General features: G+C 58.9%; 37 protein-coding genes (1 of these 37 running past the window's edge). 22 read left to right on the top strand and 15 right to left on the bottom strand.

Annotation, left to right across the window (positions count from 1 at the left end; all coding sequences use genetic code 11):
- Both J3U88_RS03715 and J3U88_RS03710 read left to right on the top strand, forming a co-directional pair.
- Positions 1–794, top strand: the 3' portion of a protein-coding gene (locus J3U88_RS03715) for an energy transducer TonB family protein (RefSeq protein WP_207856844.1). Its footprint begins 283 nt before the window's first position; the window shows 794 of its 1,077 coding nt (coding positions 284–1,077); its start codon lies beyond the left edge, outside the window; it ends in the stop codon at positions 792–794.
- Positions 795–1,898: 1,104 nt separating this feature from the next.
- Entirely contained in the window at positions 1,899–2,171 is a 273-nt protein-coding gene (locus J3U88_RS03710; protein WP_207856842.1) for a hypothetical protein, read from the top strand.
- A gap of 59 nt (positions 2,172–2,230) precedes the next feature.
- Here J3U88_RS03710 and J3U88_RS03705 read toward each other — a convergent pair whose 3' ends face one another.
- The 3 genes from J3U88_RS03705 to J3U88_RS03695 are packed head-to-tail and all read right to left on the bottom strand — an operon-like array spanning position 2,231 to position 5,105.
- Positions 2,231–3,271, bottom strand: coding sequence for a type III polyketide synthase (locus J3U88_RS03705; protein WP_207856840.1), 1,041 nt, complete (start codon positions 3,269–3,271; stop codon positions 2,231–2,233).
- Positions 3,272–3,306: 35 nt separating this feature from the next.
- Positions 3,307–3,951, bottom strand: coding sequence for a hypothetical protein (locus tag J3U88_RS03700; RefSeq protein WP_207856838.1), 645 nt, complete (start codon positions 3,949–3,951; stop codon positions 3,307–3,309).
- On the bottom strand, positions 3,939–5,105 hold the full coding sequence (locus J3U88_RS03695) for a beta-ketoacyl-[acyl-carrier-protein] synthase family protein (RefSeq protein ID WP_207856836.1): 1,167 nt from the start codon (positions 5,103–5,105) through the stop codon (positions 3,939–3,941). Before J3U88_RS03695 ends, J3U88_RS03700 begins: the two co-directional genes overlap by 13 nt.
- A gap of 249 nt (positions 5,106–5,354) precedes the next feature.
- Between J3U88_RS03695 and J3U88_RS03690 the strand changes: the two genes are divergently transcribed.
- Complete coding sequence (locus J3U88_RS03690) at positions 5,355–6,029, top strand: YceI family protein (protein ID WP_207856834.1); 675 nt, start codon at positions 5,355–5,357, stop codon at positions 6,027–6,029.
- Positions 6,030–6,090: 61 nt separating this feature from the next.
- Here the strand turns inward: J3U88_RS03690 and J3U88_RS03685 are convergent, their stop codons facing one another.
- On the bottom strand, positions 6,091–6,537 hold the full coding sequence (locus tag J3U88_RS03685; RefSeq protein ID WP_207856832.1) for an ankyrin repeat domain-containing protein: 447 nt from the start codon (positions 6,535–6,537) through the stop codon (positions 6,091–6,093).
- 485 nt (positions 6,538–7,022) lie between these two features.
- Positions 7,023–7,538, bottom strand: coding sequence for a bL32 family ribosomal protein (locus J3U88_RS03680; RefSeq protein ID WP_207856830.1), 516 nt, complete (start codon positions 7,536–7,538; stop codon positions 7,023–7,025).
- Between the two features lie 449 nt (positions 7,539–7,987).
- Between J3U88_RS03680 and tkt the strand changes: the two genes are divergently transcribed.
- Positions 7,988–9,994: a transketolase gene (gene tkt / locus J3U88_RS03675; protein ID WP_207856828.1), complete on the top strand. Its 2,007-nt coding sequence runs from the start codon at positions 7,988–7,990 to the stop codon at positions 9,992–9,994.
- Positions 9,995–10,046: 52 nt separating this feature from the next.
- Here the strand turns inward: tkt and lspA are convergent, their stop codons facing one another.
- From lspA to J3U88_RS03660, 3 genes are all read right to left on the bottom strand, one after another.
- On the bottom strand, positions 10,047–10,556 hold the full coding sequence (gene lspA / locus J3U88_RS03670; RefSeq protein ID WP_207856826.1) for a signal peptidase II: 510 nt from the start codon (positions 10,554–10,556) through the stop codon (positions 10,047–10,049).
- Between the two features lie 2 nt (positions 10,557–10,558).
- Positions 10,559–11,419: a glutaminyl-peptide cyclotransferase gene (locus tag J3U88_RS03665; RefSeq protein WP_207856824.1), complete on the bottom strand. Its 861-nt coding sequence runs from the start codon at positions 11,417–11,419 to the stop codon at positions 10,559–10,561.
- Positions 11,420–11,645: 226 nt separating this feature from the next.
- Entirely contained in the window at positions 11,646–12,662 is a 1,017-nt protein-coding gene (locus J3U88_RS03660) for a class I fructose-bisphosphate aldolase (protein WP_207856822.1), read from the bottom strand.
- A gap of 881 nt (positions 12,663–13,543) precedes the next feature.
- Between J3U88_RS03660 and J3U88_RS03655 the strand changes: the two genes are divergently transcribed.
- The 4 genes from J3U88_RS03655 to J3U88_RS03640 all read left to right on the top strand — a co-directional run bounded on the left by J3U88_RS03655 (position 13,544) and on the right by J3U88_RS03640 (position 17,357).
- Positions 13,544–14,599 (top strand): tyrosine-type recombinase/integrase, encoded by a 1,056-nt coding sequence (locus J3U88_RS03655; protein WP_207856820.1) that lies wholly within the window; start codon positions 13,544–13,546, stop codon positions 14,597–14,599.
- Between the two features lie 1,314 nt (positions 14,600–15,913).
- A complete protein-coding gene (locus J3U88_RS03650) occupies positions 15,914–16,648 on the top strand; it encodes a YebC/PmpR family DNA-binding transcriptional regulator (RefSeq protein ID WP_207856818.1) in 735 nt (244 codons plus the stop codon).
- Positions 16,645–17,169: a crossover junction endodeoxyribonuclease RuvC gene (gene ruvC / locus J3U88_RS03645; RefSeq protein WP_207856816.1), complete on the top strand. Its 525-nt coding sequence runs from the start codon at positions 16,645–16,647 to the stop codon at positions 17,167–17,169. The genes J3U88_RS03650 and ruvC overlap by 4 nt, the downstream gene beginning before the upstream one ends.
- 26 nt (positions 17,170–17,195) lie before the next feature.
- Positions 17,196–17,357, top strand: a complete 162-nt coding sequence (locus tag J3U88_RS03640; protein ID WP_207856813.1) for a hypothetical protein — start codon at positions 17,196–17,198, stop codon at positions 17,355–17,357.
- A 49-nt stretch (positions 17,358–17,406) separates the two neighbouring features.
- Here the strand turns inward: J3U88_RS03640 and J3U88_RS03635 are convergent, their stop codons facing one another.
- On the bottom strand, positions 17,407–17,994 hold the full coding sequence (locus J3U88_RS03635) for a lytic transglycosylase domain-containing protein (protein ID WP_207856811.1): 588 nt from the start codon (positions 17,992–17,994) through the stop codon (positions 17,407–17,409).
- A 726-nt stretch (positions 17,995–18,720) separates the two neighbouring features.
- Here J3U88_RS03635 and J3U88_RS03630 point away from each other — a divergent pair.
- The 6 genes from J3U88_RS03630 to J3U88_RS03605 all read left to right on the top strand — a co-directional run bounded on the left by J3U88_RS03630 (position 18,721) and on the right by J3U88_RS03605 (position 25,578).
- A complete protein-coding gene (locus tag J3U88_RS03630) occupies positions 18,721–20,073 on the top strand; it encodes a TRAM domain-containing protein (RefSeq protein ID WP_207856809.1) in 1,353 nt (450 codons plus the stop codon).
- A 58-nt stretch (positions 20,074–20,131) separates the two neighbouring features.
- Complete coding sequence (kdsB, locus tag J3U88_RS03625; protein WP_207856807.1) at positions 20,132–20,950, top strand: 3-deoxy-manno-octulosonate cytidylyltransferase; 819 nt, start codon at positions 20,132–20,134, stop codon at positions 20,948–20,950.
- A 13-nt stretch (positions 20,951–20,963) separates the two neighbouring features.
- On the top strand, positions 20,964–22,610 hold the full coding sequence (locus J3U88_RS03620) for a CTP synthase (protein WP_207856805.1): 1,647 nt from the start codon (positions 20,964–20,966) through the stop codon (positions 22,608–22,610).
- Positions 22,607–23,431: a 3-deoxy-8-phosphooctulonate synthase gene (gene kdsA / locus J3U88_RS03615; protein WP_207856803.1), complete on the top strand. Its 825-nt coding sequence runs from the start codon at positions 22,607–22,609 to the stop codon at positions 23,429–23,431. Before J3U88_RS03620 ends, kdsA begins: the two co-directional genes overlap by 4 nt.
- Positions 23,428–24,387: a KpsF/GutQ family sugar-phosphate isomerase gene (locus J3U88_RS03610; protein ID WP_207856801.1), complete on the top strand. Its 960-nt coding sequence runs from the start codon at positions 23,428–23,430 to the stop codon at positions 24,385–24,387. The genes kdsA and J3U88_RS03610 overlap by 4 nt, the downstream gene beginning before the upstream one ends.
- An 894-nt stretch (positions 24,388–25,281) precedes the next feature.
- Positions 25,282–25,578 (top strand): glycogen-binding domain-containing protein, encoded by a 297-nt coding sequence (locus J3U88_RS03605; RefSeq protein ID WP_207856799.1) that lies wholly within the window; start codon positions 25,282–25,284, stop codon positions 25,576–25,578.
- Positions 25,579–25,715: 137 nt separating this feature from the next.
- Here J3U88_RS03605 and J3U88_RS03600 read toward each other — a convergent pair whose 3' ends face one another.
- The 3 genes from J3U88_RS03600 to J3U88_RS03590 form a co-directional block, all read right to left on the bottom strand.
- Positions 25,716–27,539 (bottom strand): patatin-like phospholipase family protein, encoded by a 1,824-nt coding sequence (locus J3U88_RS03600; RefSeq protein WP_207856797.1) that lies wholly within the window; start codon positions 27,537–27,539, stop codon positions 25,716–25,718.
- A 64-nt stretch (positions 27,540–27,603) separates the two neighbouring features.
- On the bottom strand, positions 27,604–29,292 hold the full coding sequence (locus J3U88_RS03595; RefSeq protein WP_207856795.1) for a VRR-NUC domain-containing protein: 1,689 nt from the start codon (positions 29,290–29,292) through the stop codon (positions 27,604–27,606).
- Complete coding sequence (locus J3U88_RS03590; protein WP_207856793.1) at positions 29,289–31,436, bottom strand: fibronectin type III domain-containing protein; 2,148 nt, start codon at positions 31,434–31,436, stop codon at positions 29,289–29,291. Before J3U88_RS03590 ends, J3U88_RS03595 begins: the two co-directional genes overlap by 4 nt.
- A gap of 270 nt (positions 31,437–31,706) precedes the next feature.
- On the opposite strand from J3U88_RS03590, the gene J3U88_RS03585 reads away from it, so the two are divergent.
- The 7 genes from J3U88_RS03585 (at position 31,707) to eda (ending at position 54,917) form a co-directional block, all read left to right on the top strand.
- Positions 31,707–32,288: a hypothetical protein gene (locus tag J3U88_RS03585; RefSeq protein ID WP_207856791.1), complete on the top strand. Its 582-nt coding sequence runs from the start codon at positions 31,707–31,709 to the stop codon at positions 32,286–32,288.
- Between the two features lie 461 nt (positions 32,289–32,749).
- On the top strand, positions 32,750–48,541 hold the full coding sequence (locus tag J3U88_RS03580; protein WP_207856789.1) for a M43 family zinc metalloprotease: 15,792 nt from the start codon (positions 32,750–32,752) through the stop codon (positions 48,539–48,541).
- 558 nt (positions 48,542–49,099) lie between these two features.
- Positions 49,100–50,581, top strand: a complete 1,482-nt coding sequence (gene zwf, locus J3U88_RS03575; RefSeq protein ID WP_207856787.1) for a glucose-6-phosphate dehydrogenase — start codon at positions 49,100–49,102, stop codon at positions 50,579–50,581.
- Complete coding sequence (pgl, locus tag J3U88_RS03570; RefSeq protein ID WP_207856785.1) at positions 50,581–51,300, top strand: 6-phosphogluconolactonase; 720 nt, start codon at positions 50,581–50,583, stop codon at positions 51,298–51,300. The genes zwf and pgl overlap by 1 nt, the downstream gene beginning before the upstream one ends.
- Positions 51,301–51,366: 66 nt before the next feature.
- On the top strand, positions 51,367–53,193 hold the full coding sequence (edd, locus tag J3U88_RS03565) for a phosphogluconate dehydratase (protein ID WP_207856783.1): 1,827 nt from the start codon (positions 51,367–51,369) through the stop codon (positions 53,191–53,193).
- An 81-nt stretch (positions 53,194–53,274) separates the two neighbouring features.
- The gene (glk, locus tag J3U88_RS03560) at positions 53,275–54,282 is read left to right on the top strand and encodes a glucokinase (RefSeq protein ID WP_207856781.1); all 1,008 of its coding nucleotides are present in this window, start codon (positions 53,275–53,277) and stop codon (positions 54,280–54,282) included.
- Positions 54,279–54,917, top strand: coding sequence for a bifunctional 4-hydroxy-2-oxoglutarate aldolase/2-dehydro-3-deoxy-phosphogluconate aldolase (eda, locus tag J3U88_RS03555; protein WP_207856779.1), 639 nt, complete (start codon positions 54,279–54,281; stop codon positions 54,915–54,917). The genes glk and eda overlap by 4 nt, the downstream gene beginning before the upstream one ends.
- A gap of 126 nt (positions 54,918–55,043) precedes the next feature.
- Here eda and J3U88_RS03550 read toward each other — a convergent pair whose 3' ends face one another.
- The 3 genes from J3U88_RS03550 to J3U88_RS03540 form a co-directional block, all read right to left on the bottom strand.
- Positions 55,044–55,244 carry a PLDc N-terminal domain-containing protein gene (locus J3U88_RS03550; protein WP_207856777.1) on the bottom strand — a complete coding sequence of 67 codons (201 nt, stop codon included), beginning with the start codon at positions 55,242–55,244 and terminating at the stop codon, positions 55,044–55,046.
- A 184-nt stretch (positions 55,245–55,428) separates the two neighbouring features.
- On the bottom strand, positions 55,429–55,779 hold the full coding sequence (locus tag J3U88_RS03545; RefSeq protein WP_207856776.1) for a hypothetical protein: 351 nt from the start codon (positions 55,777–55,779) through the stop codon (positions 55,429–55,431).
- Between the two features lie 273 nt (positions 55,780–56,052).
- A complete protein-coding gene (locus J3U88_RS03540; protein WP_207856774.1) occupies positions 56,053–56,250 on the bottom strand; it encodes a hypothetical protein in 198 nt (65 codons plus the stop codon).
- 813 nt (positions 56,251–57,063) lie between these two features.
- Here J3U88_RS03540 and J3U88_RS03535 point away from each other — a divergent pair.
- The coding region (locus tag J3U88_RS03535) for an IS110 family transposase (protein WP_207856772.1) at positions 57,064–57,671 on the top strand (608 nt) is incomplete at its 3' end.

Below are 57,671 nucleotides of genomic sequence, written 5' to 3'. Positions count from 1 at the left end.
CTCAGGAAACACCCGAGGAGGAACCCGACTCGGACGACCCGGCCTCAACGGGCAATAGCTTCGAATTGGAGCAGGCGGCGCAACCCTCGCCCCAAAGTCAGCCGACGCCGCCCACGCCGGCCTCGCCCAACGCGGTCGCCGCCGCCACCCAACCCCCCTTACCGGAACCGGAGCCCGAACCGGCGCAAGAAACCACCGCGCAAGAAGAGGGCCGTGACGAACAGGAAAACGAGCTCCCGGACGAGCCGGTTGAGGTCGAGGGTGAAAGCGAGGCGTTCGACCAAGGTCAGGTGCCGACGGCACCCGGCGCCCCGAAACCCTACCGCCCCCTGAGCAAGCAGGAACGCCAAGAAATTCGCGAAAAAGCGAAACGGGAAATGAGTTTGCAATCCGCCCTAAGCCGCCAACAAACCGCAACCCCGGCCGGCGGAAACCGGTACCACAATCCCCGTGGACGCAGCACACCCAAGCTGGGATTCAGCATCGACACCGCGGGCCACGACCTCGGACCTTACCTGCGCACCCTAACCCAGTTGGTGCGCAGCAACTGGCGCGTACCGACCATCGCCCAATTCGAGGTCAGCGGGGTTACCGTGATCGGGTTCAAACTCCACAAAGACGGTCGCATTACGGACGCGGTGGTATTAAAACAAAGTGAACACCAGCCACTCGATGTGTCCGCACTCAACGCGATCACCAACACCTACAAGGCACCGCCCCTCCCCGATCACATCGACGAGCCCTACATCCCCATCAAATTCGCGTTTTACTTCAACATGCGCCCGGCCTATTAGCCCGCAATTCTCACCAGAATTCGTCGCAAGAAGCTGAAAGCCTTGGGAGTACGAAGATGACGACCAAGCCACGGCACAGGGGTCCGACCTATCGCGGGGCCGACCTATCGCGGGGCCGACCTATCGCGGGGCCGACCTATCGCGGGGCCGACCTATCGCGGGGCCGACCTATCGCGGGGCCGACCTATCGCGGGGCCGACCTATCGGCGTAGCAGCTGAGGCGAAGGCGGCTCGACCGAGTAAGGCGGATGGCGGCCCCGGGAAAAGCAAAACCTCGTCATCGCATGGGTTGCCCCCACGCAGAAATCCTTGTGAGAAAAGCGGGCTAGGTACGACTTATTGGATGAAGCCGGCTTCGTTTGCGGGCTGAGATTCACGGATGTGCAGAGGGTCGATGAGGGTTGCCGGTCAAAGCCGGCCCGCCGCCCCATGCAATCGCATGGATTCCGGTTTCACGACCGTTGTCCCAACAAGCGAAGCGCGTCGCCCAAGAAACAGAATGATTATTTTTTTTCTAACACGAAACAAATTTATCATCCAACTAGTCAAAATGACCCTTGAAAATATTTACGACACCGCTAAGATATGAAAGGATTCGTTAATAAAAGGGCAAAACGGCGATTGGTTAACGGATATCCGTTGGCCGAAGCACAAGAGCCCGTTAGGTGACCCAGGTCACAAAAGACAACAACCAGCCTGCGTTATTGTTGCTGGTCCTCTTGACCTACATGAGTTATCTATAAAGCGCCTCCGTCATTCCGATGCAGAGCCGCCGGGGTGTTTCGAGCTATAACGCGACACCAAGCCGTCAAGAACTCAAGATAGAAGCGCCCTTTTTCGTCATTTTACCAACTAGACCTCAGGGGCCATCACAACCAAGCACGCTGACACCCAGGCCGGCCACAACTAAAATGCGTCATTTTTTCAACGTAAACCTGCCTCCAGCGCCCAAGAAACCCCTTATGAATCATGTAATCTTTAACATTTTTTTAAAATTTCTATCCCTTTTTCGCGTTATATGGCGTAAAATCTCATCGAATCGTTATTTCTTAATCGCTTCTTTCCTTCTTTTCATGAAGCGTTGCGAACCATCAGGAGGACACCATGCCTAAAGAGAGAAAAGCTGATACCAGCTTGAGTCGTCTGAATATCATCCTACGTGAGCCCGAACAGATTCTTTTGATCAAAGCGTGCATTGAGCGCCTTTCCTTAGCGCGCGGCGGCGTTAAAATTTCCGCCATTCAAGCATTGCTCGATCTCGCCAAACTCTACCTGGAGAACGCGGATCAGATTGACCCGGTATCAGACGTCATGAAGGACCTTATGGTCAAAAAAGAGAAATTGGCGCCTAAAAAGCAGACTATTTCCGCTTCCTAAGCCTTCATTCTCTTAGCCCGCTCCTGTCCTGCCCAAGGTGCGGGCTGTGCCCCAGCCCTTTATTCAAATGCCAGCGACAGCATTTCGGCGTTAAAGCCAGGTCCAAATGCTGCCATAAAGCCGTCTCCGCGCACCGCTTGCGCTAATTTTTCCGCGAGCACCCAATAGACGCTGGCCGAGGACAAATTGCCTACCCGCGCCAATACCTGACGCGAGGCGGCCACATCCGATTCTTGCAGACCAAACTCATCACGCAAGGTATCCAGTATTTTACGCCCGCCGGGGTGCAATACGTATTGCATCGGTTGTTCCGGGTATCGGCGCGGCTGTGCGGCGAGAAACGCCTTGGCCGGCGCGACAAAATCGCGTTTCACCACTTTCGGTATGCTTTTATCCAGAATAATTTTGAAGCCCTCAACCCCGAGATCGAAACCCATGAGTTCCGGGGTTCCGTGGAAGAAGTGTGTCCGGCTTTGGTTGACACGACAACCGCCCGGCTCGTTGGTGAGCAGCAAACCCGCGGCACCGTCACCAAAAAGCGCGGCCGACACGAGGTTGGCCATGCGGAAATCTTTGGTGCGGTAGGTAAGCGAGGGCAGTTCAATAGCAATCACGGCCACCGTATGGTCGGGATAAGCACAGAGGTATTCGCGCGCCCGCGACAGCGCCATGGCGCCGGCGGCACAGCCGAGTTCGGTAATCGGAAGCCGCTTCACGTCGGAACGCATGCGGAAACGGTTCACAAGATAGGCGTCCACCGAGGGGATCATAAAGCCGGTACAGCTGGTGGTAATGATCATATCGATTTGGTCGGCGCGTTTTCCCGAACGCTGTAGCAGCTCGTCCATGACCCGAGTCCCCAAATCAATCGCCGCTTCGTGGTACACCCCGTTGCGCCAGGTGAGCGAAGGGTTATCGAGAATTTCGTCCGGCGTTTTCACCAAATAGCGGGTGTCCACCCCCGCGTTGCCAATCACCCGCAGGGCTTGATCGACAAAGGGAACCTTGCCCTTCAAAAGACGGCGGCCCATGGCCAAAACCTGATCCTGATCCAACTTGACGTCGGGCAAAGCCGTCGCGGCTACTTTAATGGTGCTCATGGGTGTTTCCTTAGTTGAAGTAAAGACGTTTGATCTTAGCAGGGGTTGGGTGAAGGCGGCGCGAGGCCGCGCGCAAAGTCGAGGGCCGCGGCAAAAGCGGAAACATCCGGCTTACCAAGCGGCGGTAGATCCGCTGCAGGGTCGGCTTTCATCAACAGCGCGACCGCGCCTTCTTGTGGGGGTAGCTCGCGGGATTCAGCCAGATACCGGCGCCGGGTGACGGCCTCGTCGGCGTCACGAACATCGGTCGCTACCAGTAACACGGCGGTTCCGGTCGGTTCGACTGAGTTAATGTTGGCCGCGAGAATCGGCCAAAGCCCGTTACTGTCGTGAAAGTGACGACAAGGCCCGTTTAGACCGAGTTCCGCGGCCAGACAAGCGGGAACCTGATTATCCAGAGCTTTGAGCAAGGTAAAGGGATGAATGCGGCGTGCGCGCGTATCGGCAAAACCCGGCCCAACCAAAAGCCCGCCCGCGGCCGCCCGCCAGGCCTTGTCAAAGGCCGCGACCATCGGGCCCAACGAGGCCGTCACCGCGATGAGCACGGCATGCTTGGGAACCTCACCCAAACGCTGAACCGCGCTTAAGGCGGCGGTGGCGCCCGGGCTGTAAAGCCGGTGCTTACGGGCGGGCGGTTCTTGGTCCCGAAGCCAAACACCCGCGCGAATTAATCGAGCCATGGTTCCCCCCGTTCCAGCAGAACCGACACATTGTGGCCCCCGAAGGCAAAAGCATTCGAAAGCGCCAACGCGCCGGCGATCGGCCGTGCCTGATTGGGCACGACATCAAGGTCACAAGCCGGATCGGGATGACGCAGGTTAATCGTCGGCGGCGCCGTCTGGCGATGAAGCGCGGCCAGACAGACCCAGGCCTCGATCAATGCCGCCGCCCCAAGACAATGACCGATCATTGACTTAATAGAACTCAGTGGAATTGAAGGTGCCGCCTTACCGAACAAGCGATGGTGCAACCGTGTTTCCATCAAATCATTCGCTTGGGTGGCGGTACCGTGGGCGGAAACATAGGCGACCCGGTCGCGACCACCAAGCGCGGCCCGACAGGCGCCTTCAACGACGCGAAGGTCGTCGGGTAAATCAACAAACCCGGTATCGCTCATGGACTGCCCCCAGCCGCGCAGATAACCGAGCGCGCGCGCCTCGGGACGGCGACTCAAACACAACGCGGCGGCGCCTTCCCCCATCACAAAACCACGACGGCGGGCGTCAAAAGGACAACTCGCCTCCAGATCGCGGCGCTCCGTAAGCGCCTTGAGATGATCAAACAGGGCTACCGCCACCGGGTTCAACATGGCCGAGGCGGCCACCACCCAAACATCGTCAACCAAACCCTGTTGCAACCAAATGCCGGCTTGAATCAGGGCGTCATTGCCCGTCGCGCAGGCGGAATCAACCCGCGCCGCGGGTCCGGTCAATCCAAAGCGTTTTTGTAACAGATGCAAGGGATGGTCCCCGAGAAACCAATGCAGCCGCTCCATGGCGGCGACATCATGACGATGCACCAACATATGTTCCACATATTCGGTTTCACTAAAGAGGCTCGGCAAACCCAGCACCAAGCCGGTGCGCCGCTTGGGTTTTTCGGGCAATGCCGCCAGCGCTTCAGCAGCCAAAAGAACCCCGCGCGGAATGGGTCGACCCACCGCATCGGCCAAAGCCGTGAGTGGTTTGGTGACAGGCGCACCGATCGGAACACGAAAAGATTCGTCCAAACCCACCACTGCCGAACGTGCATGGAATAGGTCGTCCAAGGTAAGCCCGCCTGGCAAAACCAAAGCGCCGGCCGAAATTTTTAGATCAAGGCCGTCCGAGGTCATGATCACTTCCTAAAAAAATTGAGACCCGTTATTCTGACAAATGAGATAACCCAATTCAATCTAAGATTTGCGCGAGGTACCATGCGATTTTACCAACACTCCAAAAGTTCTCAATCTCCAAAATTGTGCGCTAGCTCAACCTCTAGCCACCGCACAGCGCGTATAGTGAAGCTCTCCCTAACCCACAATCCGTTCCTAAACCCACCTCCTTCCGTGAACCCAACCGCGTTATTACACCCTGGAACCGCCATGTACCCGCGTTTGATTCTGTTGACGTTGCTGATCGGCGTTTGCCCGCTGTTCGGCGGTGACTACCAACTCGATCCCAAACAATCGATCTTTGCCGTGGTGACCCAAAAAGCAGGGTTTGCGGCCGCCTTGGCGCACAACCATTTTATTGCCGCCGACCCCGTCACCGTGAACATCAGCTGCGAAGCAGACCCCGCCACCTTGCAACTGAGCTTCAGCACCCAGGTCGAGGACCTGATTGTGGACGACCCAACCCGCACCCAAACCTGGACGCCGCGGGTACAGGCCCTGTCGTTTCTCAACGGCGAATTCAGCGAGGTCTCGGAAAAAGACAGCGGCAAGATTCGCAAGGCCATGCTCGGCAAGAAACAACTCCAGGCCGACAAACACAAAGAGATCACCGCCAAACTGGTTTCCGTGACCGCCAAAGACGGCAAGCAGGGCTCCGTAGCCTTTTCTCACCAACTGGAGATGGACATTACCATCACCGGCAAAACGGTGCGCAAAACGATTCTCGCCAACATCGCGCTGGAAGGAAACCGTTTAAACATCGAAGCATTTACCCCGCTTGCGTTCAGCGAGTTCGACATCAAGGCCTACAGCGCCGCATTCGGCGCGGTCGCCAACGAGGACACCTTCTACCTGTTGGTCCACCTGGAAGCAGAAGGCACCTAAATAAAGGCCGCCCCATCGGGGCGGCCCACTAAGCATCTTGTTGATTGAAAACGAAACACGCTTAACTGCCCTTGCGGGCGCGATGCGCTTCAAGCAACGACAAAATCGCCTCACGATTGCGAATGCGTGCAATTTCTACGGCGTCGAGATCATTGTTATTTTTGGTATCGAGACGGGCGTCAGCCGCGAGCAAAATTTTAACGGCTTGTAGGTCGTCTCGCATAACCGCAATCATAAGCGCGGTATTACCGCTACCATCGGTCAGGTTAATCGAGGCACCGGCTTTAATCAGCGCGGTCATCACCTGGGTTTTCCCATACTGCGTGGCATACATGAGTGGTGAAAAACCACCCGGCATCGCGGCATTCACGTCTACGCCCTCGGCCAGAAGCTGCGTCACTTTATCGACATCACCTTCCGAACTGGCAAAAAACAAACGGTGGTCCTGTGCCGACAGGTTTATGCAAAGCGCCATAGCCAATACGCCGATCAACAATTTTTTATTCATAATCTCCCCCACACTCCCGGTCATGTTTGTATGGTACTTTTCAGCGACCTCGAGTAGGTCGGTAACAAGGTGCTTGATTGAAACGGATGGCAAAGTTGACGATACAATTTGGATAGGTACACGTCGCTACACTTCGACGGAAGCCAAACTCGGCAACGGTCGGCAATTCAACCAGGCCTTTACCAGAGTTTTACGTGTGCAGCTCGAGGGGTGGCTTTGGTAACCAAAAGGGCCCGTTGACCAAGCGCCAACACATCTCGAGTAATTTTTTAACAAAGTATAAAGTGCATCGGCTGGATGAGCAACCTTTCAGATATAAAAAAGATCACATAAAGCGACATAAATTCAGGGTGCTCCTTCAGCACCCAACCGCCACAACATCAAACAAGCTTTTCATTTACAGCACTTATACCAAACAACCACTTCATGCACGAACGCCCAAAACAAAAATTAAACGCTTAGCGAAAATACCAACAACTACCTAATCACTCCTGCTCAGGTAAACCCACCCCATCTCCTGACCAAAGCCATACATTATGGAGTGATTGACGCCATTGTTTTTTCCCGTTCTTGCGGTCAACTGCAAGATGGAGTTGCCAAGGCTCCTCCGCCGCCGCACAAAATCGCCGAAATTCGCCGTGAACCGGCAGCGTATAACTGAGACCAATATAGGTACCCGGCTTAACGTCAATCGGGGGAAAGGCCTGATCCTCTTGCCAAGGAAGCCCCCACAGGTAATAGGATCGCCCGCTTGTCACATGATGCAACTGCAGCATCTGGTGGGACAACACCATCGTGCTCAACCCATTGTTGCGAAATTTCCAATGGGCACGCCGTTTGACACAATCCAACGTCAATTCAATATTAAAACCGGTCGCTTCAAAGCGCAGCACCTCGGGCTGTTCGGGCACCGCGACAAAACGCGCTTGGGCCGACCGGGCCAACGGCTGGAAGTGGCAACCACTGAATAAACCGACGCAAACCACCAGAAAAGAAAACATTACGCGCGACCACGGCGGCATCATGGCTCCCCCATCATCACCGGGAATCATCAGAACAAACGCGGTCCCTAGCCTAACATGGTTGGCCCGCACCCGTGCCCTGTCGGCAATGCTTGCTTCGTTTTATCCCCACTTCCTCCAACGGTTAATAAGTGCTTTAATGCATAGTTTTGGTGCAAGGCCTCGGCAGCCGGCCTGGCAACCGCCGCTCGTTGCCGCGCATGACGATGCCTGGGTTTGGTATCGTCCAGCCGTCGGCCGGCGAGCTGCACCGCTTAGGCGCGTTGCACCGCAAAGAACCATTCGCTCGGCTTTTGTCTTCAACCCGCGGCCGGTAGATGGGTATTCCCCAACAGCACCGCGGCCGGGCGAATCAATGAACGACCCTGCACCCCTCACCGGGTGCCGCGCTTCCCACTGAACTGAAGAACATTGCAAACGGAGCCATCATGACCCCCGAAAATAAACAAGATTGGTTGTGTATCAACAGCATTCGAACCTTGTCGATCGATGCCGTGCAAAAAGCCAACTCGGGCCACCCCGGCCTGCCCCTGGGCGCCGCCCCCATGGCTTACGCCCTTTGGCAAAACCACTTGCGACACAATCCCAAAAACCCTAACTGGGTTAACCGCGACCGCTTTATCCTTTCAGCCGGTCACGGCAGTATGTTGCTTTACGCCCTGCTCCACTTAACCGGTTACCCCGTCAGCCTGGACGACCTGAAAAACTTCCGTCAGTGGGGCGCCAATACGCCCGGTCACCCCGAATCTTTTATGACGCCCGGCGTTGAAGCCACCACCGGTCCCCTCGGCCAAGGCACCGCCAACGCGGTCGGCATGGCGATTGCCGAACGCGCGCTTGCCCACCAGTTCAACCGACCCGATTTTCCGCTTTTCGACCACCACACCTATGCATTGGTCGGTGACGGCGATCTGATGGAAGGCATCTCTGCCGAGGCTGCCTCGCTGGCCGGCCACCTCAAATTGGGCAAATTGATTTACCTCTACGACTCCAACGATATCTGCTTGGACGGACCCACCACCCAAAGCTTCACCGAGGACACCGCCAAGCGCTATGAGTCCTACAACTGGCAGGTCATCACGGTGGAAGACGGCAACACCGACTTGGCCGCGCTAAACCAAGCGATCACCGACGCCAAAGCCGACACCGAGCGCCCCTCGTTGATTATCGTCAAAACCACCATCGGTTTCGGTTCACCCAACAAGGCCGGCTCCTCGGCCGCGCACGGCGCCCCACTCGGCGACGCCGAAATCGCGCTGACCAAGGAACAACTCAACTGGCCGGAACAAGAAGCCTTCCAGATCCCCGCCTCGGTTTACGACCACTACAACCGCGCCACCGCGGCCCATGCAAAAACGGAAGCCGCCTGGCAGGAAATGAAGCAGCGCTATGCAACGACCCATCCCGAATGTGCTAAAAACCTCGATCTGGCGATCAACGGCGAACTGCCCGCGAACTGGGACGCCGACCTGCCCATCGGCAACAGCGGTGACAAAGTAGCCACCCGCTCCAGCTCGGGCGCGGTCCTCAACGCCCTGGCAAGCCGAATCCCCTGGCTGCTGGGCGGCGACGCCGATCTTTCCTGCTCCACCAAGACAGGTATTAAAGGCGCCGATTTGTTCGAAGGCCAAGGCGGCAGCGGGCGCAATATCCAGTTCGGCGTACGCGAACACGCCATGGGCGCGATTGCCAACGGCATGAGCTACTACGGCCTGCACCGTCCCTACACCGCGACCTTCTTCTGCTTCTCCGACTACATGCGTCCAGCCATTCGCCTGGCCGCGCTCAGTCACCTCAACCCCATTTTCATCTTCACCCACGATTCCATCGCGGTCGGTGAAGACGGTCCCACCCACCAGCCGGTCGAGCACCTCGCCGCCTTACGCGCCATCCCCAATACGGTCGTCCTGCGCCCCGCCGATGCGGCCGAGGTCGCCGAGGCGTGGAAAACCGCGCTCAACCACAAAGGCGGCCCGATCAACTTGGTCCTCTCCCGTCAAAACCTGCCCACCCTGGACCGCTCCGTTTACGGCGCGGCGGAAGGCGTGCAAAAAGGCGGTTACATTTTGGCGGAAGCGGAGGGCGCCAGCCCCGCGGTGATTCTCATCGCCACCGGCGCCGAGGTCCACCAAGCGCTGGAAGCACGCACCCTCTTGCAGGCCGACGGCGTGGCTACCCGCGTGGTTTCCCTGCCTAGCTGGGAATATTTTGAGAAACAAGACGCGGCTTACCGCGAATCGGTCCTGCCCGCCGCGGTCAAAGCCCGGGTGGCAGTGGAAGCCGGCGTCTCATTCGGCTGGCAACGTTATGTGGGCGATCACGGCAAAGTGGTCGGCGTAGATCGTTTCGGCGCCTCCGCCCCCGGCGGTACGGTTCTGAAAGAATACGGCTTCACCGGCGAAAACATTCGCGACATCGCCAAGGGTTTGCTGTAAATCAACCGAACCCTAAAAACATCAAGGCCGGCATTGCGATGCCGGCCTTTTTTTATGATTCTTCGACGGTGTTTTCTTTTTCGGCCGCCTCTTTGCCGCGCGGCCAAAAACTGTAAATCAGCATCGGCCAAATGCCCACGTGGATCAGCACGTCGGCCGTATTAAATATGTAGTGCCAGTGGGGAATGCCGCGTACATCGAAGTAATCGATGACCGAACCGTAGAAAAACCGATCGAGAATGTTGCTCAAGCCGCCGCCGATAATCACGGCAAAACACAGGTACTCCAAACGCGCCATGTCCTTGGCACGCCATATGTAAATGATGAGACCGAGCAAAACAACACTCGCGAAGGCGGCGAACCACCAACCACTGCCCTGCTTAAACCCAAAAATGCCGCCGAAATTGCGCACATGGGTCATGTACAAAAATGAAAACACCTTATGGGATTGGCCGACCGCCAACCATTGGTTCACCCAGTAGCCGCTGAGTTGGGAAATGAGGGTGCTAAACACCGCCAACCCGGCAAACAGCGTAAGGTTGGTTTTTCTTGCCTGATCCATGCTTATCCTCTTGGTTTCGGCTCGGTTACTTCAATTTGGTAAAGGTATGAGTAACGTTTACCTGTCACATAAATTGCTTTGGTGGCGCGATCATAGGCAATACCGTTCAGCACATCCTCGCGACCGTTGCGGTCCTCGCGCTGAAGCAAGCCGTTTAACTTCAAGCGGCCGACCACCCGACCGTCCTCCGGCTCAATCATCACAATATCGTTGGTCCCGTAAACATTGGCCCAAATGCGCCCCTCAATCCATTCCAACTCGTTGAGGTTGTCTACCTTCTTGCCGTTTTCGGTTACTTTGACTTCACGAACCACGGAAAAATCGCTCGAATTACGGAATCGCAGCACATCGCTGCCGTCGCTCATCACCATTTGATTGCCGTCGCCGGTCAAACCCCAACCCTGTCCCTCGTAGCGAAGGGTCCGCAAATGCGCGAAGGTCTCATTGTTGTAGACCAAGGCCTCACCCGCCTGCCAGGTGAGCTGAATGAGCACACCGCGGTGGAAATGGAGACCCTCCCCAAAATAGCGTTTGTCCAAGTCAAGGTGCTGCTGAACAATACCTGACATCAAATCGACCCGCCGCAAACTGGACTGGCCACGCAGACCGGTACTTTCATACAGGACACCGTTGTGGACCAACAGACCTTGGGTATAAGCACCGGGGTCGTGGCGAAACTTTTGCACCACTTTGTAGGACCAGTTGCCTGAGCCCGCCGCGATTACCGTTTCTTTGGGACCCAATAATAAAGTGACAAAAACCCCGGCTGCGACCGCAACGAGAAGCGGCACCAACCACTTAGCCGGGGAAGACGCGGCTTCGTTTTCCGGCTTGGATTCTTTGTTTTTTTTCTTCTTGGCCATACCAAAGCCCCTTTTGGGTTTCATTCCTAACCCGCCTTCTTCACCCATTTCCGCGACGGATGGTTTGAGGAAAAGCGGGCGAGGCGCCACAAAGGCACCATTGTACCCAATCCCGCGCCCCAGACACGAAAAAAGACCATACCGTAACCGGCATGGCCTCGAGAAAGAAAAGGTCGGGTCCGACAACAGGGACCCGACCGAGAGTTAACTTGGCAAAAGCGTCGGCTTAGGCACCGGCTTCCAAGGCTTCGCTGTATTCGCCAACAGCGGCGGCGCCGTTCATTTTGGCGCGGTGGTTAAATACTTTTTGGGCGGAAGGAACATTGTCGGCGGAACCTTTCCAAGCCTGCAAGGCGTCTTCTTGCAGCGCGCGGCCGTAAGAGAACGAAAGGGCCCAAGGCAAGTCGCCGATTTTGTTCATGGCGTCCAGGTGCGCGGTGGCTTCCACGGAGGATTGGCCGCCGGAGAGGAACACGATGCCGGGAACAGCCGAGGGAACGCAACGCTTAAGGGTCGCCACGGTGGCCGCGGCCACTTCTTGAACACCGGCGCGGTTGCCGTTCTTTTTACCGGAAATCACCATGTTGGGTTTCAACAACATGCCTTCCAACAAGACTTTGTGGGCGTTCAACTGCGCGAATACGGCGGTCAAAGCGGCCTCGGTCACTTCTTGGCAGCGGGCCAAGTCGTGGTCGCCGTCCATCAGAACCTCGGGCTCAACGATGGGTACAATGTTGGCTTCTTGGCAAAGTGCAGCGTAACGCGCCAAGCCGTGGGCGTTGGCTTCCAAGCAATACGCCGTGGGAATGCCGGGCGCGATATCGATGACGGCACGCCATTTGGCGAAACGGGCACCGAGTTCGTAATACGCTTTCAAACGATCACGCAAACCGTCCAAGCCCTCGGTTACTTTTTCACCGGCAAAGCCGGCCAAGTCCTTGGCGCCTTTGTCAACCTTGATACCTGGAATCACCCCATTGTCGGAAAGCACCTCGGCGAGGCGTTTGCCGTCGGGACCGTTTTGACGCAAGGTTTCGTCAAAAAGAATGACGCCGCTGACGTAGTCGGCAAATTCAGGGGCGGTAAACAGCATGTGGCGGTAGTCGCGGCGATTTTCTTCCGTCGACTCAAGATCAATCGACTTAAAGCGTTTGGCAATGGTCGGAAAACTTTCATCAGCAGCCAGAATCCCTTTTCCTTTGGCTACCAACGCATTGGCGGTTTGGACCAGCTCTTGAGACATAACGCACTCCTTCATTATTCATGGTGAGGCCGCCGCAGCCATCGGCGGCGGGTGAATCAGCGCCCACATCGAGGCGAAAAAAATTGCTAACGGTGGCTCCGCAAGCGCGGCGCTGAGCCGCGATTTTCACCAAAACCCCACAATGCAACCGCGGCACGGCGGCTTATCGAACCAGCCGGACCAAACGGCGGAGATAAGGACATGGATGGGATCTCACGGAAAAGGCCGTCTGTCGCGGTCGGCCCCCGTGTGCGGGTTTTGGTGAAAACCGCGAGCTCAGGGTGGAAGTCAAGCAGAATACCAGGAATCAGGTGAAGTTGGGATGGTTAATTCGTGGGACAAAGCAGAAACTGGCATCCCAAATGCAATTGAAGGATAAGACCCACGCTACAGCCCCTTCAGCGCGGGCATTGGACGGACACAACGCGGACACCCACTTGGGTGCCGGGATGTCCCAAACGGCCGAAGGTATCCAGCCCTAAACCTGACGTCAAAAACATTTACAATCCACACCCCTTCTAAAACCAACACCTTAGCAAAACACCAACGGTTCCGCCGCACCGTTGCCACCCCAACCAGGGGCGATCTCGTTTTCGCCCAAAGCCCATGTATCCCTTTCCCTTCCACAAACCTGACGTCAAAAGACGTCATTTTTCGACGTCAGAAATAACGTCAGAACCCACGCGTATCGTTCGCGAACCAAGCGACCCGTTCAGCAACTTTCAGTCTTTATTGAGTCCACGACAGCCCCCGCCTCACCAGGCGATTCCGACTCACCAGCCAGGCCCCCCATTCTCAATTCCAATGCCGCCGGCAAGCTGAAATGTCTGACACCCTGTTTGAAAGGAGTAGCCACAATGAGTGCACTTAAAGATAGACCCATGGCAGCGATCTCAGTGTCCGAGTATCAGTACCTAAAGCTCACCCATTGTCGCGAGCAGGATCAGGCGGCGGGTCGCCATGAACGCAGCAGCAGAATGAGCCGGAGCACCATCATGCAGTCAGTCCAAAAAGCCAATGACGATTTTCTACATTATTGCCGTCACGAGAAGAAGCTCAGCGACAAAACCCTTAAAGCCTATGGCATCGACCTCAAGCAGTTTATTGAGTATTTGGGTCGGAATCACCAGCAACTCGAGCTGGTGAATATCGACAAAAACATCCTGGGCGATTATTTAGAAGAACTCGACTCGGGTGTGAAGCCCAAAACGATCAAACGCAAGGTCGCCACCCTGCGTGCCTTTTTTAATTTCCTCGAGTTCTCCGAAAAAATTGTTGTCAGCCCGCTGCGCAAAATCAAGGTTGAGATCAAACAAGAAAAAGTCGCCCCTTCGCTTTTAAGTATCGGTGATTTGGAACTGCTTTTTAAGCACCTTTACGAACAGCGCGACACCCTGAAACGCACCAGTTTGTTTGCCTGCAAAGTGTTAATTCGCGACATCGCCATTTTCGAACTGTTGTTGTCAACGGGCATGCGTGTTTCCGAGCTGTCCGACCTGAAGAAAAGCGACATCAACCTGGAAACCAACACCATTAAAATTCGCGGCACCGGCAACCGCGCGCGCACCATCCCCATTTTGTCTGAAAAAACCCAGGCGGCGCTCAACCACTACAGCAGCACCTTCCAGCACGATTTAAAGAACAAAGACTTTTTCTTTATCAACAAACACAACCGCAAGATTTCCGATCAGTCCATTCGGATTCTGGTGGAGAAGTACACCGCCAAGGCGGGGATCACGCAAAAAATTACCCCGCACACCTTCCGTCACACCCTGCATCAAATGTTGATGGAAAGCGGTTTGGACATGCGGTACATCCAACAGTTCATGGGCCACAGCAGTCTGTCTTCACCTTTGGTCTTCTCACAAGATGATCGTGAAATGCAGAAACGCATGTTGGCTGAACGGCACCCACGCGAGAAGGTTTTGGCCGGGTAAGCCCCATCTCCCGCCAACGCCATCCGCCCCCTGCAACGAGCCGACCCCCTTATCGGCTCGTTGCTTTTTGTTTGGGGATGTTTTTGATGGGGTAGCGTTTTTAATTGGCTTTGCGCTCCCGATTGGCATTGTGTTCTCGATTGGCTTTGTGTTCTCGATTGGCTGTGCGTGGTATTCGGTATTTCTCAGGATCGCATGATTTAACGAGGATGGCGGCGCTCTCGGTTTCCCCTTTAAGACGGATCGCGCATGCGGATAAGGCCGTCACTTCGGTTGTCCTTATTCACTTTGGCCTGACCGCTACACCACAAACCTCATAAAGCCACGCGTTTGTACATGACTGTCACCGCGTTGTTCCTCTCACCTATCGTCCATATCCAGGGTTCCAGCAGAGGCGGAAAACCGCCCGCATCATACCGAAGCAAACGGAAGGAAAAATGGGAGGGCCCCGCCGCGGCGAAGCAGCGGCGGGAGGGACCTAACCCGCATTTCTCACAAGGAATTCTGCTACGAAGCCGAAACCCATGCGATTACGAGGGGGCGGCCTTCCGCATTACTCGGTCGAGCCGCCTTCGCCGTAGCGCTGCTACGCCGAATGGTCGGACCCCTGCGCCGTCTCTCGGTCGCAATCTTCGTACTCACAAGGCTTTCTGCTTCTCGCGACGAATCCTTGTGAGACATGCGGGCTAATTTTCCTGGAGGGGTCCTTGAGGAATCGGCGTTGGCGCTATCATCAAGCCGGCCGACGAGCCTCCTGTTTCGCGGTTCCAGTAATTCCTCGTAGGCGTCAGCCCCAATCAGCGCCATAAGCCGATTGGTCAAGGATGCTGCTAATCCCAAGGGAACAACACCCCGGGAATCGTTGGTGGGCTTGATCCCCCCGGCCCGTTCATTGTGACTGAGCATTTTCTTTTTCGAAGCGACGGCATGATCCCCATGCGCGATCCCACCAGCCCAACACCGTTGGGCGGCCAGAGGGTCGAAATCCCCGCCGCCCATCCTCTCTTCATCCTCACATCCGAAGAGAAGAAACGAATACCAACCCAAGCTAAATTCACAAAACCCCCATCAACCCAAGCAAAGCATCCCCTCTATCCTTGTCCAAACACGGTCCCATCGGCTAGACTTGCTGCGATAGAATTACCTGTCGCGTTCGCGCTTTTTCATCACCGGGCTCCCACCTTTTCGGCGACCCGGCCCGAACCCGCGGACACCCCCCGGTTCGGATGCGCACAGGGCCCCGATTTTGCCGCAAGGCACGGCGCCCCCCCCGTGGAGAACCCACCCACGCGACAGTTCACGCAAGGAGCAATCATGGCAGGTCATAGTAAGTGGGCCAATATTCAACACCGGAAGTCGCGACAAGATTCGAAACGAGCCAAGGTATTTACCAAAATGGCCAAGGAAATTACCGTCGCCGCGAAAATGGGCGGACCCGACCCCGACGCCAACCCCCGCCTGCGGGCCGCGATTGCGGCCGCCCGCAAAATTTCCATGCCAGGGGACAACATTAAACGCGCCATCGATAAATCAACCGCCGCCGACGCCGCCACCCTCGAAGAAATTCACTACGAGGGCTACGGCCCCGCCGGCACCGCCTTTATCGTGGAATGCCTCACCGATAACCGCAACCGCACGGCCGGCGAAATCCGCAGCATCTTCTCCAAAGCCGGCGGCAACATGGGTGAATCCGGTTCCGTCGCCTGGCAATTCGACAAAAAAGGCTACTTAACCTCGCCCAAGGGCGAACGCAGCGAGGACGACGTTACCGAAATCTGTCTGGAAGTAGGCGGCGAGGACATCGAAGACGGCGGCGAATTCTGGGCCTTCATCAGCGCGCCCGAGGACCTACATGCCGTTCGCGACGCCTTAGAAGAACAAGGCCTTGAAGTTGAATCCGCCAAATGGGAAATGCTCCCCCAAAACCACATTCAAGTAGAAGGCGAAACCCTGGAAAAAGTCATGCGTCTGATGGAAAAACTCGACGACTGCGACGACGTTCAAAACGTATGGAACAACGCCGACTTCGACGAGGCCGCGCTCTCTTGATTATTCTGGGCATCGACCCCGGCTCACGCATCACCGGTTTCGGCTTGATCAACAGCCGCGGCAACCACAGCGCCATGATCGAAGCCGGCCCCATCCGCCTTCAAAAAATCGAGGACATCGGCGAGCGCTTGGTGGTGCTCGCCGATACCCTTGAAGAACTCATCACCCGCCACAAACCCGACGCCATGGCCCTGGAAAAGGTGTTCCACGGGGTAAACGCCAAGTCGACCCTGGTCCTCGGCTACGCGCGCGGGGTGATCTTGTTGTGCGCGGCACGGCACAACCTCCCGGTCGCGGAGTACGCGGCCACCGAGGTCAAAAAAGCGATCACCGGCTTCGGACGCGCCGAGAAGACGCAAATCAAAGAAATGGTCAAAATCCTGCTCAAGCTCGAAAAGGATCCCAAACCCCACGATGTCACCGACGCGCTCGCCATCGCCCTGTGTCACGCGCACATGGGGCCGATCAAGGCGCGCATCAAAGAACAAGAAGCCAAGTTCTGGTCGCGGGTGAAAGGCTAACCCGCTATTTCCTAAAAGAAGGCCGCGTGTTTTTCCCGGCGATGCGTTGTCTCCAAGGGCGCCCCATGCAGGCCGCCGCCACCGAACGCTTATCACTTGGCGTCACCGGGCGACAACTCACCCCCGGCAACGCGCCCACGCCCGATTGGCTCGACGGGGTCAAACCGGAATGGGAATGCCGCGGCTAAAGCGGCGCGTTTACATGCGAGTGCCGTAAATTTTTTGGCGATCCAGCACTCAGCGCGCGTAGTTGCTGCCGCGGAAGGTGCGGCGGCGCAGTTTTTTGGCGACGCGGGTGGGACCCTGGTTGTAGGCGGTCAAGGCGACGTCCAGGTCGCCAAAACGATCAATCAAGTAACCGAGGTAATCAGCACCAAATTGGATGTTCCAGTGAGGATCGTAGAATTCGTGACCGCGGAAGGCAAAGCGCGAACGCACATGATCGTTGCCCAGAATTCGGGCGGGCATCACCTGCATCAGACCTTTGGCGCCCACCACGGAAATGGCGCACGGGTCAAAGGTGGATTCGACGTCAATCATCGCCAACAACAAAGAAGGCGGAACATCGATTTCAACGGACTTCTCAACAATGAGCTGACCCAAATCCAGTAACGCTTGGGGGTCCTGGCCCAGACGGCGCTCCGCAAGCAAAGGCGCAATGCGGAAGGCCAGATCGTCGTAACGATCCATGGCGAAGGTCGTAAATTCAGGCGGTGACACGGGCTCAGAAATCAATCGACGGGGCGAGAATGAAGGCTCGCGCAGCATAAATACCGGAACCACCAGGAAGAGAGAGATCAACCAAATTTGTACTTTTGTTTGCATCACGGGACTTCCTGATTTCCTCATACACCCCACGCGGGTCGCATGGGCTGATTTCAAGCCGACCCAGAGGGGTCGAGCCACTGCAGAACAGCGGACCGCCGCCAAGTTGCAACCCACGTGCCAAGGCAAAATCAGCGCTTTGTGCGGCTTGGTCGAGAAAACCAGGCAAACAAAGAAAGCTAACCTTATTTATTTCAATATCTTAAAGAACACACACGAAATTCCCCGATTGAGATACAAAAAGGTCCCAGCTTGGAGACACCAACGCAAAACAAGGGAACTAACACGAATAAAAACAGCACTTTACACACAGAGACAACTTTTTGTCGTCTTTTTCTGGGAACCAGCGAGGGATCGGCGCAAAGGCGCAAAAAACCCACGCGAAGTTTAGGTTGTCGCCAATATTAATTGACAAAAACACTGAAAAGGGGGCAGCGTGTTGCTCATCCGTTCATATGATTTAACCGCCCTTATGTTACCAAACGGTAACGGTTTTCCACAAGCACCGGATTCGACTTTTTCTCAAAAAAAGTGTTGTGGCCGACGGGCTTCCGCCTCGCCGGCGCCATCCACCTTCCCCGATCACGACCCATCCTGATCGTGATCGGGTTAAGATGTTTGCTGAAGAGAACATGACTTCGTGGCCAAGCGAGGCTACCTGGGTCACCGTTCCTACAAACAACCGGGCCCATGGTGATGCGAATCACCAGAGACAGGCTGTTTGGCGTGAGCGATCACGGCGAACCCGACTTTTCACCCCTCAAGGAAATCAACAACGTGACAACTTTCCCGCCACCCCAAGAAGTGTCTATCGAAAAAATCCTAAATAACGGCGCGGGCTTGGCGCGCACCGGCGAGGGCCAAGTGGTTTTTGTGAACGGTGCGCTGGACGGCGAACGTTACCACATCAAGGCTTGGCACAAGCGGCGCGGCAGTCTGTGGGCGCACGAGGCAACCCGTCTCAGCGATTCGCCCCAGCGCACCGCCCCCGATTGCCCAAGCGCAAACCATTGCGGGGGCTGTCAGTTACGTCATGTTCGCGCGGAAAACGAGGCGGCAATTAAGGCGGCATTTTTTAGCGACACCTGTGGACGAATTGGTAAATGGTCGGTAAGCGAAACGGAAATAACCGCGTTTCCACGGCCCCACTCGCGTTACCGCGGCAAATTCCAGGTAAACGGAGGAAAACTCGGTTTTCACGAGGCAGGCAGTAACCGCATCGCCCCAATCCGCACCTGCGATGTCTTGCCCGCATCGGTTTTCGACGCCCTGCCGCGGCTTGTCAAAATCACCCAAGACACAGCTTTTAAAGGGTTTATTTTTTACGCCTGTTCACCCGATGAAAAAAATCCCTGTTTTTTGTTTGAAGGACGCGCCGAAAAACCCAAAAAAGTTCTGTCTCTGATACAGAGAAGTGGTTTACCAGTAGCGCGGATCGGCTGGCGCGCGGGCGGCAACAGCAGCAAACAATGGCTGCCCACCCCGACCCTGACCATGAGGTGGTGCGACTGGAGGGTTACCCTGGAAACCGACCAATTCTTCCAAACCAACCCGGCAAGTTGGCCGCGGTTCTGGGATCAGGTACGCGCTTACCAGCAACAGGTTCAGCCACGGCTTATTTGGGACGTTCACGCGGGCTCCGGTTTCCTCAGCGCGGCGTTGCGCGGCATCGGCGACACCTGCAACCTGGTCCTCAGCGAACCCGATCCCCGCGCGATCACCAACCTCAAACGCAATCTGACCAACCACAACGGCGTGACCGTGGTCCACGGCACCGCCGAAGACGTGATCAAGCAGGGAAGTTTGGCGGAACAGCCGGTCGACGGGCTGATTTTGGATCCGCCCCGTGTCGGTCTCAGCGATATCCTTATTGATTGGATCGCAACGGCGCGGCCGGCGAGTTTGCTGGCTTTTTCATGCGACAGCGGCACCTTCGCCCGCGATTTGAAAAAGCTACGCGCGGCCGGTTACGAACCCCGGGGCGCCGCCGAAATAATGGATGTAGTCCCTGGCAGCCTGCGCTTCGAAAGTGTCCTCACCTTGGTCGACAGCCGAAACTCGCGCTTTCGTTTGACGTAACCCCGCTTTCCCATTAGAATGTGCCTTTGTTTTGGCAACGTGCGGGAGAGGTCATGTTATGAGTGCCACGGTTATCATCCCCGCCAGAATGGCGGCAAGTCGATTCCCGGGCAAACCTCTCGCTACAATTCTCGGTAAACCCATGATCGAATGGGTGGTACAACGTTGCCGGCTCGCCGCGGTCGACCAAGTCATCGTCGCCACGGACAGCCCCCAAATCGCGGATGCGGTGCGCGCCTTCGGAGGCGACGTGGTCTTAACCCGCGCCGACCATGAAAACGGTACCAGCCGGATTGCCGAGGTCGCGGCCGGTCTGCGCTGCGATATCGTGGTGAACGTCCAAGGCGACGAACCGGCGATCCATCCCGACGACATCAACGCGGTCATCGCGCCGCTTCGCGACGATCCCCACCTACCCATGGCAACGCTTGCCGAGCAGCTCCAAACCGCGGACGACATATTTAACCCCAACATTGTCAAAGTGGTGCGCGCCGCCAACCGCCACGCACTTTATTTTTCCCGCGCGCCAATCCCGTACCACAAACACGACGGCATGACCGCGCCCACCTTTCCCCACCCGGAAACACCCGCCTACCGTCATGTCGGCATTTACGCTTACCGCCAAGCCTTTTTGCTCGAATACGTCGCCCACCCGCCCTGTGACCTGGAACGCATTGAGGGTTTGGAGCAATTGCGCGCGCTTCACATGGGCGGCTCAATTTATGTCGGCGACGCGACCCATTCCTCGGTCGGCGTCGACACACCCGCCGACGTCCCCCGCGCCGAGACTTTATTAAAAACCATCCTCGGGACGACCACGCCGTCACCAAGCAATCAGCCCATGACGGACGACGGTCTCACCGACGACCCAAAGTAGGAAGGAACATCACATGACCAAGTATATCTTTGTAACCGGCGGGGTGCTCAGCAGCCTTGGAAAAGGCTTGGCTGCCGCCTCCATCGGTGCATTGCTGGAAAGCCGCGGCTACAACATCACCATCCAAAAATTGGATCCATATATTAATGTAGACCCCGGCACCATGAGCCCGTTCCAACACGGCGAGGTCTTTGTCACCGACGACGGTGCGGAAACCGATCTCGACCTCGGCCACTACGAACGCTTCACCAACATGACGGCCACCCAGCAGCACAATTGGACCACCGGCCGCATCTACCAAAAGGTCATTAATAAAGAACGACGCGGTGATTACCTGGGCAACACGGTGCAGGTCATCCCCCACATCACCGACGAAATCAAAAACAGCATCAAGAAGCTGGCCGGCCCTGAAACCGACATCATTTTGGTTGAGATCGGCGGCACGGTGGGCGACATCGAGAGTCTCCCCTTCTTGGAGGCCATTCGCCAGTTACGCCTGGAGGTCGGCCCAGGCGACGCGATCAATCTGCACCTGACCTATGTTCCCTACCTGCGCGCGGCGGGCGAGCTGAAGAGCAAACCGACCCAACACTCGGTCAAAGAACTGCGCAGCATCGGCATTCAACCCGACATCGTGTTGTGTCGCTCGGAATATGACTTGCCCGACGACCTGCGTCGCAAGGTCGCGCTGTTCTGCAACGTGCCTACCGATGCGGTTAAGGTCGCCATCGACGTCGACAACATTTACAAGGTTCCGCTGAAACTGGCCGAACAGAACCTGGACTCACTGGTTTGCCAGTTGCTCAACTTGGACGAGGGTAATGCCGACCTGCGCCGTTGGCGTGACCTGAGCGGGATCATCGATTCCGATCGCAAAGAAGTGCGCATCGCGATCATCGGCAAATACGTGGATTACCCCGATTCCTACAAGTCCATCAGCGAGGCCTTCACCCACGCCGGCTTCCACCACCGCGTAAAGGTCAAGCTGCAATGGGTGGAGAGTTCCCGCTTCGAGAAGGGCCGACACCTGGAGGAGCTGGCCGCCTACGACGGGATTATGATTCCCGGCGGGTTTGGCAGCCGCGGCGTGGAGGGCATGATTCGCGCGATCCAATACGCACGTGAAACCAAGATCCCGTTTTTCGGAATTTGCCTGGGCATGCAGTTGGCGAGCGTGGAGTTCGCCCGTCATGTCGCCGGCCTGGAGTCGGCCAACAGTTCCGAGTTCGAGGACGATCCGCGCTTTAAGATCATTTACAAATTGCGCGAGTTGGTGGACATCGACGAAATGGGCGGCACCATGCGCTTGGGCGCCTATCGTTGCGAAATGGAGCCAGGCTCTTTTGCCCAAAGGGCTTACGGTGAGACAAGCGTGGACGAACGCCACCGCCACCGCTATGAATTTAACATTGAATACAAAGCCGCCCTGGAAGAGAAGGGCCTGCGTTTTACCGGTATTTCACCCGACGGCATGTTCATGGAAATCATCGAACTGCCCAACCATCCCTGGTTCCTCGGCTGCCAGTTCCACCCGGAATTTAAATCGAAACCCTTCCAACCCCACCCCTTATTCCGCGATTTCGTCGGCGCCGCGCATGCCCGAAGCCAAGCGAAACAGGAACCCGCGGCGGAGCCCACTACCGAGGAGGCGTTGTCATGAGTTTTTCCATTGAGATCGGCGGCAAAACCTTCAGTGCCGGCGGCGCCCAGCTTTTGATCGCCGGCCCCTGCATGATTGAGTCGGAACAACACGCGATGACCATGGCCAAGCACATCAGCCAACGGGTAAAGCAATACGCGGACAACTTCCTCTGGGTGTTCAAGGCATCCTTCGACAAGGCCAACCGCAGCTCGGGCGACACACCGCGCGGGCCCGGGATGGACGAGGGTTTGCGTATTTTGGAGCGCATCAAAAACGAATTCAACGTCCCTGTTTTAACGGACATCCACGAGAGCTACCAGGCCAAACCTGTCGCCGAGGTGGTTGACATTTTGCAGATTCCGGCCTTTCTGTGTCGCCAAACCGATTTGTTGTTGGCGGCGGCGGCCACGGGTCGCGTGGTCAATGTGAAGAAAGGTCAATTTGTAGCGCCCCACGACATGGGGCGCCCGATTGAAAAGATCCGCGAGGCGGGTAACCCGGCAGCGATGATCACGGAGCGCGGAACCTCCTTCGGCTACAACAACTTGGTTGTCGACTACGCCGGGTTGTATGTCATGCGCCAACACGGAGCACCGATCATTTTCGACACCACCCACTGCGTGCAGTTGCCCGGGGGGATGGGGAAAGTAAGCGGCGGTCGTCGCGAGGTGGCTCCCTACATGGCGAAAGCCGCGGCCGCCTTCGGTGTGGACGGCTTTTTTATGGAAGTACACGACAACCCGGATCAAGCGTTGAGCGACGGCCCCAACCAACTGAACCTCCCGCTGTTTGAGGAACTGTTGCCGCGTTTGGTCGCCGTGCGCGAGGCTGTTTCATGAGTCGTGCCCGCGGGCGCCAGGTGCTGGAAATCGAAGCGAGGGCGCTACAGGACTTGGCCGCCGACCTAGGCGATGCTTTCGAGGGCGCGGTGGCGATGATCGCCGCGTGCAAAGGTCGCGTCATCCTGACCGGCGTGGGAAAAAGCGGGTTGATCGCACGCAAGATCGCGGCGACCTTCGCCAGCACCGGCACACCTGCCTTTTTCGTCCACCCCACCGAGGCCCTGCACGGTGACCTGGGCATGATTGTCTCCGGCGACACGGTCATCGGCATTTCCAACTCGGGCGAAACCGCTGAATTGTTGGCGTTGCTGGAGTTCGTCAAGCGGTTGGGCACGACCTTAATCGCGATCACGGGAAAACCAGAGAGCACCTTGGCCAAACACGCGCACGTCGCCCTGTGTTACCGCATCGCGGAAGAAGGTTGCCCGCTCGGCTTGGCACCGATGGCCTCCACCACGACGACCTTGGCCCTGGGCGACGCCTTGGCCGCGGCGGTGATGGACGTCAAAGGGTTTACCAACCGCGACTTCGCCCGCTTCCATCCTGGCGGGAAGCTGGGCAACAGCTTGTTGCTGTTGTCCGAGGTGCTGAAGCAACACGGCGGTGCCAAACCCCAAGTCACGGCATCAACGACCTTGAGCGAAACCCTGCTGGAGATGAGCGACAAACGTTTCGGGATGACCGCGGTCACCTTGGAAGAAGGCGGTTTGGGCCTGATCACGGACGGAGACATCCGTCGCTTGATCCAGCAACACGGCCCGGCCGCGCTCGACAAAACGGCGGGCGCGGTATGTACGCGAAACCCCAAAACCATCTGCGATGAGGAACTGGCGGTGGCCGCGTTGGCGTTGATGGAACGCCACAAGATCACCTCAATTATTGTGACCAACCGCGACAAGGAATACGTGGGCGTAGTTCATTTGCACGATTTATGGCGAACGCAAATGGTTTGACGATGATTGAAGCAACAACTGCAAGCGCGGTGATCGAGGTTTGGCCTCATCACCGCTTTTCTTTTTTTGGCGCACAAAAACAGAATGGGGGGTTTCATCAGAAAACCCCAGACGCCAAAACCGCGTTGAAATCGTCGGGGTACGTCGTCAACGTCAGCGGTCTTTCTCGCCCACTTCACCTCCCCGTCACCCACATCACCTTGTCTCAAGGCCCAGGTCACCGCCACGCGTCCCATCTCGCCCACCTCGACGCCGCGATTTGCGTCGACCTTGCCCAGCCTCGTCGTCAACGACGCCCACCAAACCCGACCGCGTCGCCAACGTCGTCCAACCTTGACGTCGACCTCGTCCGACCTCGTCGACGACCTCGACCAACCTTGCCCGACCTTGACGACGACCTCGTCCGACCTCGTCAAACGAGGCGACGAGGTCAGGATAATCACGCGCAAAAGGGCGCCAAATCGAAGGTTTTTCCACCACACCGACCACCTCACCGACCAGGTTGGCAACTTTTTTCATCGACGTCGCCGACCACCTCGACCAGGTCGACGACGTCGTTGGCAAGGTCATCAAGGTCACAACAAGGTCGCCCACCAAGAACGCCAAGCAACTCTAAAAAAGAGACTTATCTAACAACAAACAAAAACTATACTATGACAAACCACCACTTTTCCACAGATCAAGCGCGCTTTTATGAACACTTACTCATTTAAATCAAAGTTTTTTTAACCGACCTTTATAGAAAAAGCCAATCTTTTCAGTTACAATGCGCAGTGTTGACGACGACCTCGTCAAAACCGCGCCCACGTTGGCTTCCAAGGTCGTCGACGACGGTACGGTCCTGTTTGCGCGATTTAAAAATCATCATTTCAATTTGGGAAGGTAAGTATCACAATGTCTAAAGCAGCCACCCCTAAGAAGAAAAAGGTCACCCTTTCTTTTGAAGGCGAACCTGGTTCCGAAGTCCAAGTTGCCGGTAGCTTCAACGACTGGTCCATCAACGACAAGAAAAAAGCAAAAGTCATGAAGGAAAAAGACGCCGGTCATTTCTCCATCAATCTCTTTCTCCCTGTCGGCGAACACGAATACAAGTTCTACAGCAATGGCGAGTGGATCGTTGATCCAAAAGCTGAGAAAAAAGCGCCCAACCGTTTTGGTACTTACAACGCGGTTATTGAAGTTAGCGAATAAGAAAACGCCCGCTTCAATCCGAGCCACCCTTCCCTGCCACGCGGGTGAAGGGTTTTTCTTTTCCATCAAACAAAAACACCTAAACCTCTCCCATTCACCACCTTAGCAAACATTCGCCGGCCGTAAAACACGCCGACTTACCGACGTCGTCTGCCGGCAAATTGTTCCTGAAAAGGCCTCAGCGTTTTCAACGCATATTCATAACCGATCTGTTCAATCTTCTCAATCGCTTGCCAATCTAATAAATGGAACCGCTCAATGGGTGGCGTTAAGTACGCTTCGGTTTTCTTCTGTAATGCTTCTTTTTCGACTGAGCTTGAGATCATCGCCGTGCGTAACAGGATATTGAGAATACTGGGTACCCTTAACTTCGGTGCGAACGGATTGATACGGTTACGCAACATCCCCCAGGGACTAAAATCTTGATCGACCGGGAACTCAACCGAGAGCTCGTTATTGGGGCTAACGTCCACGGCAAACACCGGTCCACGTCCTTGTTCGAGCATGACGTCGACGGGGACGTTGTTGAGCAAGCCACCGTCGACCAAGGTATTGCGCTGATGAAATACCGGCGGCACCAATCCGGGGATCGCGGTACTGCAGCGCACCGCCCGCCACAACAACCCGGAGCGATGCACGAAACTCTCAGCACGGGTTAGGTTGGTCGAGACACAGTAGTAGGGGATCCACAGGTCCTCGACCTCGGTTTCGCCGTAGAGGTTACGGCCCATGCGCCGGAACCGACTGCCCCGCGTCAGCGCCAACATCGGCAAGGTAAAGTCGAAGATCGACCCCTTCTCGACAAACTCCTCACGGGTGCGCTGCAGGATGTGGTCGACGTCCCAACCCATCGCGTACTGTGCCCCGATGATCGCCCCCATGCTGGTGCCACCCACGGCGTCGATGGGGATCTCCAGCTCGTCCAGGGCGCGCAAAACACCGATGTGCGCAAAGCCACGCGCACCACCCCCGCCCAAAACCAGGCCCAAGGCGCGACCCGCCAGCAGCCGCGCCAAGCGGCCGTAGTGACGCGGTCGTTCCACATGCAAGTGGTGGTAAGCGTTGTAATTGCGGTGGTAACGCAAGGTTTCCGCGGTGCCCTTGGGTTGTTCACCACCTTGGTACAGGAACACCAACTCCTTGCGAACACGCGGCACCGACGACGCCAACCCCTCAAACGCCGAAATCAGCAGGTCACCTTGCCGCGGGGGTCGCGACGGGCACAGGAACAAAATACAATCGGCTTGGCGCAAACAACAGCGGGTCCAGCGGCTGTCGCGCGCGCCGGCCTGGTAAAGGACGTAGTCGTATTGGTGCTCTCGTTGGTTCAGCCAAGCCGAGGTACGCGGTGAAATACGCGTGTCGTCATCACCAAAGCCGACCTCGCCCTCGACTACCTCGGCGGTGAGATGGCAGGCGGGACCGAGGCGCTGCAAGGACAGGCAGAGCCGCGCGCAGAACTCGGTAACAGGTAAATCCGGGTCGAGGGCAACCACGGCAATGGTCGCCACCCGTAAAGCGGGCCGCTCCTCCAAGAGGTCACGGCGCAACCGCTGCACGATCAGCCGCGTCAAACCCATCATGGTGCTGGGAAACTGGGTCACCAACTCATCGAAGTCTTGCTTATCAAGGCGCACCAACTCGGAATCGCGCACGGTGAGCAAGGTGGCGGACCGGGTCTCGCCCGTGATCAACGACATCTCCCCGACACATTCACCGTGGCCGATCTCGCCAAGCACCCGTGTGCGGTCCTTATTGAGGACGCGCAAACGACCGTAGACGACCAAGTACATGCAATCGCCCGGCTCGCCGTATTCGCACAAAATTTCGCCCGCGCGATAATGCACCCAGGTGAACCGCGCCGCGAGTTCAGGCAACGCTTCACGCGGTAGCCGCCCGAAAATGGCGTGCGTCTCCAGCAACGGCAGCAGACCCGCGTCCTCTAGCTGAGAATGTTCCATAAGACCTTATCGATGAGGAGTGATGATCCCCATCATACGTGAGCGGGACGGGATTGAGAAGCGGTCAGGCCGTCTGCCACACAACCCGAACCACCTCAATAGGGATCCCGTTGGCCTGAAAGTATTTGAGCCAGCCCCGTTGATTGGGCTGGAGTTGGTCGCCGGGACCTTTGACCTCGGCGAGACGGTAACCACCCTCGGGCGGGAACAACAGCAAGTCGGGGAACCCGGTGCGGTACAAACCGGGATGGGTCACCAAGCGTTCAAACAAAACGGCCAAGGCCTTGCCGTGCATCTGCTCGTGAATCCGAGCGACGTGCTCGCGCAGGCTTGGATCCCAACCTACCAGGTAATTATTGACCCCCCATTTCTCGTCCATCACCTTCTGGGCAAGGGGCAGCCAAGGTAGGCCGAGGCGAAGCCAATCAAGCCGTGCTTGGACCGCCTCGTGCCGATGGGCCAAAAAGGCGTTGGAGAACAGGTCGGCGGGGCCGCGTTGGTAATGGTTAAAAAAAGCGCCGCGCACCGGGGCATAAACAATGTCCCAAAAAATTAGGCCGAACACGCTGAGCCAAAACCAATTCTCAGCACCAAAACCCGGCATCCCCTGCTCCTGAAGATGTTCAAGCACCTGATGTTCAATCCGCTTACGCGCGTCGCGAACCAAGGTCAGGGTGCGATTCGGGAAGCTGGCGCGTTTGGGGGCGGGCATGCTGTGTCCCAACTTTTTGGCGACCTTCACCCGAAACGCGTTGGCAAAGAGACGCTCTTCCTCGGTAGCGGGTCCATCCAAAAGGGCGCGGCACATCGCCATTGCCTGACGGGGTCGGCCGAGTTTATCCAACAAACGGGCCTGGCGTTCTCGGGACGGCGGTCGGCTTGAGTCGTGGTACCAGGCCAAGGCCGCCTCAAACGAACCGCGCCGCTCCAGCCAGGCCCCAACGCTGTTCAGCAAACGGTCGCGACGGCGGATGAGGACCCGTTCGTCATAGGTGGGCGGCATCGCCTCGCCCAAAACCGCCAACCCCGCTTCGTCCTCCGCTTCCATGGCCAGGTCGCATAAAGCCCGCTTTTCCAGCCACGCCACCGAGGCGTCCAGCAAGGCACGGGATTGGAACCAACGATCACCGCGCAGCAGGACCACCGGTTCATAACGCAACAGCCCCAAATCCAGCAGCACAAACTCGGTCCAATCCTGGCGGCTGTTGCCGAAGAACAGCAAGCGGTAACGCAGCAACACGTCCTCGCCCAATAAGGCGACCCAATTAAAACGCGCCTGAAGCCACGTGGCGGCGGCGCTTGGATCAAGGTGGGTCACGACGAGGGCAATCAGTTCGGGTTTCTTCAACTTGCGAAAAACGGGGGTTTCCTCCGGCAAGGCGTCGCGATGGGCACGGAGGAGGGCCTCGACCTCGGCGCGGGCGAGTAACGCAAAAACCAAGCGCGGTTCATCGAAAGGACAACACCGAAGCAAACCGGCCGCGGCCAAAGCATTCACCGCCGCGGGCACATCCTCGATTTCGGGATAGGCGAGTTTGTCACACCGGAAAAACGGCCCTTTGCGCATCAGCAGCCGCACGTACAAGCGCTGAGCCGGGAGCGGCACCGCCCGAAAAGCGCGGGAAAACGCCCATTCGTCGGGGCCGAGAATATCGTCGTACCAACGGTCGACAAAATCGAGGATTTTGAAAAAGTTGTCGAGGTAATAACCGGTCACCAGGGTGACCGGCTCGTTGCTAGGCGAGGGCTTCATTCGATGACATACACACCGGACCAGGCGAAGTCACCGGCTTCTTCCCACGCCGGACGCCAGATGTAGTGCCGTAATTCGCCGTCCGGCCGGTCCAAATCGATCAAGGCGAAGTTGATACGAATCGACCGTAACCGGCCGCCGCCGCCTTCCTCCTGCAAGCGCTCGCGGAAGAACGCAATGGGAATCTTGATCTCGGTTTGGTAGCCGGTTTTGGTGGTGGTGGTGATCGCGTCCATGCCCTCGGGCGCGTTGTCAATGCCGGCCAAAAGGCCTTTGTCACCGAGGGGGGCGATCACAAAGTTGGGATCGTCGTCGCCTTCACCGGGAAAACTGTCGACCCAGAACAAAATGCCGTCTTGCCGCCAAGGTTTCACCTCGGGGGACACCACCACGCGGTCGTCGCGAACCTTAACCGCGATGAACACGTTCTTGCGGTCGTGGAACATGGTGAAGCGACAGGATGCGTCGGAGGGCCCGCCCCAGCCTTGCTTGTGTTTGTTCAAGGCTGCTTTGTCGAGGTCACGGAAGGGTTCGCGCATCTCGCCCCATTCACCCAAATCACCGTCGAGCTTGATTTCTTTGAACTTGAGCAAGCGACGTTTCTCCAAACCAATGACCATTTCCTTTTGGTTGACATGGGTTTTCCCATCAACGGTAAACGCCATGCTGTATTTAACTTTGGGCGAGGCCGTGGACTCAATGCCGATGGGCGATTTCACATTCAAAGGGATTTCCAGCACCCGACGGCGTCCCGGTTTCAGCGGAAAGTTAAAGTTCGTTTGTTCGATCTCGAAGACAGCAGGGGCTTCGACGGTAAGGGTCACCTGGGCTTCCACCTTCTCCCGGTTATGCAAACGCAATTCGACACGGCCGCCGTCAAAGCGTTCGTTGGCGACAAACACCGCGGAGCTTTCCATCGGGCGCTCATCGAAGCTAATTTGCTGGGTCACCGTCTGGAAAAAGTCATGGGCTTTTTTGGTTTCTTCACCGCGGTCTGGAAACACATCAAACACCTTGCCCTGCTTGTCGAAGGCCCGGTAAACCACGTTGTCGGGTGCGACTTCCACCAGCCAGTAGTGGCGCATGCTGCCGACCTTGTCGAGGTACCAACGCTGGACCAGATCGATACCGCGGTCGCCGCGACCCCAAGCACCGTCGCCGATGTAAAGCACCCCGTTTTTGTCGATTTTGCCGTTGCTAAGGGGTTTGGAGCGTTTGTAGGTGTGGTCGTGGTTTTCAAAGGCGGCGGTCAGCCCGTAACGGCTGAAGATAGGTTCCCAATGCTGACGGCCGAGGACCGAGTATTTGGTTTCGTAAACGCGATGGCTGGGATAAAGCGGCACGTGGTAAACGGCGAAGAGGTTCTTGAATTGGTGGCGGTCGGCGGCCATGTGTTTTTCCAACCAACGCGCCTGCTCACCGCCATGGGCGTTGGTGTGGCCGCTGTCGAGCACGTACACCACCGTGTGGTCACCGAGTTGACGACGAAAATAGCCCTGGGTTCCGGCCTGGGCGAAGTAGTTGTAGAAAAACGGCGCTTCCTTGGGATCGCCGCCGTAGCGGGCGGAAACCTCGTGGTTCCCGATGGCCAGCATCATCGGAACCGTATACCCGGAGGGCGTGATCATGTTCTCCGTCCACAGCTTCAGCCAGGCGTCCCAACGGTCCGCGTTGCGCAAGCTGCCGTCGGCATAAGCGATATCGCCGCCCAAAAGCGCGAGGTGGGGCTCGTGGGAGGCCGCGCCGCGGAACATGCGGCCGACCAGTTGGGAGGTGCCGAAATCACCGCCGGTCACGATGCGCAGTGTTTCGCTGTCGACTGGCAAGGTACGAAATTTAATCTCTTTGCTAAAGCCATGTTCCGGGTTGCCGGCAACACAATAATAAGTGGTGTTCGGCGTCAGTCCGTCGAGACGGACCCAGTGCACATCGCGGCCATCCTCCAGGCCGGGTACCTTATGGCTTTTGCCCTTGCGTTTCACGGTATAAGCGTCAACTTGGCCGTTACGGGAAGCGGTGTCGAGATATACCCAACTCTCGCCCCCGCCGTCGAAGGTCTGGAAGTTGACCGTGATCGAGGTACCGGTTTCACCTTCATAGGTGAGGTAGACGAAGCGCGGCGTCGCCGACAGGAGCGACATCATGCAACAAATTAAAGAAAAGAAAAAACAACGACGCAGCAGCATTGGGGGTCCTTTTCGAAAGCAAGCGTTTGGCATAACCTCCGCAACCTAACATTTGGTCCGGTAAAGATCAAGGGATGGGAAAAGCAAGGCAACCGCTTTGCGTGGGCGAAGGCGAAGGCAAGGGTCGAATCCTGGACCAACTTCGGGTTAACCTCAGCAAAACCAAGCCTTCTTCCCCCGCCGACGCCAAACGAACTAGGATAGGGATCAACCACGCGGGAGGGACCGATGATTAGCTGTGAAACCGCCGTTCAATCCTACAACCTACATTATTCAATGATTAAGTTTGTGCGTTTCGAGGGTTTGCTCTGGAGTGGCGACAACCTGCCGCTCAAGCTGGGCAGCATGGGTGAATTGGTCCTGACCGAAATCGACCTGCGCGATCAGGAGACGCGGACGCGCCGACCGGCGGCATGGGAGCGGGGCATGTTGCACGCCCAATTCGAGCCGGGCGTGCGGTACGACCTCAACTTCCGCCTGGAGTACCGCGCCCCGTTTACAACGGATCTGTACGGCTGTGATTTCAGCGGCATTCATCCGAACCACTACCGTCTGCACCTGGACTTCGCGCTCGGCAACCCGGCCACGGAAAACGACCTGCTGCGCGTCCAGCTCGGCAACCGCCAGGTCGACTTAAGCCTGGCCCGCGCCCAGGAGTTCACCTTCGACACCGGCCCCAAGGTCACCTTGCACCGCGAGCGCGAGGCGGTGTCGGTAAAAGTCGAGGACCGCCGCATCGCCCCCTTTTCGCACCCGGCGTTCCCGGTCCTCAGCGTCATCCCCTGCAAGGAAAATCGCAAGGCGGGGTAAACCTCCTTTTAGAACGACCTTGTTTCCAAGAAAGCCCAAACACGTTTTAGGTTGGGCGCCACGTCAAAGGTCTAATTCCCAGAAAGCCGTTGCGGCTAACAGCACTTGCGCGCGTAAGGCGGCGACGACGAACACCCCTGCTTCCTTCTCAGATCACACGGGTTGTCCCGCGCCGCGCCACCCCTCCCCAGTTTTTGCTTCAGTTGGGGGTGTTTTTTTCCGAAGAGGTAAGAATACCTTTGCCAACTTTATGACGTTTCCATTTTCCTCGTTTTGGCAACGAAACCTTCGCGGGTCGACGCGTTTTCCGCCGGGAACGGATCGGCTCAGTGCTTTCATGCGTGGGTTTCGCCGTGCTCGCTCGGCACGGCACGCGTCGCAGCACGTTTTTGGCCGTTTGGTTCCCCGGCGCTTCAACCCGTCGGTCCGCCACCACGGCCGGTCGAGAAGGGAGGACCGCCTTGCCCGAACCTACTGGGTACCGCTTGCAACGGATCTTTTTGGTTTTTTGTCTTTCGCTGTTTCCGCTCTTTTTATCAGCCCAAGATTACTTCGACCCACCCCTCCTTCCCGGCCTTGAAGGCGTCCGCTTCTGCGGCACCGTTGCGCCCACGGTCCCGCCCAACCGGCAACCCGCCGGCGATTGCGACACCCAGCAAACGATCGTTCGCGACACCTACGAAGCCGGTGACCTGTTGATCATCCCCACGGTGTTTCACGTCATCGCGCGCACCAACGGGACCGGCAACATCGACGAAAGCTTCATTCACAGCCAGGTGGAAATCCTTAACGAGGACTTTAACGCCCAGGTCAACACACCCGGCGCGCCCGGTAACGACAGCCGCATCCTCTTCGTTCTGGCCGACCGCGACCCCAACGGCCAACCCACCAACGGCATCACCCGCACCTTTAACGACGCCTGGCACGCGGACAACGACAGCTTCGGCTACCGCCGCGCCCTCAACTGGAACCCCGACCGCTACATGAACATCTACGTCAACAGCGCGGGCGGCAACCTCGGCTACGCCTACCTACCCTCGTCCGGCAACGTCGCCGGCGCTTACTACGACGGCATCAATGTGCTTTGGAACGCGGTCGGCCGCAACGCGCCCATCGGGCCGCCCTACAACACCGGCCGCACCCTCACCCACGAGGTCGGCCACTACCTCGGCCTCTACCACACCTTCCAGGGCGGCTGCTGCAACAGCTACACCTGCGGCGATCTGGTCAACGATACGCCCTCCCAGAGCCAACCCATCTACGGCTGCCCCGGCGGCACCGCGACCTGCGGGAGCAGTGATCCGGTCGACAACTACATGGGTTATGCCGACGACGCCTGCATGAACCGCTTCAGCGTTGAACAAATCAACCGCATGCGCTGTACCCTGCTCTCCTTCCGCCCCAACCTGTTCCGGCGCCTGCCTCCCGATCCAGTCGCGGTCTGGATCAGCCGCGGGCTCGGCGTGATCCAAGACGAAACGCTTTCGGTCCCCATTGTGGTCGGCGAGGTTGCGCAATATCTGGACGTCAACGCCTTTGATTTCGAGCTCAACTACGACACCAACCTGTTCACCTACGAGGGATTCACCACCAGCGGCACCGAAATCGCCGGCTGGGATTTGGTGCTCGACAACGAACCCACGCCCGGCCGCGTGCTGGTCTCCGCCGCCTCGACCCAAGAGTTCACCCTGAGTACCGACGGCGACGCCATCCTTATTTACATGAACCTGCACGCCCGTGCCGACGCCACGGTCGACGCCTGCAGCGCGCTGTCCCTGCCCAACGCGGCTTTTGTGTTTAACGGCGGTTTCCCCGAAACCCAAACCAGCGACGGCCAACTCTGCGTGGAAGCGGTACCGCCCCCCCTCGCCGATCTGTCCCTGCACCAAACGGTCAGCCCCGACAAACTCGACAACGGCGGCGACGTCACCATCACCTTGCGCGTGGATAACGCGGGGCCGGACAGTGTCGGCGCGGTGACCACCGCGCTTACCTTGCCCGCCAACATGGCCTTCGTCTCGGCGAGCGGCGACGGCACCTACAATCATCCCAACTGGCAACTGACCGGGGTGACCGCGGCCGGATCCGCAACGGTCGCCGTTACCGCAACCTTTGTCAGCGGCGACAGCGCCACCATCGTCAGTGAAATTACCGCTTCCGACGTGGGCGACCTGGACAGCAACCCCGGCGACGGCAACACCCAGGACGACGATTACCAAACCGCCACGATCCGCCGACCCGAGGCCGACCTCGACCTGCGCGTGCGCGTTTCCACCACGGTCCCCTTCCTCGAGCAGCCCTATTTCTACACGGTCACGGTCGGCAACAACGGGCCGGATCAAGCCGAGAACATCACGGTCTCCGCGCCTTTACCCGCCGGGTTAAGCCAGGCGAGCGCGCAAAGCTCGGTCGGCAGTTACGACGCCGGGGTTTGGAGCATTCCGGCGCTGCCTGCCGGTCAATCCGCTGAACTGGTGCTCACCACCGCCGCGCCCAGCGTCGGCGCCCGCACCTTCACGGCCGAAATCACCGCCGCCACGCCGGCCGATCCCGACTCGACCCCCAACAACCAAAACAACGCCGAGGACGATACCGGTTCGGCCACGATTAACCCGCGCCGTGCGGTCGGCGCCTCGATTGTCATCACCACCGCCGACGGCAACGGGGTCGGCTTCAACGACACCACCGCGGTGGATCCGGTCGGCGGCAACACGGGCACCACCCTCGGTCAACAGCGCCGCCTGGTTTGGGAACACGCGGCGGCCATCGTCGGCAGTTTCCTGGCCAGTGATGTGTTGATCACGGCCCAGGTCGACTTTGCCGATCTCCCCTGTCCCGGCGGCACCCCGGTTCTCGCCCACGGTGAACCGCTCACCGGGGTGATTCAGTTTGACAACGCCCCCGATCCCGACACCTTCTACCCCATCGCGCTCGGAAACCACATCGCGGGCGTCGACACCAACGGGGCCGAACCCGAAATCGTGGTCACGGTCAACCCGTCGATTGCCGCGGGCGGCTGCCTCAACGGAACGGATTGGTACCTCGGCTTGGATGCCTCGCCGGGGAGCCAAGTCGATATGGTCAGCATCGCGGTGCGCGAGTTGATCCACGGCTTGGGTTTCCATACCTTCGTCAACGGCGGCCACGGCGGCAAGTTTTTCGGCCAAAACGATGTGTTCATGAAGCTGCTGCGCGATCCGCTAACCAACGAACGCTGGTCGGCCATGAGCAGTTCCGAACGTTTGAGCGCGGCGGGCCGCGAACAGGTCTTTTTGGGCGAAGGCACCCGCGCCGCGGCGGGCACGGCCTTGACCGCCGGCACCGACGGCGGCGGTTACCTCCTGCTCGATTTCGATTACCAGGGTTCGGTCAGCGACTACAACCGGGGTTTCATCAGCGCATCAGCAACGCCCGATCAAGTGTTGGAACAGTTCCTCGTCGGCGCCAACCACGATCCCGGCATCGCCATGGAAGTCTTGTTCGATCTGGGTTGGACGCGATTGGACCAGGCGGATGTCGAACTCACCATGACCGTCGACAACGTCACCCCGCTGCCAGGTGATCGTATCGAATTTGCGATTGAGGTGCGCAACCGCGGTCCCCGTGAGGCGACCGGACTGGAAGTCAGTGCCCGCTTACCCGCCGGCTTGACCTACGTTTCCGACGATGGGAACGGCGCCTACACGAGCGGGAACGGGCTGTGGACGGTCGGTACCCTCGGCGAAAACCAAACCACCGTGCTGAAGCTGTCGGTGGACGTGGCCGCCTCAGGCGCCAAACAGTTGGTGGCGGAACTCACCAACGCGGATCAGGGCGATCCCGACTCCTTACCCAACAACGGATTAATCAGCGAGGACGACACGGCCGCGATTTCGGTCGGGAGCGCCGATCTCAGCATGGCGATCAGTGCTACGCCGGAGAAAGCCGACGTGGGCGAAACCCTGGTGATTCGCGTGCAGGTCACCAACGCCGGACCCGACACAAGCGAGAACGTGACCGCCCGCGTCTCCATCGGCAACACCAACCCGACCCCGGTCGAAATCCTGTCCGACGACGGCGGCGGCGCCTTTAACCCGGCCACGGGTCTGTGGACCATCGGCAGCCTCGACGCGGCCCAAACGGTCGCGCTGAACGTCACCACCCGGGTCATCGCCTTCGGCGGCGTCGGCGCGGACGCGGAAGTGCTGACCAGCAACTTGTTCGATCCCGATTCCACACCCGGTAACAACCTTTCGAGCGAGGATGACTGGGCCTCGGTCGTGGTCGGCACGCCCGAGGCGGATCTGAGTTTGAGCGGAACGCTTTCGAGCGAGGTAGCCAACGTCGGCGACCGCGTCCAACTCAACCTCACCCTGACCAACAGCGGCCCCGACGCTTCCGGCGCAACGGTCACCCTGGCCCTGCCCGGCGGGGTGGATTACCGTTCCCATTCCGGGACCGGAACCTTCAACGATCAAAACGCGACCTGGACGGTCGCGGCCGAGCAACTGAGTAGTCCGGCCCAACTGACGGTTGAATTGGCGGTGGTGTCCTTCGGCAGTTTCACCCTCACCAGTGAGATCAGCGCGGCGGATCGTTTCGATCCCGACTCCACGCCCGGCAACGACGTGCCCAGCGAAGATGATCGCTTTAGCCAAAACCTGCGTACACCCGAGGCTGATTTAGAGCTGGGCCTGACCCTCGGCAATGGCACCGCCAATGTGGGCGACACGGTCCAACTCAACCTCGACCTGCTCAACCGCGGCCCCGACGACGCCACCGGCGTTCAGGTCGCCAACCGACTGCCGGGCGGTTTAACCATCACCGGCAGCAGTGGCGCGGGCAGCTTCGCCGACGGCCTGTGGACGGTGGCTTCCGTACCGGCCGACAGCCGCGTCACCCTGCAAATCAGCGCGCGGGTCGACGTGGCCGGCACCAAGGTCAACACGGCTGAAATCATTGCCGCCGACCAACAAGACCCGGATTCCACGGTCAACAACAACGCCGCCGGTGAGGACGATCAAGCAAGTGCGACCATCGGCGCAATTGACCTTTCAGTCGCGATGCAAAGCGATGAACCGCAACCCTTGGTCGGTGAGAACACCACGGTGACGATCACCCTCGCCAACGCCGGGCCGGACGACGCCACCGGCGTTCAGGTCGCGGTGCCGATCCCGGCCGGGGTCACCCTCACCAACACGCCCGCCGATTTTGCGAGTGGGGTATGGACACCGCTAACCCTCGCCGCATCGAGTCAGGTTGATTTGGTGTTGATCCTGCGCAGTGACAGCGTGGGCGCCAAAACGGTGACGGCCCAGGTGGTTGCCGCCGACCACGGCGATACGGATTCCCAACCGGCCGACGGTCGCGGCGACGATTACGCGGAATTGGTGATAACCCCGCGCGCCACGGACGGGGCACCGATCATCATCGTGAACAGCGACGCACCCGGCGAAGGCTTTAACGATCCGACCCCGGTCAGCCCGACCGGCGGCAACACGGCCACCACCCTCGGCACGCAACGCCTGCAAGTCTTCGAACGGGCGGCACAAATTTGGGGCGGCCTGATCAACTCATCGGTGCAAATCAAGGTCGAAGCCCGTTTCGACGCGCTCACCTGTTCGTCATCCTCGGCGGTGCTCGGCGCGGCGGGCCCCAAAACGGTGGCCCGTGATTTCCCCAACGCGGGTTTCGCTTCCACTTGGTACCACATCGCGCTCGCCAACGCGATCGCGGGCAGCGACCTCAACAACGGCAACCACATCGTCGCCACCTTCAACAGCAGCATCGACAACAACAACGGTTGCCTCGCCAACACGAACTGGTACTACGGCCTCGACGGCAACAACGGCAACAACATGGACCTGCTCACGGTGGTCCTCCACGAGTTGGGCCACGGCTTGGGTGTCTCGACCTTCGTCAATGGCCAAACCGGCGCCAAGCTCCTGGGTTTCAACGACATCTATATGCAGTATTTGCGTGATGCAAGTCTGGGCAAGTCCTGGCCGCAAATGACGGATGCGGAACGGGCGCGCTCCGCGGTTGATACCCGTGATCTGGTCTGGACGGGCCCGCTCGTCAACGGCGGCGCCGGCAACCTCACCGACGGCGTCAACAGCCGCGGTCAGGTGGAGATGTACGCACCCAACCCGTTTCGGAGTGGGTCCAGCGTGTCGCACTTCAGCACCGACCTCAGCCCCGACGAATTGATGGAGCCCTTTTTCACCCAAGCCACGACCAATCCCGGCCTCGCGGTGGCCCTGCTGGGTGATCTCGGTTGGCAAGAACAACCCCTCGCCGACCTCAGCCTCACCGGCACCCTTAGCGACACGCAACCTGGCCTAAACGAGTTGGTTACGGCAACGCTGGTGTTGCGCAACAACGGTCCGGGGGAAACGGGATCGGTCACGGCGGAGGTCCTCGCCGACAGCGGTTTGACCTATCAATCCCACACCGGCGGCGGCAGCTACAACCCCGCCACCGGCGTCTGGACCATCGGCGATATGGCCGTCGGCGCGGCGCCGACCCTTTCCGTTGTCTATCGCGCGGAACGGCTTGCGCCGCTCAACCTGCGCGCCCAAGTCACGAACGCAACCACCGACGATCCCGACTCCACCCCGGAAAACGGTTATCTCAACGAGGACGACGACCTCACCCTCACCGTCGAACCCATCTTCATCGGCACCGCCGATCTCAGCCTCAGCGCCACCGCCACAACCCTGACACCCATCCCCGGCGATCCGCTTTCGGTCACCTTGGAACTGCGCAACGACGGCCCCGACACCGCCGAAAACATCGCGGTCGACCTGATCATCCCACTGGCGTTCACCTACCAAAGCAGCTCCGGCGACGGCGCGTTCGACACGGGCACCCGTCGCTGGACGTTGCCGAGCCTGCCCACGGGCAACACGGTTTCCCTAACGCTTAACTTGCTCTACGACAGCGGCTCGGGTGCGTTCATCTACGCGGGCGTCGCCCAGGTCGATCAGGAAGACCCCGACTCCACGCCCGGCAACGCAAACAACAACGGCGAAGACGACACCATCACGCTGGCCTTCACACCGGGCAGCGCGGGCACGGCCGATCTCTCCCTCGACCTGGTCGTTTCCGACAGCACGCCCGAGTACGGTTCCCGTGTCACCTTCACCCTCACCCTCGACAATGCCGGTCCCGACACCGCCGAGGACATTGTCGTGTTGGTCTCGCCCGCGGCCGCCTTTCAGAATATTGCCGCCGATCCATCCTGGGACCCGGTCACCCAGGAATGGCGACCCGACGACCTCGCGGCGACCAACCAAGCCGTGTTAACCCTGTCCGCCGACGCCGTCTTTGCCGGCTCACACATCTTCCGCGCCGAGGTGCGCGCGGTCCGTCAAGACGATCCCGATTCCACCCCCGACAACAACCGCCCGGACAACGTCTCCAATGAGGACGACTTCGTCATCACCACCATAAGCACCCTCACCGCCGACCTGGAGCTGACCCACACCGTCACGCCGGGTAACGTGGACGTTGAGGACGCACCCGTGCTGCGGCTGAGCGTGACCAACCGCGGTCCGGCCGCGAGTGAAAACGTGGTGGTCCAACACGGTTTGCCCGCCGGCTTAACCATCGCGGCTCAATCCGGCGACGGCGCCTATGACACCGGCAGCGGGGTCTGGACGATTGGGACCCTGAACAGCGGTCAGACGGCCCAAGTGGAAATGACGCTCACCATCGCCGAGGTCGGGCGCTATAAAGCCACCGCCGAGGTCACCAACGCGAGCCGCTTCGATCCAGACTCCACCCCCGGCAACGGCGCCAACGGCGAGGACGACTACGACGAGGTGGTCATCAACGCCGTGGGCCAAACGCTGACCACCATCACCATCCTCAACTCGGACGGACCGGGCGAAGGCTTTAACGACAACACGCCAACCGCCCCGGTGGGGGGCAACACGGGCACCACGCTCGGCGAACAACGCCTGATTGCCTTCCAGCATGCCGCGGATATTTGGGCACGCTACCTGGCCAGCCCGGTTGAAATTGTGGTGGATTCTCGTTTCGATCCGCTCACCTGCTCGGCCTCCTCCGGCATCCTCGGTTCGGCCGGCCCGCGCGGCGTTGCGCGCGATTTCCCCAATGCACCAATCAGCAACACCTGGTACCCAATCGCCCTGGCCAACGCCCTCGCCGGCAGCAACCTCTACGGCGGCAACCAAGCCGCGGCCCGCGCGACCTTCAACAGCAGCATCGACAACAACAACAATTGTTTGTCCGGTACCAACTGGTATTACGGGCTCGACGGCAACGCGGGCAACAACATGGACTTGGTTTCCGTCCTGCTCCACGAAATGGCCCACGGCCTCGGTTTCCTTACCTTCACCAACGGCCAAACCGGTAGCCGTTTCTACGGGCGTAACGACGTCTACATGCAACTGTTGATGGACCACAGCCAAGGTTTGCTGTGGTCGCAAATGAACGACAGTGGTCGTGCCCGATCCGCCGTGGATAACGGCGATTTGGTGTGGACCGGCAGCCAGGTCAACAACGCCGCCGGTGAATTAACCGCCGGCACCAACAGCAGCGGCCTGACCCGCATGTACGCACCCAATCCCTTCCGACCCGGCTCCTCCGTCAGCCACTTCGACACCGCGCTGGCACCCAACGAATTAATGGAACCTTTCTACACGGGACCCAACCACGATCCCGGCATGGCGGCACAACTGATGTTTGACATTGGTTGGCCGGGTGCGCGCAGTGCCGACCTGAGCCTGACCGCCGCCGTGGATCGACCCGCCGCCTTGCCAGGCGAAACCGCCGTGTTCACCTTGGTGCTCGGCAATGACGGCCCCAACCGCGCCAACGGCATTCGTGTCGCCATTCCCATCCCCTCCGGTCTGACCTATTTGGGCGACAACGGCTTGGGCACCTACAGCAACGGCGTCTGGAGCATTGACTTGCTCGACGCCGGCGACACGATCAGCCTGCAAATCACCACCTCGGTCAACCAAAGCGGCGACAAACTGCTCGTCGCCGAGGTGGCCGACGCGGATCGGCCCGATCCCGACTCAGTCCCCGACAATGGCAACCCCGCCGAGGACGACTACGCCGCGGTCGGCATCGGCGCGGCCGATTTGGCGCTGGCCTGGCGCGCCGACGACCTCTCCCCCTTGGAACTGTCGACCATCAACCTCCACCTCGACCTGACCAACGAGGGCCCGGACGACGCCTCCGCCGTGGTGGTCGGCATTCCCCCCTTCGCCAACGCCACCTTGCTCGGTGGTAACAACAACTTCGACCTCGCCAACCGTCGCTGGAACGTCGCCAACTTGGCCGCATCAGGCACCACGACCTTGACCCTGACCTTACAAATCGACCGCTTCGGCGCCACCACCCCGGTGATCGTCGCCAACGCGGAGATCATCGCCGCCGAACCGGACGACCCGGACTCGGTGGTTGCCAACCAAGATCCGGCCGAGGACGACTGGGCCGGGATTACCCTGACCCCGCGACCCCTACCCAAGGCCGACCTCTCGCTGACCACCAGCGTCGACGCCTTCACGTTGGAAACCGGCGAACTGCTGACCTTCGCGATCAGGCTCCACAACGACGGCCCGGCCCTCGCCACCGATGTCGCCGTCACCGCGACCTATCCCGGCTTTAGCCTGGTCGACGCCAACGGGTCCGGCACCTTTAGCGCGGGTCGCTGGTCGCTTGACGAACTCGGCGCCGGCGCGGCAACCACCCTCAACCTCATCTTGCGCGCCGACGCCTTCGGACCGACCACCTTACAAGCCGAGGTCGCCGCAAGCGGGGTGGCCGACCCCGACTCAACCCCGGCCAACGGCCTCAACGCCGAGGACGATGTCTCGACCCAAATCGTCACCCCGGTCAGTCCCGCGAGCGCTTTGATCCAATTGCAAAATAGCGACGGGCAAGGTGTCGGCTTTAACGACGCCACCCCAACCGCACCGGTCGGTGGCAACGCGGGCGACACGCTGGGCGCACAACGTTTGATCGCCTTCCAATACGCGGCGGATCTGTGGAGCGCCAACCTCGACAGCGAGACCCCCATCCTGATTCGCGGCCGTTTCGGCAACTTGGCGTGCAACCAAAACGACGCCGCTTTGGCACAAGCACAGCTCTTTTGGCAACAAGACTTTACCGGCGCGCCCCAAAGTGGCGTTCGCTATCCAAGCGCCCTCGCCAACACCCTCGCCGGCGAGGATCTCGACCCCGACCGCCCCGACGCCGTGCTGACCTTTAACCTCGCGCTTGGCGGCGCCAACTGTTTCAGCGGTCGCGATTGGTACTACGGCCTCGATGGACAACCGGGAACACGGATCGATTTCGTCACCGTCGTGCTGAAGCGGCTTACCCACGCGCTCGGTTTCTTCACCGATCTCAACGGCGCCGACGGCAGCCTCGCGGGCAGCCCGGAACGCTTCCTCGACCTGGTCACCGACCGATCAACCGGCCAAACACTGCGCGCCATGAGCAACAGCGCGCGTGCCGTCGCGGTGGTGAACGAAGGGAACCTGGTCTGGACCGGTGCGGTTGCCGGCGCGGTCGCCGGCAGTGGTGCGGGCGTTCACCCTCAGGGCGGTTTGCTGCTCCACGCACCCAACCCCTTCCTCGCCGGCGCCTCTTTGATCCACCTCTCCCAACAGTTTCAACCGAACCAATTAATGGAGGTTGCCTTCTCCGGTGCCAACCACGATCTGAGCCTCGCGGCGGCACTGCTGCGCGATCTCGGCTGGCCCGGCGTCGCCACCGCTGATCTTGAGCTGTCCCTGTCCGCCTCCGACACCACACCCGAGGTCAACGACGTCATCACCCTCACCGCAACCCTGACCAATCACGGTCCCGATACGGCAACCGGTTTGTCGGTCGGCCTTCCTTTACCCGGCAACCTCAGCCACCAAAGCAACAGCGGCAATTTCGATGCGGGTACAGGCTTGTGGTCGCCAAGCGACTTGTCGAGCGGGCAGCAAGTCCAACTGACGGTCAACGTCCAAGTCACTAATAACCAAGCGGTTACCTTAACGACCCAAGTCCTTGCCGCCGACACGGTCGACCCCGACGCGACCGCGGGCAACGGCCGTCCCGGTGAGGATGACCAAGCAAGCATCACCCTGGCCCCGTTCCAGGTCTTTAACGCGGACCTGGGTCTGACCGCAACCGTGGATCGCGACAGCCTCCTGGTTTCCGAGAACTTCACCGTCACCCTCAACCTCAGCAACGCCGGCCCCGACAGCGCCGACGCGGTCGCGGTCCAGGTCAGCCTGCCCGGCGGCGTCACTCTGCTCTCCAGCAATGACACCGGCGGTGGCGCCCTCGACAGCGGCACGGGTTTGTGGACCGTCGGCAGCATTGCCAACGGGGCCACCCGCGCTTTGACGATCACCTTCCGCGCGGATCGCGCGGGCACCTTCCTGGTCGGCGCCGAGGTAAGCCAAAGCGCGGCGATTGATCCCGACTCGGTGCCCAACAACGGCAACAGCAGTGAAGATGATACCGATCAAGTCGGCGTCAGTGTCACCGAACCACCACGCGCCGATGTCTCGGTCAGCCTGGCCACCGATCAAAGCAGCCCGAACCAGGGCGACCTGTTCACGGTCACCGCCAAGGTCCGCAACGACGGCCCGCAAGCGGTTACGGTTACCACCGAGATACGCCTCCCCCAAGACATGACCCAAGTCGGCAGCACCCTGAGTCAGGGTAGCTTCAACAACGGCACCTTCGCACCGGGCCGGTTGGCCGCGGGCGCCGAGGCACGCTTAACCCTGGAACTCTCCGCGGCAAGCAGCGGCGGCAAAACCCTGGTTTTCGAGGTGATGAGTAGCGACGTCACCGACCCGGACGCCACACCCGGCAATGGTTCAACCAGTGAGGATGACCTCGCCGAACTCACCATCTTCCCCCGAAGCAATGCCGGCGCGGTCATCGTGATCCGCAACAACGACGGACCCGGCGAAGGCTTTAACGACACCCGCCCCGTCAGCCCCGTGGGCGGGAACCCCGGCACCACCCTCGGCGAACAACGCCTGATTGCCTTCCAACGCGCGGCCGACATTGTGGCGGCTTCGCTCAAAAGCGACGTCACCATCACGGTCCTCGCGCAATTCGACGCTTTGAGTTGTAGTTCCACCTCGGGCGTGCTCGGCGCGGCGGGACCGGTCACCGCGGCACGCGACTTTACCGGCGCCCCCCACGAGGCGACCTGGTACCACATCGCCCTCGCCAACGCCTTGGCGGGCCGCGACTTAAACGGCGGTGACGGCGAAATCCGCGCCACCTTCAACAGCAGTATCGACAACAACGACAACTGCTTGCGCGGCACCAACTGGTACTACGGCCTCGACGCGCGACCCGGCAATAACATGGACCTTGTTTCCGTCTTGATCCACGAGTTTTCCCACGGTTTGGGGTTCAGTACCTTCGTCGATCCTTCCGGCAACAAACTGCTCGGCTTTGACGACACCTACATGCGCAACCTCAAGGACACGCGCAGCAACAAGTCGTGGTCCGCCATGAGCAACGCGGAACGGGCGGCCTCAGCCGTCGGCGGCGCGAGCACGGTGTGGCAGGGCGCCAACGTGGTCGCGGCGAGCGGCGGTCTCACCAACGGCCGCAACGGCGCGGGCGAGGTCGAGGTCTATGCACCCAACCCCTACCGCCAAGGCAGCTCGGTTTCTCACTTCAGCACCAGTCTGGTACCGGATGAACTGATGGAACCCTTCTACACCGGACCCAACCACGAAATGGGCCTGGCGGTTCCTTTGTTTGAAGATCTGGGCTGGAATGCCGCCGACCGCGCCGATCTGAGCATGTCGCTCAGCGTCGACAACCCGACCCCGGCCGTCGGCGAAACGGTAACCTTCACCGTCAAACTCCGCAACGACGGTCCCAGCGCGGCGGAGAACGTGCGCTTCCGCATCAACGTCGGCGCGGGTTTGATCACACCGGCGGGCAAGGACATCGACCCCGACGATCCCTGTCAGCTCAATCCCTTGGGCGACGAAATCCTCCTGGATCTGGTCATTGCCGACCACGAGGCGACCTTCACCCTGTGCAAAGAGGTTCTGGCCGAGGGTGACCGCGGCGTTTCGGTGGAAATCATCGCCAGTGACACCAACGACCCCGACTCGACACCCGGCAACGGCAACACCTTCGAGGACGACTATGCCGCCCTGAGCGTGGGTGGCGCCGACCTCTCACTCGACCTCTTGGCCGACCGCAACAGCGCCGCGGTGGGCACCTTGGTCAACCTGACGCTCACGCTCAACAACGCGGGCAATGAAGAGGCGCGCAACATCGCGGTGGACTTCAGCCTGCCCGCCGGTTTGGAACTGGTCAACCGCAACCCTGCCGGTAGCGCCGGTAACTGGCAAATCGCGCGGCTGAGCGCGGGCGCCTTGTCCCAATTACAACTGACCGCACGCGTCACCGACACGGGCAGTCACACGGTTTCCGCCGAGGTCACCGCCTCGGATCGGCCCGACCCCGATTCCACCCCGAACAACGGCGCAAGCGCCGAGGACGATGCCGCGAGCTTGGCGATTACCGGCACTCCGCCGGACAGCAGTGCCATCGGCATCGCGGTTAACGGGTTCTTCTCCGACAACTGTCCCAATACCGTGGCCCGCCTACAAATCACCTTGGCCGGCGACCCGGTTTCGGGCCTGGAAGCGGACGCCTTCGCCCTGTTTGAGGACGGTCAAAACCTGCCCTTCACCCTGGTGACCGGCTCCACCGCGGGTGAGTACGAACTGGCCTTCCAAACCTTGCAGGCCGACGGCAACAGCCACGACTACGACTTTTCGGTCACGGTGCTCGGTAGCACGGCGACCGGCAGAAGCAGCGCGCGCACCTGCCATATCTCCGGGGTGACGACCTTAGCCAACGACGTTCCGGTCACCGGCATCGCCGCGACCCAGGGCAGCCGCCTGTACTTCGCCCTCGACGTGCCCCCCAACCAGGGCCGGGTCTTTTTCGAGACGTCGGGCGGCGACGGCGACGTCGACCTCTACCTCGCCCGTGATCGCCTACCCACCCTCAACGACTACGACTTCCGCGACATCGGCATCGGCAACAGCGAACGCATTCAACGCGACAACCCCGCGGCGGGCCGTTGGTACGTGGGCCTTTTCGCGGTAAGCGAGTTCCGCGATGTGCAGTTGCGCGGTGCCTACGCGGCCTTGCGCAAGCAGATTCAAATCCAGAACATCTACATCGACGGCTGTCCCGAGATTGCCGTCCAGGTTCAGGTCACCCTCGACGACGTCGGCGTTCCGGGCCTAACCGCCGCCAACTTCCAATTGTTGGAAGACAACGAATCACGCGCATTCAGCGTGGTTCCGCTCAACGAAAACCGCGGCAAATACGAGCTGCGCTTCACCACAACCGAACCCGACGGTCTAACCCACCAGGTCCTGGTTCGGGCGCTGTTCCTCGGAGACAGCGTGGAAACCCGCTCCAGTTACAACCGCTGCGCCGTCACCCAGGTCACGCCCTTGTCCAACGGCGAGCTGGTCGCCAATCTAGCGGGCCGTCGCGATACCTGGCTGTACTTCCGCATTGACGTGCCCAACGGACAGGACGTCTTGGAAATTCGCAGCTTCGGCGGTGCCGGTGACGCGGATTTGTACGCGCGGTTCGGCGACCTCCCCGACCAGAACGTCTTCGACGCCCATCCACGCGTCGGCGGCAACGAACAGACGATCACCATCGAGAACCCAAGCGCGGGGAGTTGGTTCATCGGCGTGTACGGGTTCCTCGACTACACCGGGCTGAACATGGTCGCGGGTTACTGGGTCGAAACACTTGACCTGACCATCGACGCGGTTTCGATCACGGCCTGTCCCACGATCCAAGTGGTGGCCCGCGTCGAGGACCAAAGCGGACCGGTCACGGGTTTAACCGCGAGCGCCTTCACAATCACGGAAAACAACGACGCCGCCCTAGAACCGAGCAGCGTGGTTGAGTCCGACGGGGTTTACCGGTTACGCTACGACACCGCCAACATCACCGGCGACGACATCTTCGTCACCGCCAAGGTCAGCCGCGACGGCCTAACCGCCTTCGACAACCGAAGTTACCGAAACTGTACCCGCGACGGCGGCGTGATCGACGTGTGGATAAACCGCGTTCATGCGGCACCGGCGGGGCCGGAAATCAGCCTGCCGCTGTTTGTCGGCGAGGTCGAAATCGACTTCCAAATCAACAGTTTCCAAGTCGCGCTGACCTACGATCCCAACATCCTGATCTACCGCGGCCTGGACACAGCCGGCAGCCTAATCGCGGACTGGGACGTATTGGACGACAGCGGTAGCGACACGGGCCGGATCCTGTTACAGGCGGCCAACGTGGCCAACCTCAACCTGAGCTCGGACCTGGAACAGGTGCTGACGCGGTTCCGCTTCTTGGTGGTGGGCGACAGCAACGCCTGTAGCGAGTTGGCCTTGCCGGAAGCGGACTTTGTGTTTAACAACGGCAGCCCCATCGCACGCACCGCCGACGGTCGCTTCTGCGTCACCATGGGCTGCCCACGCGCCCGCGGCGACCTGGACGGCGACGGCCGCGACAACCGCGCCTTTGACGCCCTGCAGATTCTCAACAGTTTGTCGGGTATCCCAACCGATTTTGATCCGCTGCCGTTGTGCGTGGCGGACACCAACTGCAGCGGCACCATCTCGGTCCAAGACGCGGTGCTGATCCTGCAACGTTCGGTGGAATTAATCGAGGGTTATTGTTTGGATGATGGGCCGGCAACCCGCGCCGCCAACTTCAGCATCGACATCCCGGAAGAACAGCGGTTGATGGAGACCAGCCAGGACTTCGTCTTCGACCTGAACATCACCAACCTGCCGGACGAAGCGGTCCATGGCTACAGCTTCACCATGACCTGGGATCCCGCGTTGCTGACCTTCGAGGAAGTCGTCGTCCGCGAGGACAGCCTGAGCGAACGCTGGGGTGAACCGATCACGGTGTGGGCGCCGGGTTCGGTAACCGTCACCCACGCTTACCCCTTGACCCCGCTGCCAGGTGACGGCACCTTGTTGCGCTTCCGGGGCAGGACGACAAGCGGCGACGACGGCGACGGTTTGTTGGAATTCTCGAGCTTTTCCTTAGCCACGCCAAGCGAACCGCAAACCACGCCGCCACCCTTGTATTACTCGGTGCTCGGCATCCCCTGTTACGACACGGGCGCCTGGTCGCGTTTGGTCGGGGCCTGGAACAACGAGGTGACGATCCTCGACATCGTCACCGCGATGGAATGCGTACCTTAGCGTAGACCGCGGCGTAGACCGCGACCACGTCATCGAGGTCGCCGCCTTAGGCGAGGGGGTTGCGTCCTTCCCCCTCGCGGGCGCATCTCCTTTTCTGAAGAAGGATTCATTAAACAAAGCGACGACAAGGGGTTAGCTGTCGTCGTCCACCACCCCGTCGTCCGCGTCGACGACGACGCCGAAAACAACGACGGGGTCGCTTCACCCCTTGCCTTGACCCGCTTATGTTGTTAGTCTGGGACTGACATTCATACCGCTCTCAACTGTCACCCCAACCCCCCACCTTCACCACGTCGCAGTCGTGGTTCCCCCACAAAAACCATGAATTTTGGTCATCGCACGCATTTGATTCGTTTTTTTTACGTTTCCCTTATTGACGACCTTGCCTCGGAATTCCCCTTTCCCGGCAGTGCATTCGTGTGGGTCTCCATCTGCGACACCTTACGGCAGGTTTCCCCTCGTCCGCCCCGCGCGGACCTTGCGACCCCTCGCCTTGCGCCGTGCTCTCCGGCGTGACGAGGTCCGCACATTTCTATGTAAAGGAACGGTACGATCACCATGGAACCTAAAATCATTCCCGTCCAACCCTTCGATATGGTTATCTTCGGCGGCACCGGCGATTTAGCAATGCGCAAAATCCTGCCCGCCCTCTATTACCGCGACAAAGACAAACAAATGCCGGTCGAAGGCCGCATCATCGGTATTTCGCGCGCCAAGATCACCCAAGAGGATTACATCGCCCAAGCCAAAGCCGCGCTGGTCGAGTACGTCGCCGCGAAAGACTTGGACGACGACACCGAGGCACGTTTCCTACAACGCCTCCACTACTTCACCCTCGACGCCAAAGGCGACAACGGTTGGCAACCGCTCATCGACCTGCTCGCCGCTCGGCCCCAGGTGGTTCGCGCCTTCTACCTTTCGACCCCGCCCAAACTATTCGGCCCGATCTGCCAGAACCTGGCCCGCAAGAACCTGATCACGGAGAGCTCACGCGTGGTCGTCGAAAAACCGATTGGGACGAGCCTGGCCTCGGCGCAAAAGATCAACGAGGAAATCGGCGCGGTCTTCCAAGAGAACCAAATCTTCCGCATCGACCACTACCTGGGCAAGGAAACGGTCCAGAACCTGATGGCGTTGCGTTTCGCCAACTCGTTGTTTGAACCGCTGTGGAACCACCAATGGATCGACCACGTGCAAATCTCGGTCGCGGAAGCCATCGGCATCGGTGGACGGGGTGAGTACTACGACAGCTCAGGCGCCTTGCGCGACATGGTCCAAAACCACATCCTCCAACTGCTGTGTATCGTCGCCATGGAACCACCCGTTGTTTTCGGCGCGGACGCGGTTCGCGATGAGAAACTCAAAGTCCTGCGTGCCCTGCGCGCCATCGGCCCCCGCGAGGTACGCCAGAAAACGGTACGTGGCCGCTACGCGTCGGGCGCGGTCGACGGTAAGTCGGTGATCGGTTACATGGAAGAAGAGGGCGTGCCCCAGGACAGCATCACCGAAACCTTTGTCGCCATCAAAGCCGAGGTCGACAACTGGCGCTGGTCCGGCGTGCCTTTTTACCTGCGCACCGGCAAACGCATGCCGGAACGCCGCTCCGAAATTGTGATTCAATTCAAGGAAACGCCGCACCTGATTTTCCCCAAAAACGTGAACCAGGTGCGCTCCAACCGCCTCGCCATCCGCCTGCAACCCAAGGAAGGCATTCGCCTGTACCTGATGACCAAGGTCCCCGGACCCGGCGGCATGCGCATGCGCCAGGTTCCGCTGAACCTGAGTTTTGCCGAGGCCTTTCAAGATCGCTTCCCGCTCGGTTACGAACGCCTCCTGATGGATGTGCTGCGCGGCAACGCCACCCTGTTTATGCGCCGCGACGAGGTCGAAACAGCCTGGTCCTGGTGCGAACCCATCCTCCAGGGTTGGGCCGAGATGAGTGAAAAACCACAGTCCTACAACGCCGGTACCTGGGGCCCGACCTCTTCCATCGCCCTGGTCGAGCGCGACAACCGCACATGGTACGAGGAAGGTTATTAATGAGCCCAGCATCGGATCAATCACCCGTTTCGGAACTCCACTTTGAAACCCGCGACCTGCTTTTCGAACAGCTCTGTCTCACCGTGGTCGACCAGCTCAACCAGGCAATCAGGCAACGGGGTTCGGCGAGCCTAATCGTTTCCGGCGGCAGTACCCCCAAGCCGCTGTTCGCCCTGCTGGCCCAAAGTGAACTGGACTGGGCCAAGGTCACGGTCACCCTGGCGGACGAACGCTGGGTCGACGAGGACGACCCCGCGAGCAACGCCAAATTGGTGCGCGAGAACCTGCTGGTCGGCCACGCCGCGGCGGCTTCTTTTCTCAGCCTCAAAACCCCCGAGTCCACCCCGGAACAAGGCGAAAAAACCTTGAGTGATCGTTTGGCGGTCCTGGTGGAGCCCCTCGACGTGGTGCTGCTCGGCATGGGCGGCGACGGCCACACGGCCTCGCTGTTCCCCAAGGGGGACCAGTTGGCACGCGCCTTAAGCGGTACCGGCGGCACGCGCTGCTGCGCGATGCGCGCACCCGGCGCGGCCCAACCACGCATGACCCTGAGCGCCCCCTTCCTGCTCCACGCCCGTCAGGTCGTGATCTTGTGTACCGGCGAGGACAAACGCCGCGTTTTTGAGGAAGCACGCGCCGGCGGACCGGTTGAAGATTTACCGATTCGCGCGTTTTTGCAACAAACCCCCACCCCGGTCGCCTTTTACTGGGCGCCCTAACCCGAATCCCCAAACGATGGATTCGGCCGGGCCGCGGACCCCTCCGCGCCCCTTCCGAGGTTGGAAATGAGTCTACACCCCGTGGTTCACGATGTAACGGAACGCATCAAAAAACGCAGTGCAACGACCCGCGCGGCTTATGTAGCGCGCATGGAAAAAGCCCTGGGCGAAGGCCCGCACCGCAACGTGCTCTCGTGCGGCAACCTGGCCCACGGCTTCGCGGCCTGTAACCTAACGGACAAAACGGCGTTGCGCGGCAACCAACGCGCCAACATCGCCATCGTCTCTGCTTACAACGACATGTTGTCGGCCCACGAACCTTTGCAAACCTATCCCGAGATCATCAAACAAGCGGCCCGCGACGCGGGCGCGGTGGCCCAATTCGCCGGCGGCGTGCCCGCCATGTGCGACGGCGTCACCCAGGGTCAGCCCGGCATGGAGCTGTCGCTGTTCAGTCGCGACGTGATCGCCATGGCCACCGCGGTGGCGTTGACCCACAATATGTTTGACGCCGCCCTGTGCCTGGGTGTGTGCGACAAAATCGTGCCGGGCATGCTGATGGGCGCGCTGGCCTTCGGCCACCTGCCCTGCATCTTCGTGCCGGCCGGCCCGATGCCCTCCGGCTTGCCCAACAAGAAAAAGGCCGAGGTGCGCCAGCTTTTTGCGCAAGGCAAGGTCGATCGTGAAGCCCTGCTGGACGCCGAGTCCAAGAGCTACCACAGCCCCGGCACCTGTACCTTCTACGGCACCGCAAACAGCAACCAAATGCTGATGGAAATCATGGGTCTGCACCTGCCCGGCACCGCGTTCGTGAATCCCGGTACGGAGTTGCGCCACAAGTTGACCGCGGCCACCGCGGAACGCGCCGCCGCCATCGCCGCCTTGGGTGAGACACCGATGCCGCTGTACAAGGTGATTGACGAACGCGCCATTGTCAACGGCGTGGTCGGCTTGCTGGCCAGCGGTGGTTCCACCAACCACACCATCCACCTGATCGCCATCGCCCAAGCGGCCGGCGTACAGTTGAACTGGGATGATTTCTCCGAGCTTTCGGCGGTTACCCCCTCGCTGACACGCATCTACCCCAACGGCCAAGCCGACGTAAACCACTTCCACGCGGCGGGCGGCATGAGTTTCCTGATCCGTGAGTTGTTGGGCGCGGGTTTGGTCCACGGCGACGTCAACACGGTGGCGGCCCACCTAGGCGAGGGTCTGCACGCCTACACCAAGGAACCCTTCCTGGACGGCGACAGCCTAACCTGGCGCGAGGGCGTGACCGAAAGCGGCGATCCCGAAATATTGGCCTCGGTCGCGAAACCCTTCAGTCCCAACGGCGGCGTGGTGGTTTTGCGGGGCAACATGGGGCGCGGGGTGATCAAGGTTTCCGCGGTGAAACCAGAGCACCGCGTGGTTGAGGCACCGGCCGTGGTATTTAATGATCAGAACGAATTGCTGGCCGCCTTTCAAGCAGGCGAGCTGGAAAAGGATTGTGTCGCGGTGGTGCGTTTCCAAGGACCCAAGGCCAACGGCATGCCGGAACTCCACAAGTTGACACCTTCGCTCGGCGTCATGCAGGACAAAGGTTACAAGGTGGCCCTGGTCACCGACGGCCGCATGTCCGGCGCCTCGGGCAAGGTTCCCGCGGCGATTCACGTCACGCCGGAATGTCTGGACGGTGGTCCGTTGGCCAAGGTTCGCGACGGCGACATCGTCCGGGTCGATGCCGAGCAGGGCGTTCTGGAAGCCAAGGTCGCCCCCGAGGAGTGGGCCCGCCGCGAAACACCGCAACCGGACCTGACCGAGGTACACCACGGCTTGGGCCGCGAGTTGTTCGCCCCCTTCCGCGCCGCGGTCAACGGGGCCGAGGCGGGCGCGGGCGTTTTTTCCGCGTAAACGATGACACAACGCCGGTACGGTGGTGCGTACCGGCGTTATCCAAAATTCTCATGCACCACGGTTGGAGGGAGCAGCACGTTGTCCAAAAAGAAAAACCAACACTTTTTCGGCTTGATCGGCGATATCGGCGGCACCAACGCTCGATTCGCCCTCTGGCGCGGCAATGGGCCGGAAAAGATACAAATCCTGTCCTGTCGCAATTACACAACCCTGGAAGAAGCGATTCTCGCCTACCTGGGTCAACAGCTGGGGGTTCACGACATCAAACCCTCGATGGCGTCCCTGGCGGTGGCGGGCCCGGTTACCGACGACCACGTCAACCTCACCAACCTCGGCTGGAACTTTTCCATTGAAGAGATGCGCCGCGATTTAGGTTTTGACCATTTCGAGGTATTCAACGATTTTCGCGCTTTGGCTTTGTCGCTGCCGCACCTGGGTGCAAAGGACTTATTCAAAGTCGGCCCGGAAGAAAACGAGGCCGAACAGGGCCCCAAACTGGTGCTTGGACCGGGAACCGGGCTGGGTGTCGCGGGATTGGTTCCCTGTGACAGCCGCTGGATCGCGGTTCCCGGAGAGGGCGGTCACGTTTCCTTCTCGCCGGAAACCGAACAAGAGGACCGTATCCTGACGTGGTTCCGCCGCAAGGTCGGCGGTCGCGTGTCGGTGGAGCGGCTGATCTGCGGGCCGGGTTTGGAGATGCTGTACCGGGCGATGTGTGACCTGGAAGGCTGGCAGCCGCAGTTCAACACGGCGCGCGAAATTACCGAGGCGGCCCTCGCCAACGCACCCAATGAACGGGTGTGCTTGGACATGTTCTGCGGCATGCTGGGATCCTTGGCCGGTGATTTGGCACTGGTGTACAACGCCTTCGGCGGCGTGTACATCGGCGGCGGGATCATTCCACGCATGCTCGATTTCTTCGCCGAAAGCTCATTCCGGCTGCGTTTCGAGGACAAGGGGCGTATGACACCGCTGACCTCGTCGATGCCGACCTGGGTCATCACCCATCCGATGCCGGCGCTAACCGGCGCCATTGCCGCCATCCAAGACTTGCCCCGCCCAACCACGCCAGGAGGACTGTTATGACGACGTACCCTATAGAAACCATTACCGCCGCCGCCCCCGTGGTTCCGGTGGTCATCATCAAAGAAACCCGCCAGGCCGTGCCTTTGGCACAGGCACTGCTGCGCGGCGGTGTGAAAATCATCGAAATTACGCTGCGCACCCCGGTCGCCCTTGACTGTATCAGCGCGATAAAAAAAGAGGTGCCCGACATCATCATCGGCGCGGGCACGATTATGAACCCGAGCCAACTGGAAGCGGCACTGGAGGCGGGCGCCCATTTCGGCGTGTCCCCGGGCTCCACCGCAACCCTACGCGATGCCGTTAAGGCCAACGGTATGCCCTTCCTCTTTGGCGCGATCACACCCAGTGAGGTGATGACCTTGTTGGACGATGGGTTTCAGTACGTGAAATTCTTCCCGGCCGAAGCCAGCGGCGGCATCAAAACCTTAGCTTCCTGGCAAAGCCCCCTGGCTAACGCCAAGTTCTGTCCCACCGGCGGGATCGATGTCATCAAAGCCAAAGAATACCTTAACCTGGGCAACGTGGTCTGCGTCGGCGGCAGTTGGGTTGCGCCGATGCACGCGTTAGAAAACGACGATTGGCCGATCATCGAACAACACGCCGCCCAGGTGATGGCTTTGGCTGAGGATATATAAGTTAAAAGGCGCGGGATCTTCAGATCCCGCATGACCTTCTTAGCCGCGTAGGCTGAAGCATTCAGCCTGGAAGAAAAAACACATCTTCAACGCGACAGAAGCGCCGAATAGGCGGTTATAGTTCTGTTATGCGTTAACGCGGGTGGTACGAACGCCACCAAAAATAGCGTAGAGAATGAGGCCGACCAGAGGCAAAAGCAAGATTACGAGCGACCAGCCAACTTTGTAGAGCATTGATGAGGGAGAAGAGAGAATCTGGAACAATGCAATAATATCCAGAATAAAAATAACAAGTCCAAACAGGGTGCCTACTGATGCGAATTCCATGAAATACTCCTTATAGATTGAGGTAAGAGAATGTCGAGTTAAGAAACGGCTTGAAAGGTAAAGAGAAAATTAACGTGCGTCGATTTGGAAGAGACGTAAAGTCGGTGCCGGTTAAAAGAAGATCAATCGATTAATTTCATGGCTACAGCCGACTACCTTTTGACTTACTTTGTTAAATTATTGATTACTTACGCTTAAGAAAGGCGGAAGCGAGGATCCCGAGACCGAAGGCGCTGCCCACGTAAACAAAGGGGCGTTCCTTAATGCTATTCTCCACGCGGTTCAAAGACTTTTTGGTCACCTCGGTAGAGGACTCAATCATCTCTTTACTCGTATCCATCACATTTTCTTTTACGCGGTTCACTTCGCGAGCACCCAATTCGGTGATGACCTGGGTTAAGGAAGCCAAATCCTCGCGCAGCACCTTCATGTCTTCACGAATATTTTCGACTTCTTTTGCAGGAGACAACTCCTTCTCTTTTTGGGTAAAATTGCTAACATTGTTTGATTCTTGTAATTGTGCCTGGGGCGTCATAAGTCCATCCTTTTTAGGTAAGTAGAGAGTTACGTTTCGTTGAATCCGCGAGCAATGCCCTTCAGTTCCAGATAGGCACATTCCCAATCAGGGATGCACTTAACCGATGCTGAAAACATGTGAGATGCCTACAGAGGAGCCCAGAAGAGATCAAACCCATCCAAGTTTTCTCTAGTAGTATTCCCAATGCGGTATTTCATGGTGTATTAACTTGCTAAAACGACTGTAAAGCGCTTAGCCTTTGAAGATTTTGGTGTTAAGGCGAAAGAAAAATTAACCTTCGTCATCGGTGTGATCGTCAATTTCATCCTTAACTTCTTCCTTAAGTTCCTTGGCCGAAGCTTGTACCTTTTCAATCTTTTGGTCAATCTTCTTACCGGCCTTTTCCATGGTTCCTTCTTTCTCTTGAGCACAACCCAGGAGGAATGTACTTAACAAGAGAATAATAATAACTGATTTAAAACGTTTCATCATTTCACTCCTTTTTGTTTTGCTGCTTCACTCTATTGCAACCACAATGCCAAAACCAACAAAACAAAAACAAACCTATATCTGCCAACAACTTAAACCAAATCCAAAACAGGCATACACCCATGCAATAAACGTCCCACCCCAGCAACATCTACAAAACGCCGGCATTTTTTTCAAAACACCTTAGATCGACCACGCCGGTCCCTCAGGAAGACCCGGAGAAAGTGCAAACCGGCCACCATGAAAAAAAATAAGGCCTGGGTTTCAAGCCACGAGACAGGGCTTGATCAGGTTGATCGCTTGGCGAGATTTTGGAGGACTCAGGTTCCGCGACAGGCATTGCTCTCTGACAGGCCCGCTCTACATAAATACACGAGAACCCAAGCGCAAAACGCCTTGCCCCCACGCGCCAACGACCCGTTCAAAGCATCAATGAATGACGGCGATCTTACCTAAGAAGCGCGATAACTCGCGGTAATTTTGGCTAAACCTCTTATGTGTAGCGGGGCACCTCGCATCTCGGAAACCAAAAATAGCGTGATGTGATGTCCCAGCCACTCGATTTTGAAGCTAATGTGTTTAATACACAGAAGTTTAGCGGAAATCCCCGGCAGCTTGGCCGAGCTGCCGGGGTGGTAGGTTCGGAGCCGCTCAAACCTCCGAGACGTCTTTGACAGTCCGTAGCCCAGATTTAGCCCGCTCCTACCCCGCACCCTCCAAAGACCGAACACTATCTTGGTCTCAGTTTTGAAGACCGAACTTATAAGGATGGTTTACAGGGTGCGGCCACATTATAGGCCAAGAGGTACGTTAATGACCCAACAAATCACAGCTTGGTGTGGCATAGATGTTTCAAAAGCAACCTTTGATGCTGCATTTTTGTGTAACGAATCAAGTGATCATATCCGTAGAATCCCCGTAAAGAACTTCCGTAACGACGGGAACGGGGTCCGATCATTTCTAGCTTGGCTGAAAAGACTGGAAGCGAACACCAAAATCCCTCTTCAGGGGGTTCGTGTGGTTATGGAGGCAACAGGCCGGTACTCAACGAAGTTGTTTGACCGATTGATGGAGAAACGCCCCGAACTCAGGCCGGCAATCATCAATTCAGCCGCGGCCGCGAAGCACCGCGAGAGCTTCCACCTAAAGCACAAAAACGATAGCCTCGATGCTCGTGCGCTTAGTTATTTTGGTCGCGAAAGAGAGCCACGCGAATATGAGGCGCCATCGCCGCGACTGCTGGAAATTAGTCAGTTGGTAAAACTGCGTCGGTCCATGGTCGATGAACGGGCTCGTTGGAAGCTGAGGCTTCAGGCTTCACTTTTGCAACCCGAAGCATCACGAATTGAACAAGTTATCGCCTTCAAAACAGCGATGATTGAGGACACAGAAGCAGAGATCAGGCGGCTCATCGGCGAAGA

Origin of the sequence: Acanthopleuribacter pedis (genome assembly GCF_017377855.1) — a bacterium.
Lineage (GTDB): Bacteria > Acidobacteriota > Holophagae > Acanthopleuribacterales > Acanthopleuribacteraceae > Acanthopleuribacter > Acanthopleuribacter pedis.
Note: the sequence above shows the minus strand (reverse complement) of the source record. Positions and strands in the feature narration are given on the sequence as shown.

Coding starts and splice junctions, on each gene's coding strand:
- J3U88_RS03710 (WP_207856842.1), top strand. CDS start 1,899: ATGCCTAAAGAGAGAAAAGCTGATACCAGCTTGAGTCGTCTGAATATC.
- J3U88_RS03705 (WP_207856840.1), bottom strand. CDS start 3,271: ATGAGCACCATTAAAGTAGCCGCGACGGCTTTGCCCGACGTCAAGTTG.
- J3U88_RS03700 (WP_207856838.1), bottom strand. CDS start 3,951: ATGGCTCGATTAATTCGCGCGGGTGTTTGGCTTCGGGACCAAGAACCG.
- J3U88_RS03695 (WP_207856836.1), bottom strand. CDS start 5,105: ATGACCTCGGACGGCCTTGATCTAAAAATTTCGGCCGGCGCTTTGGTT.
- J3U88_RS03690 (WP_207856834.1), top strand. CDS start 5,355: ATGTACCCGCGTTTGATTCTGTTGACGTTGCTGATCGGCGTTTGCCCG.
- J3U88_RS03685 (WP_207856832.1), bottom strand. CDS start 6,537: ATGAATAAAAAATTGTTGATCGGCGTATTGGCTATGGCGCTTTGCATA.
- J3U88_RS03680 (WP_207856830.1), bottom strand. CDS start 7,538: ATGTTTTCTTTTCTGGTGGTTTGCGTCGGTTTATTCAGTGGTTGCCAC.
- tkt (WP_207856828.1), top strand. CDS start 7,988: ATGACCCCCGAAAATAAACAAGATTGGTTGTGTATCAACAGCATTCGA.
- lspA (WP_207856826.1), bottom strand. CDS start 10,556: ATGGATCAGGCAAGAAAAACCAACCTTACGCTGTTTGCCGGGTTGGCG.
- J3U88_RS03665 (WP_207856824.1), bottom strand. CDS start 11,419: ATGGCCAAGAAGAAAAAAAACAAAGAATCCAAGCCGGAAAACGAAGCC.
- J3U88_RS03660 (WP_207856822.1), bottom strand. CDS start 12,662: ATGTCTCAAGAGCTGGTCCAAACCGCCAATGCGTTGGTAGCCAAAGGA.
- J3U88_RS03655 (WP_207856820.1), top strand. CDS start 13,544: ATGGCAGCGATCTCAGTGTCCGAGTATCAGTACCTAAAGCTCACCCAT.
- J3U88_RS03650 (WP_207856818.1), top strand. CDS start 15,914: ATGGCAGGTCATAGTAAGTGGGCCAATATTCAACACCGGAAGTCGCGA.
- J3U88_RS03635 (WP_207856811.1), bottom strand. CDS start 17,994: ATGCAAACAAAAGTACAAATTTGGTTGATCTCTCTCTTCCTGGTGGTT.
- kdsB (WP_207856807.1), top strand. CDS start 20,132: ATGAGTGCCACGGTTATCATCCCCGCCAGAATGGCGGCAAGTCGATTC.
- J3U88_RS03620 (WP_207856805.1), top strand. CDS start 20,964: ATGACCAAGTATATCTTTGTAACCGGCGGGGTGCTCAGCAGCCTTGGA.
- kdsA (WP_207856803.1), top strand. CDS start 22,607: ATGAGTTTTTCCATTGAGATCGGCGGCAAAACCTTCAGTGCCGGCGGC.
- J3U88_RS03610 (WP_207856801.1), top strand. CDS start 23,428: ATGAGTCGTGCCCGCGGGCGCCAGGTGCTGGAAATCGAAGCGAGGGCG.
- J3U88_RS03605 (WP_207856799.1), top strand. CDS start 25,282: ATGTCTAAAGCAGCCACCCCTAAGAAGAAAAAGGTCACCCTTTCTTTT.
- J3U88_RS03600 (WP_207856797.1), bottom strand. CDS start 27,539: ATGGAACATTCTCAGCTAGAGGACGCGGGTCTGCTGCCGTTGCTGGAG.
- J3U88_RS03595 (WP_207856795.1), bottom strand. CDS start 29,292: ATGAAGCCCTCGCCTAGCAACGAGCCGGTCACCCTGGTGACCGGTTAT.
- J3U88_RS03590 (WP_207856793.1), bottom strand. CDS start 31,436: ATGATGTCGCTCCTGTCGGCGACGCCGCGCTTCGTCTACCTCACCTAT.
- J3U88_RS03585 (WP_207856791.1), top strand. CDS start 31,707: ATGATTAGCTGTGAAACCGCCGTTCAATCCTACAACCTACATTATTCA.
- zwf (WP_207856787.1), top strand. CDS start 49,100: ATGGAACCTAAAATCATTCCCGTCCAACCCTTCGATATGGTTATCTTC.
- pgl (WP_207856785.1), top strand. CDS start 50,581: ATGAGCCCAGCATCGGATCAATCACCCGTTTCGGAACTCCACTTTGAA.
- edd (WP_207856783.1), top strand. CDS start 51,367: ATGAGTCTACACCCCGTGGTTCACGATGTAACGGAACGCATCAAAAAA.
- eda (WP_207856779.1), top strand. CDS start 54,279: ATGACGACGTACCCTATAGAAACCATTACCGCCGCCGCCCCCGTGGTT.
- J3U88_RS03550 (WP_207856777.1), bottom strand. CDS start 55,244: ATGGAATTCGCATCAGTAGGCACCCTGTTTGGACTTGTTATTTTTATT.
- J3U88_RS03545 (WP_207856776.1), bottom strand. CDS start 55,779: ATGACGCCCCAGGCACAATTACAAGAATCAAACAATGTTAGCAATTTT.
- J3U88_RS03540 (WP_207856774.1), bottom strand. CDS start 56,250: ATGAAACGTTTTAAATCAGTTATTATTATTCTCTTGTTAAGTACATTC.